The sequence below is a fragment of the Streptococcus infantis genome, assembly GCF_047465525.1.
Lineage (GTDB): Bacteria > Bacillota > Bacilli > Lactobacillales > Streptococcaceae > Streptococcus > Streptococcus infantis_R.
Genome location: NZ_JASGZS010000010.1, coordinates 1 through 57,671, shown reverse-complemented (window position 1 = coordinate 57,671; position 57,671 = coordinate 1). Strand labels below are relative to the sequence as shown.

The following is a 57,671-nucleotide window of genomic DNA, read 5'->3' as shown; positions in this document are numbered from 1 at the left end:
TCTCAACCATCATGGATGCAGACTTAATCTTAGTCTTAGATCAGGGTAAAGTCGTGGGACAAGGCACCCACAAAGAACTTCTTGCTACTAATGAAGTTTACCAAGAAATTGCCTATTCACAACTATCGAAGGAGGAATTGGAACATGGAAAATAAGAAGATGTCCGTTTGGAAACAATACAAACCTTTTCTAGCAGGTCTCCAACTTCCTCTACTAGTTGCAGTTGTGGCTGCTGTATGTTCAAGTATTATCACTGTTTATGGACCAACTAAGATCAAAGAAATCACCAACTTGATTTCAGATGGCTTGGCTACAGAAATCGATTTGGTAGCTGTGTCAAGTATCGCCAGCTTTTTAGCTATTTTGTATGTGCTTGGTGCCATTCTCAACTATACGCAAGCCTATATCTTTTCAACGAGTATCCAACATTTTTCAAAACGCTTGCGGACAGCTATCGCTGAAAAAATTAACCGTCTGCCACTTGCTTATTTTGACCGTCATTCTCAAGGAGATACTCTCTCTCGTGTAACCAATGACGTCGATACGGCGGCTCAGTCCCTCAACCAAAGTCTGGGGACCGTTATCTCAGCTAGCTTCTTGCTAATCGCTGTTTTGATTACCATGTTTGGCATGAACTGGATTTTGGCATTGGTAACAGTTGTTTCAACCCTTGTAGGTTTTGCTGCGGTTTCAGTGATTATGGCTAAGTCACAGGGTTACTTTAAAGCCCAGCAAAACAACCTAGCGGCCGTAAACGGTTATGTAGAAGAAATGTACTCTGGCCACAATGTTGTGACCAGCTATAATGCTGTGGATACTACTAAAGAAACATTCGCAGGATTGAATCAAAATCTACATGATAGTATCTGGAAATCTCAGTTTATTTCTGGCATCATGATGCCTGCTATGTTCTTTGTCGGAAACTTTAGCTATGTTTTGGTTGTTATCGTCGGCGCTGCCTTGGCTCTTGAAGGCCATATCAGTATTGGGATTATCGTAGCCTTCATGGTCTACGTTCGTACCTTCTCACAACCCTTATCACAGATTGCCCAAGGGATTACAAGTTTGCAACAGGCTAGTGCAGCTATGACCCGTGTCTTTGAATTTCTAAGTGAAGATGAGATGGAAGACGAATCTCATAAGGAAAGACAATTGACTGGCATGAAGGGTGAAGTTGTCTTTGACCAAGTTTCCTTTGGTTACACTCCTGAGCGAACCATCATTCATGACTTTTCTGCGACAGCTCGTGCAGGGCAAAAAGTCGCTATTGTCGGGCCAACTGGAGCTGGGAAGACGACTATTGTTAATCTCTTGATGAAATTTTATGAGATTGATAAGGGAAGCATTCGCATCGATGGTGTGGATACCAAGAATATGAAACGCTCAGAAGTGCATGATGCCTTCTCGATGGTCTTGCAGGATACCTGGCTCTTTGAAGGAACCATTCGAGACAATCTCATTTATAATCAAACTGAGATTAGTGAAGAACGCGTGATTGAAGCAGCCAAAGCAGTCGGAATCCACCACTTTATCACAACTTTACCAGATGGATACGATACCGTCTTGGATGATACAGTGACCTTGTCCGTCGGACAGAAACAGCTCTTGACTATCGCTCGTGCCCTTCTCAAGGATGCTCCGCTCTTGATTCTTGATGAAGCGACATCTTCAGTCGATACACGTACAGAGGAATTGATTCAGAAAGCCATGGACCGTTTGATGGAGGAACGCACATCCTTTGTTATTGCCCACCGCTTGTCAACGATCTGCAATGCTGACTTGATTCTGGTCATGAAGGACGGAAACATCATCGAGCAAGGCAATCATGAAGAGCTTATGGCTCAAGGTGGTTTCTATGCTGACCTCTACAATAGTCAATTTACAGAAGATGAAGTAGAAGAATAAAACCAAAGAAGGCTTGACGGCCTTCTTTTTCTTCTTTATACTGGTATAATAGAAAGAGGAAAGTATGAGTCAGAAATTATACAATATGAAATTTTCTGCGGTCTATCCAGCCTTGATCGCAAAGGTTGAGCGAAAGGGTGGGAGGTCAGAATCCGTTCATCAAGTGACCAGTTGGCTAACAGGTTATGAGGTGAGTGACATCCTTGCTTGTCTGGATAGGGACCTTACCTACGGAGATTTTTTTCGACAGGCACCGTCTTATGCGCCTGAACGGATTGCGATTACAGGTAAGATTTGTGGGGTTCGTATTGAGGAAATTGAGGACCCTCTGATGCAGGAAATCCGCCGTCTGGACAAATTAGTGGACTGGCTTGCCAAGGGGAAAACAGCCCAGCAGGTCCTAGAAAAGTATGAGAAATAGACATGAAAAACTATCAAGAGTGGTATGATAAGAGAAAATCAAGTCTCCTTCAACATCCACAGCTATTACAATTGATGCGAGTCTTTAATCGCATGATGACAGTCCTGATGCCCTTGGCATACTTGACCTTGTTGGGAACAAACTTTGTAAGTAAAGGGGTTGGGAAAGAACTTTCTGCTTATATTTTAGTTCCAGCTTTTGGTTTTGTTCTATTGACGCTAGTTCGCAAGTGGATCAATCAACCACGTCCTTATGAAGCTTGGGAAATTGTCCCGCTACTAGATAAAGACAGCTCTGGGAATTCAATGCCTAGCCGACATGTCTTTTCGGCAACCATTATTTCCATGTCTTGCCTGCATGCAAATTTTCCTGTGGGCTTGATTTTATTGGTCTTGTCAGCTCTTCTCGGTTTGGTCCGAGTCTTGGGTGGTGTTCATTATCCCAAGGATGTTCTAGTTGGCTACGCCTGTGGTCTCATCTTGGGAATTCTTTTCTTTATTTTCTAAAAAGCAAAGCAAGTGGGCTTGGCCTCGTAACTACTTACGGGTCAAAAGTGACCACTTGCTTTTTTGCTCTTGTAAAGTCTTCTGGCCTTTGGTATAGTAGATGCAGAAAGGAGATAGGATGAAGTTACGAATCGAGATTGATAGTGAATTAACTGAGACAGAGATTGTCATCAAGGCTGCAGCCCTGACAGATGAGATAGCTGACTTGCAACGACTCTTGCAACGACTCTTGCAAGAAACCAAGGCTCCTAGGTTGATCTTTTACAAGGGGACGGGTGAGTACTACTTAGACTTGGCAGAAATCCTCTTCTTTGAGACGGAAGGTAGCAAGATTTACGCCCATACCCAGAAAGAAGCCTATGAGGTTCGGCTCAAGCTTTATGAGTTGGAGTCTATCCTGCCCCGTTATTTCAGTCGGGTATCCAAGTCGACTATTGCCAATATCCGGCAAGTTTACTCGGTTGACAAGTCCTTCTCAGGGACAGGCACTATTTCCTTTTATCAAACCCACAAGGAGGTTCACGTGTCACGACACTACCAATCCCTCCTAAAAGAAAATCTAAGAAACATGAGGTAAGAACATGAAAAAGAAAGCATTTGGTATTGTGTTGCTAGTATTGGCAGCTGTAGTGTTATTGCAGGGGAATTTTGGAATCCCTTCTCTAGGAGGGCAGATTTGGCCATTGATCGGTATTGGATTTTTTGCCTATCAATCAGTTGGAGCTTTGTTGCGTCGTCACTTAACTTCAGCCTCTTTTACAGCCCTAGTGGCCTTAATGATTGCTAACCACTTTTATGACATTTTACCGATTCCAAATCAGTCATTGTTCTGGGCTAGTATTTTAATCGTAATGGGTGTCAGCGCACTCACTCATTCTAACAGAACTTGGAACGGGAAAAAATGGTGGTATGATGGTAAGAAGACCATTCTTACAGATAAGGAAGTCGCTTTTGGGACTGGGACTTTCTACAAGCAAGATCAAGAATTGGTAGAGGATCTAGTAGAAGTTGGTTTTGGAAATGCCAAGATCTACTATGACAATGCAGAGATGTTGGGAGATAGCGCAACCTTGAAGATAGAAGTCGGTTTTGGAAATGCAGTTATCTATGTTCCTCAACATTGGGGAGTTGATTTAAAGGTAGAAACTTTCTGTGGCGTAGCCAAGGCAGATACTCCTCTAGCCCCAACCAGCAAAACCTTGATTATCCGTGGAGATGTGGCCTTTGGGAAGTTGGGAATTGTCTACGTTAAATAAAAAAATATTCCAATTCCCTTGCAAAAAAGAAGAAAGTGTGATAACATAGTACGGTATGTGGTGCTAGCACATCCGCTATATTAGATCTAATAGGAGGAAAACACAATGGCTAAAGTATGTTACTTTACAGGTCGTAAGACTGTATCAGGAAACAACCGTTCACACGCGATGAACCAAACAAAACGTGCCGTAAAACCAAACCTTCAAAAAGTTACTGTTCTTATCGATGGTAAACCTAAAAAAGTTTGGGCTTCAGCTCGTGCTTTGAAATCAGGTAAAGTTGAACGCGTTTAATAAAGAGTAAAAGGCCATCAGGTCTTTTTCTTTTGCTCTAAGCTCAAAAAGTCTCGTCAAAGGAGCAAATATCCGCCGATACAGTATTCTGCTTTTACACTTGGCTTGAAATATGATAAAATAGAGTATCAACTAGTTGAGGTAGAAAAAATGACTGTAAAAATTAATACAAAAGATGGTCAAATCGAACTAACAGATGAAGTGATTGCTACCGTTGTAGGCGGTGCAGCAACTGAGATTTTTGGTGTAGTCGGTATGGCAAGTAAGAAAGCCCTCAAAGATAATTTCCAAGCCCTCCTTGGGAAGGAAAATTATTCTAAAGGTGTCGTTGTAAAAGCGGCCGAGGATGGTAGCATTGCAGTTGATGTATATACCGTGTTGAGCTATGGAACTAAGATTAGTGAAGTCTCAAAAAACATCCAAGAGCGTGTACGCTTTAGTTTGGAAAACCAACTTGGCATCACTGCTCAAACTGTGAATGTCTACATTCAAAATATCAAAGTTGTAGGAGAATAATCGTGTCAAATATTACTACAAGCTTATTTCAAGAAATGGTACAGGCTGCATCTACTCGTTTGAACAAGCAAGCCGAATATGTCAACTCATTGAACGTCTTCCCAGTTCCAGATGGAGATACAGGAACAAACATGGGAATGACTATCGAAAATGGTGCTAAAGAAGTAGCAGACAAACCAGCTTCAACTGTTGGTGAGGCTGCAAGTATCTTGGCTAAAGGTCTTTTGATGGGTGCGCGTGGGAACTCAGGAGTTATCACTTCACAGCTTTTCCGCGGATTCTCACAAGCCATCAAGACAAAAGAAGAGTTAACAGGAAAAGACCTAGCTCTTGCCTTCCAATCTGGTGTTGAAGTAGCCTACAAGGCTGTTATGAAGCCAGTTGAAGGAACAATCCTGACTGTATCACGTGGCGCTGCCATCGGTGCTAAGAAAAAAGCCGAGCAGACAGACGATGCCATTGAGGTTATGCGTGCTGCCTTGGAAGGAGCTAAAACAGCTCTTGCTAAGACTCCAGACATGCTTCCAGTCTTGAAGGAAGTTGGTGTTGTTGACTCAGGTGGTCAAGGTTTGGTTTTCATCTATGAAGGCTTCCTTTCAGCTCTTACTGGTGAATATAGCGCTTCTGAGGACTTTGTAGCGACTCCAGCTAATATGGGTGAAATGATCAATGCAGAACACCATAAGTCTGTTGCTGGACATGTGGCAACAGAAGATATCACTTTTGGTTACTGTACGGAAATCATGGTTGCCCTTAAGCAAGGTCCAACTTATGCTAAAGAGTTTAACTACGATGAATTCCGCAACTACTTGAATGACCTTGGGGATTCTCTGCTTGTTGTCAACGACGACGAAATCGTTAAAGTTCACGTCCATACAGAAGATCCAGGACTTGTTATGCAAGAAGGTCTGAAATATGGTAGCTTGGTTAAGGTTAAAGTCGATAACATGCGTAACCAACACGAAGCACAAGTGGAAAAAGAAGCAACTCAAGTCAGCAAACCAGCTGAAGAAAAAGAATACGCCCTTATCGCAGTAGTAGCTGGACAAGGCTTGGCAGACATCTTCCGTGCTCAAGGTGTGGACTATGTCATCGAAGGTGGACAAACCATGAACCCTTCTACAGAAGATTTTGTCAAGGCTGTAGAGCAAGTGAATGCTCGCAACATCATCTTCTTGCCAAACAACAAAAATATCTTTATGGCAGCTCAATCTGCAGCAGAGGTATTGGAACAACCAGCAGTAGTGGTAGAAGCTCGTACTCTTCCTCAAGGATTGACTAGCCTTCTAGCATTTGACCCAAGCAAGTCTATCGAAGAAAACCAAGAACGCATGACTGCAGCCCTTGGCGATGTTGTCAGTGGTAGTGTAACAACAGCTGTTCGTGACACGACTATCGATGGTCTAGAAATTCACGAAAATGACAATCTTGGTATGGTGGATGGTAAGATTCTCGTATCAAACCCTGATATGCACCAAACTCTGACTGAAACTTTGAAACATATGTTGGATGAAGACAGTGAAATCGTAACCTTCTATATCGGTGAAGATGGAAGTGAAGAATTGGCTAACCAAATCGCCCAAGAAATCGCAGAAGAATTCGAAGATGTAGAAGTGGAAATCCACCAAGGTCAACAACCAGTTTACCCATATCTTTTCAGTGTGGAATAAAGATTAAATAGAAAACGAAAGAGGTCGGGATTTTCCTGACCTTTTTTGATTTGTAGAGAATTCTATTTTCCTAGCTGAGTGAACTTTTTGTGACATTTGTCATATTTCCTCATGACAGAAGCTTCTAGTGGCACTAGCTTCAAAGAATTATAATAGATGTATCAAATGGAGGAAGAAAAAATGAAACATAAAGTAATTATCGCAATGAGTTTAGTAGCAGCAGGAGTCATGACTTATCTCATGTTCTCAGGATTGGACGAAGGCTTCTATCATTTTCCTTGGGAGTTATTTGCAGGATTTGGCATGATGTCTTGGTTGATCCGAGAAGGTTTGAAATTGGTCTCAGATGTGAAAAAGGAGTTTGAAAAATGAAAAAAGCGATTCTCTATTTCTTTATTGGACTATCACTAGTGGTATGGTTGGTCGAAATGTTTACAGGTTGGTTTGACCAAGCCTTCCTTCACCAAGTCATTCGTGGTGCTTGGGGTCTAGGATTTATGATTTTTATCGCCATTCCGATGGGGAAGGAGTGGCTGAAAGGAGAATATCATGAACATGATTAAGGTAGAAAGCCTAAATAAAAACATCAAGGGCAAGGCTATATTGAAGGATATTTCCTTTGAAGTGGCTGAAGGAGAATGCGTCGCCTTGATTGGTCCAAATGGTGCTGGAAAGACAACACTCTTGGACTGTTTGCTTGGAGATAAACTGGTCACCAGCGGTCAAGTATCCATCCAAGGATTGCCAGTGACGAATTCTCAGTTAGACTATATTAGAGGCTACCTCCCTCAAGAAAATGTCATTGTTCAGAAATTAAAGGTTAAAGAGTTGATTGCTTTCTTTCAAAGCATTTACCCAAATCCCTTGAGCAACCAGGAGATTGATCAACTATTGCAGTTTGACAAGCAACAAAAAGAGCAGTTGGCAGAAAAATTGTCAGGTGGGCAAAAACGTCTCTTCTCTTTTGTCTTGACCTTGATTGGGCGACCAAAACTTGTCTTTTTAGATGAGCCAACTGCGGCCATGGATACTTCAACCCGTCAACGTTTTTGGGAAATTGTCCAAGACTTAAAAGCGCAGGGAGTTACCATTCTCTATTCGTCTCATTATATCGAGGAAGTAGAGCATACAGCAGACCGGATTTTGGTCTTAAATAAGGGAGAATTGATCCGTGATACGACACCTCTAGCCATGCGCAGTGAGGAGATTGAAAAGCACTTTGTCCTACCTCTAGCTTACAAGGAAGTCGTCGAACAGTCTAACTTGGTTGAAAACTGGTCACAAAAACAAGATGCCCTGCAAGTAGTCACACGCGAAGCGGATGCTTTCTGGGAACGGTTAGTCCAGGCAGGATGTAGGATTCAAGAAATTGAAGTCACTAACCGTAGCTTGCTGGATACAATCTTTGAAGAAACACAAAAGGGAGATGACTAAGATGAAACGATGGATTGCACTAAACAAGATAGAATTTCTATTGACCAAACGACAATTAGTCTATTATCTATTATCTGTAGGGATGCCGACGGCCTTCTATTTATTCTTTTCAAGCATGTACCAGGATACACCAAGTGGGCCGGCTAATTTTATGCGCGACTACCTTATCTCTATGACGGCCTTTTCCATGATGTCGACAGCTATGTTTTCATTCCCAGCTGTTTTACATACCGATAAGATCAACAACTGGCAGAAAACATTACGCCATACTCCAGTAAATATGGTAGAATATTATCTATCAAAGATAACAAGTATGATGGTTGATTATTTGGTTTCAATCCTGGTTGTTTTCTCAGTTGGGCACTTGGTCAGGGGTGTGGATATGCCTCTAGGAAGCTGGATTGGGGCTGCGCTCTTGCTTATTGCGGGAAGTGTAGCTTTTGTAGCGCTTGGCTTGATCCTGACACTCTTACCGTCTAGTCAGCTGATGTCTGTCGTGGGCAATCTTCTCTATCTAGGATTGGCTGTTTTAGGCGGACTCTGGATGCCCATCACTTTATTTCCAGACTGGATGCAAGCAATCGGGAAGTGTCTACCAACCTATCAGTTGATGGAGTTGCTCAAGACCTTCTTAAACGAGGGTGGCATCAATTTATCAGCCACAGTTTATCTACTTGTTTTTTCAGCAGTTTTATTTGGTTTGACTATTTACCTTCAAGGTCATAAGGAGAATTCTTAATGCTTGAAAAACTGAAAAGCATACATTATATGTTTTGGGCCAGTTTGATTTTTATGGTTTTCCCTATCCTCTCTGCAGTAGTTGGGGAGATTCCTAGCTGGCATTTACTAGTTGATATTCTATTTGTGGTGGCTTACTTAGGCGTTTTGACAACCAAGAGCCAGCGATTATCCTGGCTCTTTTGGATTATCATGCTAGCCTATGTAGCTGGGAATACCGTCTTTATTTATGGCAACTATGTCTGGTTCTTCTTTTTCCTTGCCAATCTCTTGATTTATCATTTTAGAGTGCGTAGCCTACGTTCTCTTCATGTCTGGACTTTCCTTCTTGCTCAAGTTCTTGTTGTTGGACAACTCATGATGTTTCAGTCAGTCGAAACTGAGGCTGTAGCCTTTGAACTTGGGATTCTTACTTTTGTCGATTTGATGACATTGGGCTTGGTTCGGATTCGCATTGTCGAGGATTTGAAAGAAGCTCAGGCCAAGCAAAATGCCCAGATAAATCTATTGCTTGCTGAAAATGAACGCAGTCGTATAGGTCAGGATTTGCATGATAGCCTGGGGCATACCTTTGCCATGCTGAGTGTCAAGACAGATCTGGCCCTGCAGTTATTTCAGATGCAGGCCTATCCACAGGTGGAGAAGGAATTAAAAGAAATTCACCAGATCAGCAAGGATTCCATGAATGAAGTGCGAACCATCGTGGAAAATCTGAAATTACGGACTTTAGCATCAGAGCTTGAGACTGTCAAGAAGATGCTGGAGATTGCTGGAATTGAAGTTGAGGTTGACAATCAATTGGACAAGGCTAGCCTGACCCAAGATGTGGAGTCGACGGCTGCTATGATTTTGTTAGAACTGGCGACCAATATCATCAAGCATGCCAGCGCTAATAAAGCCTATCTAAAACTGGAACGTACAGATCAGGAATTGCTCCTGACAGTTAGAGATGACGGGAAAGGTTTTGCAACTGTAAAAGGGAATGAACTCCATACAGTCCGAGATCGTGTAGCAGCCTTCTCAGGTCAAGTAGAGCTGGTCAGTTTGAAACATCCAACAGAGGTGCGCGTGCATCTGCCTTATAAGGAGAGAAAGTAGATGAAAGTATTAGTCGCAGAAGATCAAAGTATGCTTAGAGATGCCATGTGCCAGCTCTTAAGCTTTCAACCAGATGTGGAGACTGTCTTGCAGGCGAAAAATGGAGCTGAAGCTATCGAGGTTTTGGGGAAAGAAACAGTAGATATTGCCATCCTTGACGTCGAAATGCCAGTCAAAACAGGACTAGAAGCGCTCGAGTGGATCAAACAAGAAGTGCCTGAAATCAAGGTGGTTATCGTTACGACCTTTAAACGCCCAGGTTATTTTGAACGAGCGGTCAAAGCAGGAGTCGACGCCTATGTCTTGAAAGAGCGAAGCATCGCCGAACTCATGCAAACCCTGCATACGGTGTTAGAGGGACGCAAGGAATATTCTCCAGAGCTGATGGAAGTCATGATGACCCATCCCAATCCCTTGACCGAGCAAGAAGTCGCTGTTTTGCATGGAGTTGCACAGGGGCTGTCCAACCAAGAAATTGCGGATAAGCTCTACCTCTCAAACGGCACCGTCCGTAATTACATGACCAATATCCTCTCCAAACTAGGCGCCAGCAACCGAACCGAAGCAGCCAAAACTGCCGAAGAAGAAGGCTGGTTGTGAGGGAGAGAAAGAAAAAATCTCTTAGAAATGAATCTAAGAGATTTTTTGTGTTATGTGACTATTAGTCCGTCTCGCTCCGTTAGGTGCGAGATAAAAAAACACCCGCTATGCGGGTGCGCGTCGAAGGTTATACTAAAAAACTCCAAACGCGATACAATAAAGGTGTTCAAGCCAATTGTAAAGCGAAAGGAGAAAACCATGGCACAAAAGTCTCATAGTTTATCACACACAAAGTGGATGTGTTCCATCACATTGTGTTCACCCCTAAGTATAGACGAAAAATCATCTATAATCAATATCGAAGTAGTTTAGGCGAAATATTTCATCGCTTGTGTAGTTATGAAGGTATTGAAATTATCGACGGACACTTAATGCGTGATTATGTACATATGTTGGTAAGTATTCCACCAAGGATAATTCATGGGTTATTTAAAAGGCAAAAGTGCACTCATGATGTTTGATAAACACGCCAACCTCAAGTATAAGTTTGGAAATCGGTATTTCTGGGCGGAAGGTTATTATGTGAGTACAGTAGGGCTCAATGAAGCCACAATTAAGAAATATATTCAAGATTAAAGAAATTATCCAGTGGATGATTTCTTCACGAGTATGAAAATTTGAGAACGAGTAAAGCATGATATAGCACTAGATAAATGAAGTGTGAAAGAATATGAGGATCCCTTTAGGGATGGTGGTAAGTAATACTCACGCCTTTTTAAGAGGCAAGTGACGAGTCAAGAGCAATAGAGCTTGAACAAGGTGAAAGCCAGCGTCTTTAGACGCTGGCTGGTAATTTGGGCTTATAGCCCTAGTGCAAACCACCCGTTTGACGGGGGGGATTGGATTGTTACCTTGAATGCTATACGTTAAAACGCCGTATGCCGAACGACACGTATGGTGGTGTGAGATGGGCGAGAAATCAACCCTTACTCGAAAGGTAGTATAGAAGTTTAAGCCTTATCTAATTGCAATAGAGCTTCAATCTCGGCTAGTGTGCTTGCTTGTGAGATAGCACCACGGAGTTTAGCTGCACCTGATGTTCCACGGAGGTAGTGAGGAGCGAGTCCACGGAATTCACGGACCGCAACCTTTTCTCCCTTGAGGTTGATTAAGCGTTTCAAATGCTCGTAGGCGATGTTCATCTTGTCTTCAAAGGTTAAATCAGGAAGGATTTCTCCAGTTTCAAAGTAGTGATTGATTTGATTGAAGAGGTAAGGATTCCCCATAGCTGCGCGTCCAATCATAACGGCATCAGCACCGACTTCTTCGATGCGTTGTTTAGCTTCTTGGACAGTGCGAATGTCACCGTTAGCGATAAATGGAATTTTTGTCAGAGCTTGTGCAACCTTGTGAAGAGTCTCCAAATCTGCATGTCCAGTGTACATTTGTTCACGAGTACGACCGTGCATAGCAAGTGCAGAGACACCTGCAGCCTCAGCGGCGAGGGCATTTTCCACAGCTAGAGATGGGTCAGACCAGCCCGTACGCATTTTGACAGTGAGAGGGATATCAAGGACTGATTGAACTTTGTTAATGATAGAGTAGATCTTGTCTGGATCCTTGAGCCACATAGCGCCAGCTTCGTTTTTTACGATTTTATTAACTGGGCAACCCATGTTGATATCGACGATATCGGTCTTAGTATTTTCTTGGATGAATTCTGCTGCGCGTGCGAGGCTGTCTTCATCGCTACCAAAGAGTTGGATAGAGACTGGGTTTTCGCCTTCATCGATATGAAGCATGTGTAGGGTTTTTTCGTTGTTATATTGGATTCCCTTGTCAGAGACCATTTCCATGACAACGAGTCCTGCACCGAGCTCTTTTGCGATAGTACGAAAGGCTGAGTTGGTCACACCGGCCATGGGTGCTAAAACGGTACGATTGGGAATCTCAACATTGCCAATCATAAAAGGTGTATTAAGATTTGTCACGAATGAGTTCCTCCAAATCATTTTCGTTAAAGTTGTAAGTTGTTTGACAGAATTGACAAGTGATTTCCGCCCCGTGATCTTGATCCTTCATTTCCTGCAAGTCTGAGCTTGGGAGACTAGAAAGAGCTTTCATAAAGCGTTCTTTGCTACAGTCACATTGGAAACGAATCTCTTCTTCAGACAAGCGTTTGTATGGTTCGTCACCATAGATGGCTTTAAGAAGAGCTTCGATATGGTCTTCACTCTCGAGAAGTGTTGAAATGGCAGGCATTTCTTGGATGCGTTTTTCAAAGCGAGCAATCTCTTCATCCTTGGCTCCCGGCAAGACTTGAACTAGGAAACCACCTGCTACTTTGACCTTGTCTTCTTCGTCCAAAAGGACATTGAGACCAACTGCTGACGGAGTTTGCTGGCTTTCTGTTAAGTAGAAGGCAAGATCTTCACCGATTTCTCCAGAGATAAGCGGAGTCATAGAGTTATAAGGATTTCCAGTGCCATAGTCTGTGATAACGAGAAATTGACCATTTCCAACAAAAGGTCCGACTAGAACTTCACCAGTTGCAGTCTTTTTGATGTCAACACCAGGATTTTGGACGTAGCCTTTGACATTTCCTTTGGTATCTGCGACGGTGATGATGGCTCCTAGAGAGCTAGTTCCAAGAACTTTAACCGTTAGCTTGGTATTTCCTTTTTCATTGGCTGCGAGAATCTGGCTGGCGATAAGAGTGCGGCCAAGTGCAACAGTTGAGCTAGCTTGGGTTTGATGTTTTTCTTGAGCAGTGCGGACGGTTTCAGTGCTATCAAGAACATAAGCACGAAAAGCCCCGCTTTCTGATATAGTTTTAATAATTTTATCCATAGCTACTATTTTAGCATAAAAAAGCCCAAAGGGGGAGTGGGGTGTTTGCTGATTCTGAGGATTATTTGAGTTTGAAACTAGGGAAAAACCGAAAAGATAAACAGATTATTTTAGCATTTTTTTAATTTATGCTATGCTTGAAGAAGAAAATGAAAGGGGTAACAAATGTATTTAGGAGACTTGATGGAAAAAGCTGAAGCTGGTCAATTTTTAGTCCTTTCTTTTTTATTGCAGGAGTCACAAACGACCTTAAAAGCACTGATGGAGGAGACGGGCTTCTCTAAAGCGACTGTGACCAAGTACATCTTATTCACAAATGAAAGAGCGCAAACAGTTGGTCTAGATGTACAGATTCATTTACAGGAAGAGCAGGTCAACTTGTCAGTCGGTGCGACTACTAAGGGGCGTGATATTCGTCGCCTATTTTTAGACAATGCGGTGAAATACCAGATTTTACTATATCTGCTCTATCACCAGCAGTTTCAAGCCCATCAGCTGGTTCAAGAATTGATGGTCAGTGAGGCCACGCTTGGGCGCCACTTATCTGGTTTAAATCAGATTTTATCCGAATTTGATTTATCTATCCAAAACGGACGTTTGCGAGGTCCAGAGCACCAGATTCGTTACTTTTATTTCTGTCTTTTACGTAAGGTTTGGTCGAGTAAGGACTGGGGAAATGAAATGCAAAAGCCTGAGAGAAGGCGGGAGATTGCTAGTTTAGAAGAAATCTGTGGTGCTCAATTGTCTTCGGGGCAGAAGTTAGACTTGATTTTGTGGAATCATATCAGCCAACAACGTCTACGTGTCAATGCCTGTCAATTTCAAGTCATAGAAGATAAAATGCGAGGCTATTTTGACAATATTTTCTACCTTCGCTTGTTGAGAAAGACACCGTCCTTTTTTGCTGGGCAACACATTCCTTTGGGAACTGAGGATGGTGAGATGATGATTTTCTTCTCTTTTCTTCTTTCTCATCGCATTTTGCCCCTACATACCATGGAGTATATCCTTGGGTTTGGAGGGCGGCTGGCAGATTTGTTGACGCAACTGATTCAAAAAATGAAGAAAGAGGGCTTGCTAGGCGGTTATACGGAAGACCATGTCACCTATGAACTGAGTCAATTTTGTGGCCAAGTCTATCTATTCAAGGGCTATATTTTACAAGACCGCTATAAGTACCAGTTAGAGAATCGTCATCCTTATTTGCTGATGGAACATGATTTTAAAGAGACAGCAGAGGAGATTTTTCATGCTTTACCTGCCTTTCAGCAGGAGACGGACTTGGATAAAAAAATACTTTGGGAATTGCTTCAATTGATGGAATACATGGCAGAAAATGACGGTCATCATATGCGGATTGGTCTAGATGTAACAGCGGGTTTTCTTGTCTTTTCAAGAATGACTGCTATCTTGAAACGCTATTTGGAATACAATCGTTTTATTACTATTGAAGCCTATGACCCTAGTCGATACTACGATTTGCTGGTTACCAATAATCCTATTCATAAAAAAGACCAGACTCCAGTATATTATTTAAAAAACGACTTAGATATGGAAGATTTGGCAGCGATTCGTCAGATATTATTTGCTTAAAAGGCTTGGGAATCCAGGCCTTTTTTGTGAAATTCTCACAATCTTATCAATTTTTTTTAAAATTTTAAAAAACTTGATAAACAAGAAAGCGCTTTATTTTGTATACTAGTTACTGTAAAGAGGAAATAACCTCAAGATCTTTATCAGGAGGACAGCACATGTCACAAGAAAAATACATTATGGCCATTGACCAAGGAACTACCAGTTCTCGTGCCATTATTTTTAACAAAAAAGGGGAAAAGGTCAGCTCAAGTCAAAAAGAATTCACACAAATCTTTCCACAAGCAGGTTGGGTTGAGCACAATGCCAATGAAATTTGGAACTCTGTGCAGTCAGTAATCGCTGGGGCTTTTATCGAAAGTGGTATCAAGCCAAATCAAATCCAAGCTATCGGGATTACCAACCAGCGTGAAACGACAGTTGTTTGGGATAAAAAGACAGGTCTTCCTATCTATAATGCCATCGTTTGGCAGTCTCGCCAGACAGCGCCTTTGGCTGAACAACTAAAAAAACAAGGTTATGTAGAGAAATTCCATGAGAAGACTGGTCTGATCATCGATGCTTACTTCTCTGCGACCAAGGTTCGTTGGATCTTGGACCATGTAGAAGGCGCTCAAGAGCGAGCAGAAAAGGGTGAGTTGCTCTTTGGTACTATCGATACTTGGTTGGTTTGGAAATTGACTGATGGTGCGGCTCACGTGACCGACTACTCAAATGCGGCTCGTACCATGCTCTATAACATTAAAGAACTCAAATGGGATGATGAGATTTTGGAAATCCTCAACATTCCGAAGGCTATGCTTCCAGAAGTTCGTTCTAACTCTGAAATCTACGGTAAGACAGCTCCTTTCCATTTCTACGGCGGTGAAGTGCCAATCTCAGGTATGGCTGGGGACCAACAGGCAGCCCTCTTTGGACAGTTGGCTTTTGAGCCTGGTATGGTCAAAAATACTTACGGAACAGGTTCTTTCATCATCATGAATACTGGGGAAGAGATGCAGTTGTCTGAGAACAATCTTTTGACAACCATTGGTTACGGAATCAACGGCAAGGTTTATTATGCCTTGGAAGGTTCTATCTTTATCGCAGGAAGTGCTATTCAGTGGCTTCGTGACGGCCTTCGCATGGTTGAAAACTCACCAGAGTCTGAAAAATACGCTCGTGATTCGCACAACAACGACGAAGTTTATGTCGTTCCGGCCTTCACAGGTCTAGGTGCTCCATATTGGAACCAAAACGCTCGCGGTTCTGTCTTTGGCTTGACTCGTGGAACAAGCAAAGAAGACTTTATCAAGGCAACCTTGCAATCTATCGCTTATCAAGTACGTGATATCATTGACACGATGCAAGTGGATGCTCAGACAGCTATCCAAGTCTTGAAGGTGGATGGCGGTGCAGCTATGAACAACTTCCTCATGCAGTTCCAGGCTGATATCTTAGGAATCGATATTGCCCGCGCCAAAAATTTGGAAACAACTGCTCTAGGAGCAGCCTTCCTAGCAGGTTTGTCAGTAGGCTACTGGAAGGATTTGGATGAGTTGAAACTCTTGAATGAGACAGGAGAACTTTTTGAGCCATCCATGAACGAATCGCGTAAGGAACAACTCTACAAGGGCTGGAAGAAGGCTGTGAAAGCAACGCAAGTCTTTGCGGAAATCGACGACTAATAACAACTAATACTAGGAGAATAAAGCGACTCAGTTAGAAAGTGTGTAAATATGGAATTTTCAAAGAAAACACGTGAATTATCAATTCAAAAAATGCAGGAACGTACCCTGGACCTCTTGATTATCGGTGGGGGAATTACAGGGGCTGGTGTAGCCTTGCAGGCGGCAGCTAGTGGTCTTGATACTGGTTTGATTGAAATGCAGGACTTCGCAGAAGGAACATCAAGCCGTTCGACAAAATTGGTTCACGGAGGTCTTCGCTACCTCAAACAATTCGACGTAGAAGTGGTGTCAGATACGGTTTCTGAACGTGCAGTGGTTCAACAAATTGCTCCACATATTCCAAAACCGGACCCAATGCTTTTACCAGTTTACGATGAGGATGGAGCGACCTTTAGCCTCTTCCGTCTTAAAGTAGCTATGGACCTTTACGACCTCTTGGCAGGGGTTAATAACACGCCAGCTGCTAACAAGGTTTTGAGCAAGGAAGAAGTCTTGGAACGTCAACCAAACTTGAAGAAAGAAGGTTTGGTAGGAGGTGGGGTTTACCTTGACTTCCGTAACAACGATGCCCGTCTCGTGATTGAAAACATCAAACGTGCTAACCAAGATGGTGCCCTCATTGCCAACCACGTGAAGGCAGAAGGATTCCTCTTTGACGAAAGTGGCAAGATTACAGGTGTTGTAGCTCGTGATTTGTTGACAGACCAAGTCTTTGAAATCAAGGCTCGTCTGGTGATCAACACAACAGGTCCTTGGAGCGATAAGGTACGCAATTTGTCTAATAAGGGAACACAATTCTCACAAATGCGTCCAACTAAGGGAGTTCACTTGGTAGTGGATTCAAGCAAGATTAAGGTCTCACAGCCAGTTTACTTTGACACAGGTTTGGGTGACGGTCGTATGGTCTTTGTTCTCCCACGTGAAAACAAGACTTACTTCGGTACAACAGATACAGACTACACAGGCGATTTGGAACATCCAAAAGTGACTCAAGAAGATGTAGATTACCTACTTGGCATTGTCAACAACCGCTTCCCAGAAGCTAACATCACTATTGACGATATCGAAAGCAGCTGGGCAGGTCTTCGTCCATTGATTGCAGGTAATAGCGCTTCTGACTACAATGGCGGAAATAACGGAACTATCAGTGATGAAAGCTTTAACAACTTGATTGCGACTGTTGAAGCTTATCTATCGAAAGAAAAAACGCGTGAAGATGTTGAATCTGCTGTCAGCAAGCTTGAAAGCAGCACATCTGAGAAACATTTGGATCCATCTGCAGTTTCTCGTGGGTCTAGCTTGGACCGTGATGACAATGGCCTTTTGACCCTTGCTGGTGGTAAAATCACAGACTACCGTAAGATGGCTGAAGGAGCTATGGAGCGCGTGGTTGACATCCTCAAAGCAGAATTTGACCGCAGCTTTAAACTTATCAACTCTAAGACTTACCCTGTTTCAGGTGGAGAATTGAACCCAGCAAATGTGGACTCAGAAATCGAAGCCTTTGCGCAACTGGGAGTTTCTCGTGGTTTGGATAGTAAGGAAGCCCACTATCTAGCAAATCTTTACGGTTCAAATGCACCGAAGGTCTTTGCCCTTGCTCACAGCTTGGAACAAGCGCCAGGACTCAGCTTGGCAGACACCTTGTCGCTTCACTATGCAATGCGCAATGAGTTGGCACTTAGCCCAGTTGACTTCCTCCTTCGTCGTACCAACTACATGCTCTTTATGCGTGATAGCTTGGACAGCATCGTAGAGCCAGTTTTGGATGAAATGGGACGATTCTATGACTGGACAGAAGAAGAGAAAACAACTTACCGTGTTGATGTCGAAGCAGCTCTTGCTCAAAATGACTTGGCAGCATTAAAAAATTAAGAAAAACTAGAAGAGAGGGAGACAAGCGTTCCTTGCTTTCTCTCTCCTTCTTTTAAATGGAGACAAAGATATGATGAAAGAATTATTTGGAGAATTTTTGGGAACTTTAATCCTGATTCTTCTAGGAAATGGTGTTGTTGCAGGTGTGGTTCTTCCCAAAACTAAGAGTAACAATTCAGGATGGATTGTCATCACTATGGGTTGGGGGATTGCCGTTGCTGTCGCAGCCTTTGTGTCTGGCAAGCTCAGTCCAGCTCATTTAAACCCAGCTGTGACCATTGGTGTGGCCTTAAAAGGTGGCCTGCCTTGGGCATCAGTATTCCCTTATATCCTAGCCCAGTTTGCAGGAGCTATGCTCGGTCAGATTTTGGTTTGGTTGCAATTCAAGCCGCATTATGAGGCTGAAGAAAATGCAGGCAATATCCTGGCAACCTTCAGTACTGGGCCAGCCATCAAGGATACAGTTTCTAACTTGATCAGTGAAATCCTTGGAACCTTTGTTTTGGTGTTGACAATCTTTGCTTTGGGGCTTTATGACCTTCAGCCTGGTATCGGAACCTTTGCAGTGGGAACGTTGATTGTCGGTATTGGTTTGTCACTAGGTGGGACAACAGGCTATGCCTTGAACCCTGCGCGTGACCTTGGCCCTCGTATCATGCACAGCCTTCTACCAATTCCCAACAAGGGAGACGGAGACTGGTCTTATGCCTGGATTCCAGTTGTAGGCCCTGTTATCGGTGCAGCCTTGGCCGTACTTGTATTCTCACTTTTCTAAGATAAAAGAGTTATTTGTAACAAAGTTTGAGATTGGATTCTCAAACTTTGTTGTTTTTAAGGGCAAAACATTAATATTTTAACTTGTCTTAAAATAAGCTAAAATGTGCTTTCTAAAAATGGTAAACAGTTGAAAATAGAGGGAATAAAGTGGTAAAATGGGAACAAGAAAAAATAGTAATTGTTTGTGGGAAAATTGACGGAAATTTACAGAAAAGAAATCGATCATGGATAGAAAGAAACCATTATATATTTTTTTAGGGCAAACGGTCCTGTATTTTATTGTTTTACTGGGTTTGCTTTACTTTTTTAGTTATCTTGGTCAAGGTCAGGGTGGCTTTATCTACAATGAATTTTAACTTTAAGGAGAAAACGAACTGTGTCTAATAAACCGATAAAAGATATGATTGAAGCGATTGAGTACTTCGCCCAAACTCAGCCTAGCTTTCCAGTCTATAATGTTCTTGGTGAGGAACGTACCTATGGTGATTTGAAGGCTGATTCGGATAGTTTGGCTGCAACCATCGATCAACTAGATTTACCTGAAAAATCTCCTGTAGTCGTTTTTGGTGGTCAGGAGTATGAGATGTTGGCTACCTTTGTAGCCTTGACAAAATCTGGCCATGCCTACATTCCAATTGATAGCCACTCTGCCTTGGAGCGTGTGTCTGCCATTCTTGAAGTGGCTGAGCCAAGCTTGATTATTGCTATCTCAGACTTTCCATTGAAGCAGGTTTCTACACCTATGATGAATCTAGCTCAGGTTCAAGATGCCTTTGCTCAAGGGGCAAGTTATGAGATGACGCATCCAGTCAAGGGGGATGATAACTACTACATCATCTTTACATCAGGGACAACTGGGAAACCAAAAGGAGTGCAAATTTCCCATGATAATCTGCTCAGCTTTACCAACTGGATGATTACGGACAGGGAATTTGCGACGCCAAGTCGTCCACAAATGTTGGCCCAACCACCTTATTCTTTTGACTTGTCTGTCATGTATTGGGCACCGACCTTGGCACTTGGTGGTACGCTTTTTGCTCTTCCATCAGCTATCACTCAAGACTTTAAGCAACTCTTTGCGACCATCTTTTCACTTCCGATTGCTATCTGGACTTCAACACCATCTTTTGCAGATATGGCAATGCTGTCGGAGGATTTCAATGCTGAAAAGATGCCAGGAATTACCCATTTCTACTTTGATGGGGAAGAGTTGACCGTTAAAACCGCTCAGAAATTGCGCGAGCGTTTCCCAAATGCGCGTATCATCAATGCTTACGGTCCAACGGAAGCAACAGTTGCTTTATCAGCAGTCGCTATTACAGATGAGATGTTAGCAACCTTGAAACGTCTTCCGATTGGCTACACCAAAAAAGATTCACCTACCTTCATCATCGATGAAGAGGGCAATAAACTGCCAAACGGAGAGCAAGGGGAGATCATCGTATCTGGTTCAGCTGTTTCAAAAGGCTACATGAATAATCCTGAAAAAACAGCTGAAGCTTTCTTCGAATTTGAAGGTCTGCCAGCCTATCATACGGGAGATGTCGGTACTATGACAGATGAAGGCCTCCTTCTCTATGGTGGACGGATGGATTTCCAGATCAAGTTTAACGGTTACCGCATTGAGCTAGAAGATGTTTCTCAAAACTTGAATAAATCTCAGTATGTTGAATCCGCTGTTGCAGTTCCACGTTACAACAAAGACCACAAGGTTCAAAACCTCTTGGCCTATGTTATCTTAAAAGATGGCGTCAAAGAACAATTTGAGCGCGAAATTGATATCACGAAAGCGATCAAGGAAGACTTGGAAGATATTATGATGTCTTACATGATGCCGTCTAAGTTCCTTTACAGAAAGGAATTGCCACTAACTCCAAATGGCAAGATTGACATTAAAGGCTTAATCAATGAGGTAAATAATAGATGATGGAGCTTCTCAAACAGCTTCCTCATATTGAGCCTTATGGAAATCTACAGTACTTTGTCTACGTGATTACCGCTACCTTGCCAATCTTTATCGGTCTTTTTTTCAAAAAACGTTTTGGCTGGTATGAAATATTGGTTAGTCTCTTCTTTATAGTCACTATGTTGACGGGAGGCAAGACCAATCAATTAGCTGCCTTAGGAATCTATCTAATTTGGCAAATAGTACTGGTTCTTTTTTACAAGCAGTATCGAAAAGTCCGAGACGGCAAATGGATTTTCTATCTCGTTAGTCTGTTGTCGTTACTTCCCATCATCTTTGTCAAGGTGCAGCCTGCTATCAATGGAACGCAGTCTTTGCTTGGATTTTTGGGAATTTCTTATTTGACATTTCGTTCGGTAGGAATCATCATCGAACTTCGAGATGGAGTCATTAAGGATTTGAAGATGTGGGAGTATTTGCGTTTTCTTCTCTTTATGCCGACATTTTCAAGTGGTCCTATTGATCGTTTCAAACGTTTTAATGAAAATTATCAGACGATTCCAGAACGTGATGAGTTGATGGACATGCTAGCTGAGTCAGTTCGATATATCATGTGGGGATTTCTGTATAAATTTATCCTAGCTCATATTTTAGGCGAGATTTTATTACCACCGCTAAAGAATTTAGCTTTACAAACAGGTGGCGTCTTTAACTATTATGTAGTGGCCATCATGTACACATTTGGTTTGGAGCTCTTCTTTGACTTTGCAGGTTACTCTATGTTTGCTCTAGCTATTTCAAATCTGATGGGGATTCGTAGTCCGATCAACTTCAACAAACCCTTTTTATCAAGGGATTTGAAGGAATTTTGGAATCGTTGGCACATGAGTTTATCATTCTGGTTCCGTGACTTTGTCTTTATGCGCATGGTCATGGTGATGACGAGAAAGAAGCTTTTTAAGAATCGAAATGTGACCTCAAGTGTCGCCTATATCCTGAACATGCTCCTTATGGGGTTCTGGCATGGGATAACTTGGTTTTACATTGCCTACGGACTCTTTCATGGAGTGGGCTTAGTCATTAATGATGCTTGGGTTCGAAAGAAAAAAACGCTCAATAAAGAACGTAAGAAAGCAGGGCAAGCTCCCTTGCCTGAGAATCGCTGGGTTCAGTTGCTTGGCATGGTGATAACCTTCCATGTCGTGATGATTTCATTCTTAATCTTCTCTGGATTTTTGAATGATTTATGGTTTAAAAAATAAAAGGAATTAAAAAATGGATATCAAATCAGAAGTTATTGAAATTATTGATGAATTGTTTATGGAAGATGTTTCTGACATGATGGATGAAGATCTTTTTGATGCAGGTGTCTTGGATAGTATGGGGACAGTTGAATTAATCGTGGAAATCGAAAACCGCTTTGATATTCGTGTCCCAGTTACAGAATTTGGTCGTGATGACTGGAATACAGCTAATAAAATCGTAGCAGGAATTGCGGAGTTAAAGAATGCTTAAACGCTTGTGGCTGATTTTCGGGCCTGTTTTTCTAGCGGGCTTGTTGGTGTGCCTTCTTATCTGTTTCTATCCAAGTAGCCCAAGTCATAATCTCATGGAGGAAAAATACTCTGCCGCTTCGATAAGTGCAGAAAGCTTTAAGGAAAGAAGTCAAAAAGTAAGAGCTCTTACGGATCCTGATATGCGTTTTGTGCCTTTTTTTGGATCTAGTGAGTGGATGCGTTTTGATAGTATGCATCCAGCAGTACTGGCTGAAAAGTATGACCGTTCTTATCGTCCTTACTTTATGGGACAGGCAGGAGCAGCTACCCTCAGTCAGTATTTTGGGATACAACAAATCACATCCGAACTTGAAAATAAGCAAGCGGTATTTGTCATTTCCCCACAGTGGTTTACAAAAGAAGATCATGACCCGACTATTTTCCAAACCTATTTTAATAATGATCAGTTGACTGCCTTCTTGGAAAATCAATCTGGGGATGCAGCCTCTCAGTATGCTGCCAATAGACTCTTAAAGCAAAATCCTGGTGTTTCTATGAAGAGCATCGTTGAGAAATTAGCCAAAGGAGAAAAATTATCAGAGTTCGACCAAAGTATGATTAATATTTCGTCGCAATTAAATGAGAAACAATCAGCTTTTTTTGGACAATTCTCCATTCGTGGACGATTAAGGTACAAAGATAACGTTGAGAAATATTTGAGTAGTCTCCCAGATCAATTTTCTTATGAAGAATTGGAAAATATTGCACGTAAGGATGCAGAAGAAAATACGACCAATAATGATTTGGGAGTAGATAATCATTTTTACAATACTAAATTAAAGAAAGATTTGAAAAAATGGGAAGGATCTCAAAAGAATTTTAACTTTCTCAAATCACCTGAGTACAATGATTTGCAGTTAGTGCTCGATCAATTTGCAAAATCTAAGGTCAATGTGCTCTTTGTCTTTCAACCTGTCAATAAAAAATGGATGGATTATACCGGGTTAAGTGAGGAGATGTATCAACACACAGTTGAAAAAATTCGTTACCAGTTGGAGAGTCAAGGCTTCACCAATATCGCTGACTTTTCAAAAAACGGTGGAGATCCCTACTTTGTTAAGGACACGATTCATATCGGTTGGTTAGGCTGGTTAGCATTTGATAAGGTTGTAAATCCCTTTTTGAGCAATCCAACAACAGCGCCTGATTACCAAATTAATGACCGTTTCTTTAGTCAAGATTGGGCAACCTATGATGGGAATATCCAAGATTTTCAATAATATAGAAAAGGAGTTTGAACTTTTTGTTCAGACTTTTTTATGAAATGTCGGATAGGTTACCTTCAAAAAGGTTAAAAGTTTAAAAATGATGCTAAATAGCGTATAATGGTAAAAGAAAGAAGAGAAAGGGATTTCAATATGAATAAACGTTTTTTGTTGCCTGTGCTATCGACAGCCCTATTAGCTCCAGCCTTTTTAGCTGGATAGGTCTATGCTGAAGAAAATACTAGTTCTTCAGAAGCTACAGAAGTTGTGAGCATTACAGAAGCACCAGTAGTGACAGCGACTCCTGAGGTTGTTACAAGTCCGGCAACGCCAGTTGAAGAGGCTGCACCTCAAAAAGAAGAAGCAGATACTGTTATCTTGCATACCAATGACGTGCATGGTCGTATCGTAGAAGAAAAAGGAGTAATCGGAGATGCCAAACTCGCAACGGTTATTGAGAAGGAGCGAGAAAAGAGCGATCAAACGACTCTAGTAGTAGATGCAGGCGATGCCTTCCAAGGTCTGCCAATTTCAAACTCTACAAAGGGTGAAGCACGTGCCAAAATCTTAAACGAGATGGGCTATGATGCTATGGCTGTAGGAAATCATGAGTTTGACTTTGGACTTGATGAAGTTGAAAAATACAAAGAAATTTTGAACTTCCCATTGCTCAGCTCAAACACTTATGTCAATGGTGCTCGTTTATTTGAAGCGGCAACAATTGTTGATAAGAACAAGGATGTTGAAGGTGATGAATTTGTCGTCATCGGTGTGACAACGCCTGAGACAGCTACCAAGACCCACCCTAAAAATGTTACAGGTGTAACCTTTACAGAGCCTATTGCCGAGGTTAACAAGGTTATCGAAGAAATTCAAGCTAAAGCCTTGGCAGAAGGCAAAGACTACAAACACTATGTTGTCCTTGCTCACTTGGGAGTTGATACAACAACACCAGTAGAATGGCGCGGTTCAACACTTGCAGAAGCACTTTCAAAAAATCCTCTTTTGAAAGGTAAGCGTGTTACAGTGATTGACGGTCACTCTCATACAGTAGAATCGACTACTTATGGAGACAATGTTACATACAACCAGACAGGAAGCTATCTCCATAACGTTGGTAAAATCACTTACAAATCTCGCCAATTATTGGGGAATCCTTCACTCATTGCGGCTGCAGATGCTAAGAAATTGGAAGCTAATCCAAAAATTGAAAAACTTGTCAAGGACATCAAACAAAAGTATGACGCTGAAAATGCTATAGAGGTTGTTTCAAATAGTCCAGTTGAATTGAACGGTGACCGTGAAAATGTCCGTGTCCGTGAAACCAACCTTGGAAATGTTGTCGCAGATTCTCTCTATCAGTATGGTCAAACAGGATTTAGTCATCCGACGGATATCGCTGTGACCAATGGTGGTGGCCTGCGTGAAACGATTGCTAAAGATAAGCCAATTACAAAAGGAAATGTCATTGCGGTTCTACCATTTGGGAACACAATTTCACAAATTCAAGTAACTGGTCAGCAAGTTTTTGAAATGTTTGAAAAATCACTCGGATCTATTTTGCAGGTTGATAAGGCAGGAAAAACTGTCTTGGATGAAAATGGTCAACCATTGCTAGAACCAAGTGGCGGATTCTTACAGATTTCAGGAGCCAAGGTCTACTACGATACAAATCTAGCTGCAGGCAAACGTGTCTTGGCTATTCAAGTTAAGAATCGTGCGACTGGTCTTTATGAAAAACTAGATTTGGAAAAAGTTTACTACCTAGCAACCAATGACTTCCTTGCAGCAGGTGGTGATGGTTATACCATGCTTGGTGGTGCCAGAGAAGAAGGCCCTTCAATGGATGCTGCCTTTGAAGATTACCTTAAAACAGCTGATTTGACTCAGTATGAAAAGGTAAATCCAAACTCACGCACGATTTCTGTGGATTCAAAAACATTTAAACTGCCAGAAGATCAAGGTAAAGAGCAAAATCCAGCTAAACCAGGAAAAGATTCAGCAACAGATCCAGCAAAACCAGAAAAAGATTCAGCAAAAACTCCTACTCAACCAGGAAAAAATCAGGGAACAACTCCGGCTAATTCAGGAAATGATGCAACTAAGCCAGGAAAAGTTCAAAAGACAACTCCAGCTAAATCGGAGCAAGATTCAGCAACAAAAACAACTCCATCAGGGAAAAATCAGGGAACAACTCCTGCTCAAACATCTACTGTAAAAGTTGATTATAAGGTTGCAGATAAATTTACCAACAAGACAGTCGTATCAGAAAAATTACTTCCTAATACAGGTAGTGAACAATCTATTTTCATGATGCTATTGGGTATGATTCTTGGAGCGACAGCCCTCTGGACTAGTCGTAAACAAGAAAAATAATTCTACAAGATGAAAACATATCAGGTGTTTTCATCTTTTTTCTTGACTCCTTGCTTGGATGTGATATACTTAACTAGTAAAGGAATGGTGTGAGAACCTTGTATTTATAGAAATTCTGTTCTGAGAAAGGAGCAAATCATGAGACAGTTGGCAAAAGATATCGATCAATTTTTAAATGAGATTATCCTAAAAGCTGAAAATCAGCATGAAATTCTCATTGGTCATTGCACGAGTGATGTAGCCTTGACCAATACCCAGGAGCATATTCTCATGCTTTTATCAGAGGAGTCGCTCACCAACTCTGAGTTGGCGCGTCGTCTCAATGTCAGTCAAGCTGCCGTTACCAAAGCTATCAAATCCCTGGTTAAGGAGGGAATGTTAGAAACGTCTAAGGACCCTAAGGATGCTCGTGTTGTCTTCTATCAATTGACAGACTTGGCTCGACCTATTGCTGAGGAACACCACCATCATCATGAACATACCCTCTCGGCTTATGAGCAGGTTGCCACTCAGTTCACACCAAACGAACAAAAAATTATCCAGCGGTTTTTAACTGCTTTAGTAGGAGAAATCAAGTAATGAGATACATCACAGTAGAGGATTTGTCCTTCTATTATGACAAGGAACCTGTGCTTGAGCATATCAATTACAGTGTTGATAGTGGGGAATTTGTCACACTGACAGGAGAAAATGGAGCTGCTAAGACGACTCTAATCAAGGCTAGTCTAGGTATTTTACAACCGAGAATTGGGAAAGTAACCATCTCAAAGACAAATATTCATGGGAAAAAATTAAGAATTGCCTACCTTCCCCAGCAGATTGCAAGTTTTAATGCAGGTTTTCCAAGTACTGTTTATGAATTTGTCAAATCCGGTCGTTATCCAAGAAAAGGTTGGTTTCGTCGGTTGAATGCCCACGATGAAGAACACATTAAGGCTAGTTTAAACTCTGTCGGTATGTGGGAACATCGGGACAAACGCATTGGTTCTCTCTCCGGTGGGCAAAAGCAAAGAGCGGTCATTGCACGTATGTTTGCTTCAGATCCAGATATCTTTATCTTGGATGAGCCGACAACAGGAATGGATGCAGGTACCAAGAATGAATTTTATGAGCTCATGCACCATAGTGCCCACCATCATGGTAAGGCTGTTTTGATGATTACTCACGATCCTGAAGAAGTTAAGGATTACGCAGATCGTAATATCCACCTTGTTCGTGACCAAGATTCGCCATGGCGTTGTTTCAATGTCCATGAAAATGATCAGGAGGTGGAACATGCTTAATCTATTTTCTTATGATTTTATGCAGCGGGCCTTTTTGGCTGTTATTGCCATGAGTCTCTTTTCGCCAGTACTGGGAACCTTCCTCATCTTGCGTCGTCAGAGCCTTATGAGTGATACTCTGAGTCACGTCTCGCTTTCAGGGGTTGCCTTTGGTTTGGTTTTGGGGATTTCTCCAACCATCTCAACCATTGCCATTGTCTTAATTGCAGCGGTCTTTCTTGAATATCTCCGTACGGTTTATAAGAGTTTTATGGAGATTGGGACAGCTATTCTCATGTCTACAGGGCTTGCAGTCTCACTTATTGTGATGAGTAAGGGCAAGAGTTCTAGTTCGATGAGTTTGGACCAATATCTGTTTGGTTCTATTGTGACTATTAGTCAAGAGCAGGTAATTGGGCTCTTTGTCATTGCAGCGGTTGTTTTAATCCTGACCTTCCTCTTTTTAAGACCCATGTATATTCTAACTTTTGACGAGGATACAGCTTTTGTAGACGGTTTACCTGTGCGTACCATGTCTATCCTCTTTAATATGGTGACTGGTGTGGCTATTGCCCTCATGATCCCAGCAGCGGGAGCGCTTTTGGTATCGACTATCATGGTCTTACCAGCAAGTATTGCTTTGCGTCTAGGTAAAAACTTTAGTTCTGTGATGATACTTGCCAGTGTTATTGGTTTTCTGGGTATGGTTGCGGGACTCTATATTTCCTATTATGCAGAGACACCACCGAGTGCAAGTATCACTCTTATCTTTGTAGTTGTCTTTTTGTTAGTCAGCTTACTCAAACGTTTTATCAAATAGGAGAAGAAAATGAAAAAACTAGGCCTACTTTTGGCAAGTCTTGTGACAGTTTTCTTGGTAGCTTGTTCCAATCAAAAACAAGCAGACGGGAAATTAAATATCGTTACAACTTTCTATCCTGTCTACGAATTTACCAAGCAAGTAGCAGGAGATACAGCCAATGTCGAGCTCTTGATTGGGGCAGGGACAGAACCACATGATTATGAACCATCGCCTAAGGCAGTCGCTAAGATCCAAGACGCCGACGCCTTTGTGTATGAAAATGAGAACATGGAAACATGGGTTCCCAAGCTTTTAGATTCACTAGATGCCAAAAAAGTAAAAACAATCAAGGCTACTGGAGATATGTTGCTTCTTCCAGGTAGTGAAGAAGAGGAAGACCATGACCACGGCGAAGAGGGTCATCATCACGAGTATGATCCTCACGTATGGTTGTCTCCTGCGCGTGCCATTAAGCTTGTAGAGCACATTCGTGACAGTTTATCAGCTGACTATCCTGATAAAAAAGCAACCTTTGAGCAAAATGCAGCTGCCTATATCGAGAAATTACAAGCTCTGGATAAGGCCTATACTGAAGGACTTTCTAGTGCTAAACAAAAGAGTTTTGTGACTCAACACGCGGCCTTTCGTTACTTAGCTTTAGACTACGGACTCAATCAAGTTTCTATCTCAGGTCTTTCCCCAGATGCGGAGCCTTCAGCAAGCCGCTTGGCAGAATTGACCGAATATATCAAGAAAAACAAGATTTCTTATATCTACTTTGAAGAAAATGCCTCACAAGCCCTAGCTAATACTCTCTCAAAAGAAACAGGAGTTAAGTTAGACGTTCTGAATCCTCTTGAAAGCTTGACCGAAGAGGACATGAAGGCCGGTGAAAACTATATCTCTATTATGGAGAAAAATCTCAAGGCCCTCAAGCAAACAACTGACCAAGCAGGGGCAGAAATTGAGCCAGAAAAAGCCGAGGAAACTAAAACCGTTCAAAATGGTTACTTTGAAGATGCCGATGTCAAGGATCGTACCTTGAGTGACTATGCTGGCAACTGGCAGTCAGTCTATCCTTTCCTTGAAAATGGAACTCTAGATCAAGTCTTTGACTACAAGGCTAAATTGACTGGCAAAATGACCAAGGATGAATACAAAGCCTACTATCAAAAAGGCTATCAAACTGATGTATCTAAGATTAATATCACGGATAACACTATGGAATTCATCCAAGGTGACCAAAGTAAGAAATATACTTACAAGTATGTCGGCAAGAAAATCTTGACTTATAAGAAAGGCAATCGTGGAGTACGCTTCCTCTTTGAAGCGACAGATGCGGACGCTGGGCAATTTAAGTATGTTCAATTCAGCGACCACAATATCGCACCAGTCAAGACGGGACATTTCCATATCTTCTTTGGAGGCACTAGCCAAGAAGCTCTCTTTGAAGAGATGGCCAACTGGCCAACCTATTATCCAGAGAATTTATCTGGTCAAGAAATCGCGCAAGAAATGTTGGCTCATTAAAGCGAAACAATCCTTCCTACATGGGGAGGATTGTTCTTACTTTTTTATTTCTAAGCATCTGGATTGACATTGGCTGATAAGGGTGTATAATAGATGTAATAAATATAGTTACAACAAAGAAAGGTTTTCTATGGTTTACGAATATAATAGTCGCATTCATTTGGCAGAGGTGGCTTTAAATGTTAGAGATTTAGCAGGTCAGACTGCTTTTTACCACCAATTATTAGGTTTGGAGATTTTGAATCAATCGGAGAAAGAAGTTCTTCTAGGTGTTGGAGGAAAACCGCTAGTAAGACTAATCCAAACAGAAGATACAAGCAATCCTAAGCAGAGTTACGGTCTTTATCATATGGCCTTGCTCTTACCTAGTCGCGAAGACTTGGCTAATGTTTTTAAACACTTGTTAGATTTAAAGATCCCACTAGTTGGCGGAGCTGATCATGGTTATAGTGAGGCTATCTATTTGGAAGACTTAGAGGGCAACGGGATTGAACTCTACAGAGATAAACCTGTGACAGTCTGGGATATTCGTGAGGATGGCCGTATTATTGGTGTGACAGAAGAACTATCTGCTCAAGATATCTATGAACTGGGACAAGAACTAGATCCCTTTGTGATTGCAAATGGTACTCGAATGGGGCATGTTCATCTATCCGTTAAAAACAGTCGAGAAGCGTCTGCCTTTTACCAAGGCTCACTAGGTCTTGAGGACAAATTCACGATTCCACACGCTAGTTGGATAGCATCGGGGGATTACCATCATCATCTAGCAGTTAATGAATGGGGGGGGTAAAAATTCAGCTCCTCGTGAGCAAGGAATGGCAGGTCTTGCCTACTATGTGGTTGAAGTTGAGAATAAAGAGGAGTTGTTGAAGATGTTTGCCCAGTCTCAAGGTAATAAGGCGCTAACTCATTGGTTTTCGTCTGCAGAATTTAGCCTGACTGACCAGGATGGCATTGTGACTCGTGTCAGAGTTGAGAGCTAGAAATCTTTAAAACTAGGGGGGATTACTTTATATAAAAAGGACAGAATAGCTTGATTCAAACGTTTTGAAAGTCAAAAGATAGCTTCTTTTGAGAGCATTAAAAAATGCTTCCGGTAGGATTTGTTTTCCCATTAGCTCACTTAATATTGCTGACCAGGCTATTCAGGTTTATTTCAATAAAGAAATCATGTTGGAAAAACGAATGAGTTTCTATCCAAATATGGCTGAGAATCTACTTTTTAAGATAGGGCAGGTTTCCTAAAATTTCTAGAAGTTCTTGGTTGCCAAGCTCCTACCATTGAATGGCGGAGGTCAAAAACGATTCGATCATTGATTCAGATATTTTTTGTTGAAGGTCACACAGTTTTACGAGGAGGCAGATTTAGAAATGAATTAGTGAAGATGAAAACGTCCTTTTCCGAAAACAAACCTCATCGAGATTACAGGCAAAAAAATCGTTCAAAACCCTTGAAAAATCAAAGAAAATTAGGTATAATATGAATAATCATTTGTCGTAGGTTTTGTCTGAAATATTGTCCGGACAAGGCTCACAGCAGTTAAATCTCCTGAAAAAGTCGGATTTAGCTGCTCTTTTTGTGCTTTTTTTCAAGTTTTTTGACCTTTGTAACAAAGATTTAAAGATTCTGAAAATTAGTCGAGGGGGATAAGTTGATAGGGTTTTTAGAACCATCTAACGATAATTACTAGCTTAGGTCACTAAGCTTGGAACTTTATTTAAAAAGGAGAATCATCTTGGCAGGACATGACGTTCAATACGGGAAACATCGTACCCGTCGTAGTTTTTCAAGAATCAAAGAAGTTCTTGACTTACCAAATTTGATTGAAATTCAAACTGATTCATTCAAAGACTTCCTAGACCATGGTCTGAAGGAAGTGTTTGAAGATGTATTGCCAATTTCAAACTTCACAGACACAATGGAGTTGGAATTTGTTGGCTACGAAATCAAAGAACCTAAATATACGCTTGAAGAAGCACGTATCCACGATGCCAGCTACTCAGCACCTATCTTTGTAACCTTCCGCTTGATTAACAAAGAAACTGGCGAAATCAAGACACAGGAAGTATTCTTTGGTGATTTCCCAATCATGACAGAGATGGGAACCTTTATCATCAACGGTGGTGAACGTATCATCGTATCACAGTTGGTGCGTTCTCCAGGTGTTTACTTTAATGACAAGGTAGACAAAAATGGTAAAGTGGGTTACGGTTCAACTGTTATCCCTAACCGTGGAGCTTGGTTGGAACTTGAAAGCGACTCAAAAGACATCGCCTACACTCGTATCGACCGTACTCGTAAGATTCCATTTACGACCTTGGTTCGTGCGCTTGGTTTCTCAGGCGATGATGAAATCTTTGATATCTTTGGTGACAGCGATCTTGTTCGTAACACTGTTGAAAAAGATATTCACAAGAACCCAATGGACTCTCGTACAGACGAAGCTTTGAAGGAAATTTACGAACGCCTTCGTCCAGGTGAGCCTAAGACTGCTGAAAGCTCACGTAGCTTGCTTGTAGCTCGTTTCTTTGACCCACGTCGTTATGACTTGGCTGCAGTTGGTCGTTACAAGATTAATAAAAAACTCAATGTTAAAACACGTTTGCTTAACCAAACCATTGCTGAGCCATTGGTAGACCCTGAAACAGGTGAAATCTTGGTAGAAGCTGGAACAATCATGACTCGTAGCGTGATTGAAAGCATTGAAAGCCATTTGGATGGCGATTTGAACAAGATTGTCTACATTCCAAATGATGCTGCTGTAGTAACAGAGCCAGTTGTTCTTCAAAAATTCAAGGTTGTTGCACCAACTGATCCAGATCGTGTTGTAACAATCATCGGTAATGCAAATCCAGATGACAAGGTTCGTATCGTAACGCCTGCAGATATCTTGGCTGAGATGAGTTACTTCCTCAACTTGGCTGAAGGTATTGGTCGTGTGGATGATATCGACCACCTTGGAAATCGTCGTATCCGTGCTGTTGGTGAATTGCTTGCCAACCAAGTGCGTCTTGGACTTTCACGTATGGAACGTAACGTTCGTGAACGTATGTCTGTTCAAGATAACGAAGTACTAACACCACAACAAATTATTAATATCCGTCCAGTAACTGCAGCGATCAAAGAATTCTTTGGTTCTTCTCAATTGTCACAGTTCATGGACCAACACAACCCGCTTTCTGAGTTGTCACACAAACGTCGTTTGTCTGCCTTAGGGCCTGGTGGTTTGACACGTGACCGCGCTGGATATGAAGTGCGTGACGTGCACTACACTCACTATGGTCGTATGTGTCCAATCGAGACACCTGAGGGACCAAACATCGGTTTGATCAACAACTTGTCTTCATATGGACACCTCAACAAGTATGGTTTCATTCAAACACCATATCGTAAGGTTGATCGTGAAACTGGAAAAGTAACTAACGAAATCGTTTGGTTGACTGCTGATGAAGAAGATGAGTACACAGTAGCACAGGCTAACTCTAAATTGAACGCAGATGGCACTTTTGCTGAAAAAGTTGTCATGGGACGTCACCAAGGGGTTAACCAAGAATACCCAGCTTCAAGTGTTGATTACATGGACGTTTCTCCAAAACAGGTAGTTGCCGTTGCGACAGCATGTATTCCTTTCTTGGAAAACGATGACTCCAACCGTGCCCTCATGGGTGCCAACATGCAACGTCAGGCTGTACCATTGATTGATCCAAAAGCACCTTACGTTGGTACTGGTATGGAATATCAAGCAGCCCATGACTCTGGAGCAGCTGTTATTGCTCAGTATGATGGTAAAGTTACTTATGCCGACGCTGACAAGGTAGAAGTTCGTCGTGAAGATGGCTCATTGGATGTTTACCATATCCAAAAATTCCGTCGTTCAAACTCAGGTACTGCCTACAACCAACGTACGCTTGTTAAAGTTGGTGATCTTGTAGAAAAAGGCGACTTTATCGCTGACGGACCTTCTATGGAAAATGGAGAAATGGCGCTTGGACAAAACCCAATCGTTGCCTACATGACATGGGAAGGTTACAACTTCGAGGATGCCGTTATCATGAGCGAACGCTTGGTCAAAGACGATGTCTACACATCTGTCCACCTCGAAGAATACGAATCAGAAACGCGCGATACAAAGCTTGGGCCTGAAGAAATTACTCGTGAAATTCCAAACGTTGGTGAAGATGCTCTTAAAGACCTTGACGAAATGGGTATTATCCGTATCGGTGCTGAGGTTAAAGAAGGGGACATCCTTGTAGGTAAAGTAACACCTAAGGGTGAAAAAGATCTTTCAGCTGAAGAACGTCTCTTGCACGCTATCTTCGGAGACAAATCTCGTGAAGTTCGTGACACTTCTCTTCGCGTACCCCACGGTGCCGATGGTGTCGTTCGTGATGTTAAGATCTTTACACGTGCAAACGGTGATGAATTGCAATCTGGTGTTAACATGCTAGTTCGTGTTTACATCGCCCAAAAACGTAAGATTAAGGTCGGAGATAAGATGGCCGGACGTCACGGAAACAAAGGGGTTGTTTCTCGTATCGTTCCTGTAGAAGACATGCCTTACCTTCCAGATGGAACTCCAGTTGATATCATGTTGAACCCACTTGGGGTGCCATCACGTATGAATATCGGTCAGGTAATGGAGCTTCACCTTGGTATGGCAGCTCGTACTCTTGGTATCCACATCGCAACACCAGTCTTTGACGGAGCAAGTTCAGAAGATCTTTGGTCAACTGTTAAGGAAGCAGGTATGGATAGCGATGCTAAGACTATCCTTTACGATGGACGTACTGGTGAACCATTTGATAACCGTGTGTCAGTTGGTGTCATGTACATGATCAAACTTCACCACATGGTTGATGATAAATTGCACGCTCGTTCAGTCGGACCATACTCAACCGTTACGCAACAACCACTCGGAGGTAAAGCTCAGTTTGGTGGACAACGTTTCGGTGAGATGGAGGTTTGGGCGCTTGAAGCCTATGGTGCATCAAATGTCCTTCAAGAAATCTTGACTTACAAGTCTGACGATATCAACGGACGTTTGAAAGCTTATGAAGCTATTACAAAAGGAAAACCAATTCCAAAACCAGGTGTTCCAGAATCCTTCCGAGTTCTTGTTAAAGAATTGCAATCACTTGGTCTTGACATGCGTGTCCTTGACGAAGATGATCAAGAAGTTGAACTTCGTGATCTTGATGAGGGCATGGACGAAGATGTCATCCACGTAGATGACCTTGAAAAAGCACGTAAAAAAGCTGCTGAAGAAGCAAAAGCTGCTTTTGAAGCTGAAGAAGGTGCAAAAGCGGAAGCAACAGAAGAAGCTACTGAACAAGAATAAGTAGCTCACTTAGAATAGAAAGGGAAGAAATAGTGGTTGACGTAAATCGTTTTAAAAGTATGCAAATCACACTAGCTTCTCCAAGCAAAGTCCGTTCATGGTCTTATGGAGAAGTCAAAAAACCTGAAACAATCAATTACCGTACGTTGAAACCAGAACGTGAAGGACTATTTGACGAAGTCATCTTTGGTCCTACAAAAGACTGGGAATGTGCTTGTGGGAAGTACAAACGCATCCGTTACAGAGGAATTGTTTGTGACCGTTGTGGTGTTGAAGTAACGCGTACAAAAGTTCGTCGTGAACGTATGGGACACATCGAGTTGAAAGCTCCTGTATCTCATATCTGGTATTTCAAGGGGATTCCAAGCCGTATGGGCTTGACCCTTGATATGAGTCCTCGTGCACTTGAGGAAGTTATCTACTTTGCAGCTTATGTGGTGATCGATCCGAAGGATACACCACTTGAGCACAAATCAATCATGACAGAGCGTGAATACCGTGAGCGCTTGCGTGAATATGGCTACGGATCATTCGTTGCTAAAATGGGTGCCGAAGCTATCCAAGACCTCTTGAAACAAGTAGATCTTGAAAAAGAAATTGCTGAGCTTAAAGAAGAATTGAAGACAGCAACTGGACAAAAACGTATCAAAGCCATCCGTCGTTTGGATGTTTTGGATGCCTTTTACAAGTCTGGAAACAAACCTGAATGGATGATTCTTAACATCCTTCCGGTTATTCCACCAGATCTTCGTCCAATGTTGCAGTTGGATGGTGGCCGTTTTGCCTCATCTGACTTGAACGACCTTTACCGCCGTGTTATCAACCGTAACAACCGTCTAGCTCGTTTGCTTGAGTTGAATGCACCAGGTATCATCGTTCAAAATGAGAAGCGTATGCTTCAAGAAGCAGTTGATGCTTTGATTGATAATGGTCGTCGTGGTCGTCCGATTACAGGACCAGGTAGCCGTCCACTGAAATCATTGAGCCACATGCTTAAAGGTAAACAAGGACGCTTCCGTCAAAACTTACTTGGTAAACGTGTTGACTTCTCAGGACGTTCCGTTATCGCCGTTGGTCCAACTCTTAAGATGTACCAATGTGGTGTGCCACGTGAAATGGCTATCGAGCTCTTTAAACCATTTGTGATGCGTGAAATCGTAGCTCGTGATATCGTGCAAAACGTTAAAGCCGCTAAACGCTTGGTGGAACGTGGAGATGAGCGTATCTGGGATATCCTCGAAGAAGTGATCAAAGAACATCCAGTGCTTTTGAACCGCGCACCGACCCTTCACCGTTTGGGTATCCAAGCCTTTGAACCTGTCTTGATTGACGGTAAAGCCCTTCGCTTGCACCCACTTGTCTGTGAAGCCTACAATGCCGACTTTGACGGGGACCAAATGGCCATCCACGTACCGCTTTCAGAAGAAGCCCAAGCAGAAGCTCGTATCCTCATGCTCGCTGCTGAGCACATCTTGAATCCGAAAGATGGTAAACCAGTTGTTACTCCATCTCAGGACATGGTTTTGGGTAACTACTACTTGACTATGGAAGAAGCTGGTCGTGAAGGTGAAGGAATGGTCTTCAAAGATCGTGATGAAGCTGTTATGGCTTACCGCAATGGTTATGTTCACCTCCACTCACGTGTTGGTATTGCAACAGACAGCCTCAACAAACCATGGACAGAAGAGCAAAAACATAAAGTCTTGCTGACAACAGTTGGTAAAATCCTCTTCAACGACATCATGCCAGAGGGTCTACCATACTTGCAAGAACCAAACAATGCCAACTTAACAGAAGGCGTTCCAGCTAAATACTTCTTGCCACTTGGTGGAGATATCAAGGAAGCAATCAGCAATCTTGAACTTAACCCTCCATTCAAGAAGAAAAACCTTGGAAATATCATCGCTGAAATCTTCAAACGTTTCCGTACGACAGAAACTTCTGCCCTACTTGACCGCATGAAGAACCTCGGTTACCACCACTCAACTCTTGCAGGTTTGACAGTGGGTATTGCCGATATCCCAGTCGTTGATGACAAGGCTGAAATCATTGAAGAATCACACAAACGTGTAGAACAAATCACAAAACAATTCCGTCGTGGTATGATCACAGACGACGAACGTTATAATGCTGTTACAGCTGAATGGCGTGCTGCCCGTGAAAAACTTGAGAAACGCTTGATTGCCAACCAAGATCCTAAGAACCCAATCGTTATGATGATGGACTCTGGTGCCCGTGGTAATATCTCAAACTTCTCACAGCTTGCCGGTATGCGTGGTCTGATGGCTGCTCCGAACGGACGTATCATGGAATTGCCAATCCTTTCAAACTTCCGCGAAGGTTTGTCAGTACTCGAAATGTTCTTCTCAACTCACGGTGCTCGTAAAGGTATGACCGATACGGCCCTTAAGACAGCCGACTCAGGTTACTTGACTCGTCGTTTGGTTGACGTTGCCCAAGACGTGATTATCCGTGAAGACGACTGTGGAACAGATCGTGGTCTCTTGATCCGCTCTATTGCAGAAGGAAAAGAGATGATTGAGTCTCTTGAAGAGCGCCTCAATGGTCGTTATACTAAGAAAACTGTTAAACATCCAGAAACTGGTGCAGTTATCATTGGTCCAAATGAATTGATCACAGAAGACAAGGCGCGTGAAATTGTCAATGCTGGTGTTGAAGAAGTAACCATCCGTTCCGTATTTACATGTAACACTCGTCATGGTGTCTGCCGTCACTGTTACGGTATCAACTTGGCGACTGGTGATGCGGTTGAAGTTGGTGAAGCAGTTGGTACAATCGCTGCCCAATCTATCGGGGAACCTGGTACACAGCTTACAATGCGTACCTTCCACACGGGTGGGGTTGCCTCAAATACCGATATCACTCAGGGTCTTCCTCGTGTCCAAGAAATCTTTGAAGCCCGCAATCCAAAAGGGGAAGCGGTTATCACAGAGGTCAAAGGACAAGTTACTGCTATCGAAGAAGATGCTTCAACTCGTACCAAGAAAGTCTTCGTTAAGGGTGAAACTGGAGAAGGCGAATACGTGGTACCATTTACAGCACGTATGCGTGTCGAAGTTGGAGACCAAGTCTCTCGTGGTGCAGCTCTTACAGAAGGTTCTATCCAACCGAAACGTCTCCTTGCTGTTCGTGATGTCTTGTCAGTTGAAACCTACCTTCTCGGTGAAGTACAAAAAGTTTACCGTAGCCAAGGGGTAGAAATCGGCGACAAACACATTGAGGTAATGGTTCGTCAAATGATCCGTAAAGTTCGTGTCATGGATCCAGGTGACACAGATCTTCTCATGGGAACTCTTATGGATATCAACGACTTTACAGATGCTAACAAGGATGTTCTTATCGCAGGTGGAGTACCAGCGACAGGTCGTCCAGTCCTTATGGGAATCACCAAAGCCTCACTTGAAACAAATAGTTTCTTGTCAGCGGCTTCCTTCCAGGAAACAACTCGTGTCCTTACAGATGCAGCTATCCGCGGTAAGAAAGACCATCTCCTTGGACTTAAGGAAAATGTTATCATCGGTAAGATTATCCCAGCTGGTACAGGTATGGCACGTTACCGTAACCTTGAACCACAAGCTATCAATGAAGAGTCTTACCTAGCATCTTCTCAAGAAGAAGCTTCAGTAGATACGACAGATACGACTGTAGAAGAAGTCGTTGAAACTGTTGAAGTAAGCGAATAAGTAGGTGTTACTTAAGATCTGAAATGAGAAGATTAATCATTCACGATAGATTCTTAAGAAGGATCCACTAGATAAAAAAGCGAACAAGGCAGAATTCTGATTGTCAGAAAACTAGCTTTGCTCGCTTTTTTTCAAGGTTAGACTTGTGTTTTATAGTAGATCAAATACAAAACAGTACACTGTGAATTCTAAAAAATGCTAGAAATTGACTTAACTGCTCTAGTAAATTTGTTCAGATTTTATTTCATTTCACTATAATTTGCTCGAGATACAATACTATGCTACAATCTTGTAAAATAAACAAGGATGTCAAAACATGAAAACAGAATATCAAAAAATGATCGCGGGAGAACCCTATCACCCATTCGACCCAGACCTCCGTTCTCTAGCACAAACAGCGCGACAAAAGCAAGCAGCTTTTAATGAAGAAGTCGATCCAGTAAAAGGTATGGAAATCATCAAAGGATGGTTTGGTTCTACTGGTGAAAATCTCTACATCAACACTCGCTTGATGGTAGATTACGGGGTCAATATTCATCTGGGAGAAAATTTTTATTCCAATTGGAATTTAACTATGCTAGATGTTTGTCCTATAACCATCGGTGACAATGCTATGATTGGTCCCAACTGTCAATTTTTAACACCCCTTCACCCACTGGACCCCGACGAACGAAACTCGGGACTAGAATTTGGCAAACCCATTACGATTGGTAAGAACTTTTGGGCAGGTGGTGGTGTCATTGTCCTACCGGGTGTTATTTTAGGGGATAATGTCGTTGCAGGAGCAGGAGCGGTCATTACAAAATCCTTTGGAGACAACGTAGTTCTAGCAGGAAATCCAGCACGAGTCATCAAAGAGATTCCAGTTAAAGGAAATTAAAGGTTGTAGAAAGAGAAAGTGAAGTCTTTTTCAAAAGAGCTCTTTGAAATCGAAAAGCCTAACCAGTCTCAGTATCAAAAACTTATTGCTAGCAAAAAACGAGGTCGGAATTTTTATCCCAGCCTCGTTTTTCGTCTTTAGAGATTTTTTCTCTTTTTAGCTTTTTTAGTCAATGCTACATCGCATTGATCAATATTTTGTGTAAGATAGCTAGTCACTTGGAAATCATCGACCTCTGTTTTTAGCTCGACTTCATAGACAATGCTAAGGTTGTCCCCTGCATTTGTGCTATTGATCGTAATCATGTCAATTTCTGAGCAGAATTGGTCAAGAGCTGATTGGATAGCATCTTGAATCTTCTCTTGATTAGTTACCGTGATTGTTAAAAGTCTACGGCGTTGATTGTCAGTTTTGACTTGTTGATTTTCCAAAAGGAACCAAACACCCAAGATAAAGAGGGTAAATAGAATTGCCAGGAAGAGATAGCCTGTTCCACAAGCCAAACCGATAATCATGGCAAGGAAAATCGCAATCAGTTCTCTTGAACCACTCGTTGCAGAACGGAAACGAATCAAACTAAAGGTTCCGGCTACAGCAATTGACGTACCCAAGCTCCCATTGACCAGAAAAATAACCAAGGTCATAAGGCAGGGAAGCAGAGTCAAGCTGATAGCAAATTCTCTGGTGTAGAGGGTTCGATATTTGTAGGTCCAAGTAAGTGCCAAACCGAGGACTAGACTGACTAGAAGTGCCAGCAGTAGTTGGAAGGGATCTGCACTTGCAGTGGCGTTGTTGAAAATGGAATTAAATAGATTAAGCATAAGCGATACCTACGCTTTCTATACTGGGACGTGGTGCATAAGGAAGCCCTTGAGATTTGTGGTAAGCACAACTGTATTTTGAAAATTTGTGCTCCATCAAACCATACTTGTCTAGAATGTCTTGTAACCACTGAGGTTTGTTTCCAGGAGCTTTAATCTCCATAATCACAGTATTGTCATCTAATAGAGGAGCCCCTTGATTTCCTGCGAAGAGACTGACATTTTCATCTCTATAGATTAGATTTTGGTCAATGGTGATACGAATTTTATGATAGTCGTAGCCCTCGATGTATTTTTTTTCTTTTAATGAATAACGATCGTAGTAGATGTACATACGAGGCTTGATAGCCTGCTTGTAATCTTGGTGAAGCTTTTTCACTTTTTCAATGACAACTGTATCAGTAATACTAGCATCCAAGTGCCCTTTGGTCATAAAGTTAAGGATAGAAATAGGAGTTGAGAGTAGTCTGAATTTGCGACCAACTCCTTCTTGATCCTTGGTTTTGATTTCTAAAAATACTTGACTATCTGCTTTGGGGTGGCTGAGATAGGTCCGCATCCGAACCTTTTCTTTTCGCTTATTTCCAAAATCATTATCTTGGAGCACAGCAAAGTCTTCCGTATCAAAGTAGATATTTGAAATAGTTGAAATTGGATAGTCGTCTTCTACTAAATATTCCTTTAAATCTTGGATGAGTTTATCTAAAATTTCTTTGGAGACAATATATTTGGTTTCAATCCGTTTGAAACTTGTTTCGATTGGTTTCATAATTCCTTCTCCTCTAATCTTAGGTTATACTATTTTTAAACAAGGTAAACTTGCTTGTGTTTGATTTTAGGGGGCTTTTCTAAAACTTTTGTTAAATTTAACTTAATTGAAACTAAACTTAAGAAAACTTTCAGAAAAAGTTTAGGCTTCTTTTAGGAAAGACCCGTAGACTAAGAGCATGTAAAATGAAAGTCGAGGAAACGAGCATGAAAGCAAAAAAATGGACATTCTTATTAACGAGTATAGCAACTCTAGCACTAGTAACAGCTTGTACCCAGTCAACTTCAAATACAACAGCTAGCAATACTGCGACAACGAAAACGACATCAACTACAGAAGCTAAGAAAACTAGCTATTTTACAGACAAGGACTATGATACTTCTTATGATGAAAAGACAGCAGCAACTGTAACCTTGTCAGAATCAACAGCGAAGGTATCAGGTGATGGAGTTGCCGTATCAGGATCTACCGTTACAATCTCCAAGGCAGGAACCTATGTCATATCTGGTCAATCCGACGGAGTTCAAATCAAGATTGAAGCCGAAAAGACTGATGATGTACATATTGTTCTAAAGGGTGTGACCATGACCAATACCAATGCTGCTATATCTGCAACATCAGCCGGTCATGTTTACCTAACTCTAGCAGATGGCACAACTAATAGCCTATCAGATTCAGCAACTAATAGTGACGAAAAAGCGGATGCAGCGCTCTTCTCTAAAGTGGACTTGACCATCAACGGTAAAGGAACTCTCAATGTAGATGGTAAGAAAAACAATGGTATCAAGGCAAATGATACACTTCACATCACAGGTGGAAGCTACAACATCACAGCAGTCGGGGATGCCTTTAATGTTAATGATGAACTCAACATTACCGGCACAACTATGACTATCGATGCCAAGGAAGACGGAGTTAAGGTCGACAATGATGAGGACACATCTGTAGGAACCATGTATCTCTCTGACAATACCATCACTGTTACTGCTGGAGATGATGGTATCCACGCATCAGGTGATTTGGTTATTGATAGTGGTACCTATACCGTTAAGAATTCTACAGAAGGGCTTGAAGGTAAGTCAATTACTATCAACGGTGGAGATATCGCCATCTATTCAACGGATGATGGTGTCAATGCAGCCAACAAAAATGCTCAACAAAGTGAAATTTTCTTCACTATGAATGGTGGGAACTTGACGGTTGAAGTTGGTCAAGGGGACACGGATCCAATTGACTCAAATGGTAATATTACAGTTAATGGAGGAACCATCAAAATGACTGGTCAAACTGGTTTTGACTTTGATGGAACAGCGACCTACACAGGCGGAGATATCTATCTCAATGGTGAAAAACAAACTGAGATTGTCAGTTCTATGCCTGGAGGCGGAGGGGCACCTGGCGGTGGCCCTCAAGGAAATGGAGGCCCTGGTGGACGACCATAAAATAAAAATCTCCTTTCTCGAAAGAGAAGGGAGATTTTTTTCAACTATCAACTTTCAACTTGACAAGTGAGTGGATACTCACTATAATAGTTTTATATTTCAAAAGTGAGTAAATACTCACCTAGGAGGATTCAAATGAAAAAATTGTTACATTTAAAAGATTTAGAAAAATCTTTTGGTCGTCAAATGGTCTTAGATCACGTTGGTTTTGATTTACAGCCTGGAGAAATCATTGGTCTAATCGGTCCATCAGGTGCTGGTAAATCAACTATGATTAAAACCATGCTAGGAATGGAAAAGGCGGATAGCGGTATCGCTTTAGTCTTGGACCATACTATGCCAAATCGTCATATTTTAGGTGATATTGGCTATATGGCTCAGTCTGATGCTCTTTATGAGGCCTTGTCAGGTCAAGAAAATCTAGAATTTTTTGGTCAGCTAAAAGGGCTATCCAAAAGAGATCTGACAGCTGAAATTGCCCATGTGGCTCAAGTTGTGGATCTGACAGAGCATTTGAATAAAACGGTATCCGGTTATTCTGGAGGAATGAAGCGACGCTTGTCTTTAGCCGTCGCGCTTCTGGGGAATCCTCAGCTCTTGATTTTGGACGAACCGACAGTTGGAATCGACCCTTCTCTTCGAAAGAAAATCTGGAAAGAATTATTCGCGCTTAGAGACAATGGGGTAGGGATATTAGTTACTACCCATGTTATGGATGAAGCAGAGTTAACGGATAAGGTCGGCTTATTATTAGGTGGAAAAATCATTGCTTTTGATACACCGCAACACTTAAAAGATAGTTATCAAGTTTCAAGTATTGAAGAAGTCTTTTTGAAAGCAGAAGGAGAGTAAGATGAGAACCATTGCTATTGCTAAAAAAGTTATCAAAGAATTGCTTCGTGACAAACGAACCTTGGCTATGATGTTTGTAGCGCCGGTATTTATTATGTGGCTGATGAACCTCATGTTTTCAGCTAGTACAACCGTGAATGTCAAGTTAGCGACACAAGATCTACCAACTGGTTTGGTAACAAAAATGGATGAGCTCGATCATGTGGACGTCGAGACTTATCAAGACTTAGATCAGGCTAAAAAAGCTCTAGCTGACGAGAAAGTAGATGCAGTCATATCGTATAAAGATGGTGAGTATCAGGTCGACTACGCAAATACGGATGCTTCTAAAACAACTATGACACGACAAGTGTTACGAACAAGTATCGTCAATGAAGGCACCGATCAGTTATTATCTCGTGTCAAACAAGCTCTTCCACAATTGAAATTAGATGAAAAGGCGCCTGAAATCAAAGAATCTTACCAATATGGAGATAAAAATACTGGATTCTTTGCACGTATGATTCCAATTTTAATTGGCTTTGTGGTCTTCTTCTTTGTCTTTTTGATTTCTGGTATGGCACTGTTGAAAGAGCGAACAAGTGGAACCTTGGATCGCTTGTTAGCAACCCCAGTGAAACGTTCTGAAATCGTCTATGGCTATATGTTGTCTTACGGTATTATTGCGATTTTTCAAACGGCAGTTGTCGTTTTAGCAGCAATTTGGCTACTAGATGTAGAAGTTGTAGGAAATATTTTAAATGTTATAATAGTTAATGTGGTACTGGCTCTTGTAGCACTAGCTTTTGGAATTCTCTTGTCTACTCTAGCAAAATCAGAATTCCAAATGATGCAATTTATTCCTCTCGTGATTATGCCCCAACTTTTTTTCTCAGGAATTATTCCATTGTCATCCATGGGAGAATGGGCTCCAACTGTGGGGAAATTTTTGCCATTAACCTATTCTGGTGATGCAATAAGCCAGATTATTCTTTACGGACACAATCTTGGTGATATTTTGTCAAATCTTGGTGTTTTAATGATTTTCTTGATCATTTTAACAATTCTCAATATTGTTGGATTGCGTCGTTATCGTAAAGTTTAGAAATCAACATAAATAATGCTAAAAAGGTGTGAAGATTGGATGGATAAGACTGTTTTTGAATCGTTTGAAGATTACTTAGAAGAAGCGAATTACCCTCAAGGAAAGAAAAAAATCATGCAGGCAGCAGTGGATCTCATATCAACCAGGAGTTACCATGGGACCTCAACTCTTCACATAGCTGAGCGTGCTGGACTAAGCCAGGCAACTTTGTTTAAGTATTTTAAGACGAAGGATGATTTACTGACGGCTATTTTACATCCTGTAGTCCCAGGCATTCTCGGTAGTTTTTTTGAGGAACTCTTAGCTTTTGAAACGACAGAAGAGAGGGTTCGTTATCTCGTCCATAATCGTATGAGCTATCTCAAAAAAAATCGTGCCTTGATGAAAATCATTCTACAAGAGAGTTTTTCAAATAAAAAACTAAAAAATGAACAGATTTTTATCTGGAATGCTATTCAAGATAAACTTCGAGTGCTTCATAAGGAATTGCTAGCAGATCCACGTGTAAATCCAGAGATAACGATTCCTCAAATGGTTCGCATCTGTATAGGTCCATTGTTAGCTTACTTCTCTCAACTATATGTCGTTGGCGTCAATGGCGAAATGAGAGAAGAGGACTTAGGCTTATTGGAAAAACAAATCTTAGGTGGTTTGTGGAAATAGGAGGAGTATAGGAATTAGTTCTTTTTGCTTTAGGTTGAGCAACACATCATAAGAAGTATTTTCTAATATTAAAAAACATAATAATTTAAAGAAAAAACTCTTATCCCTAGCATATTAACAGCTTGGAATAAGAGTTTCTTATGTTATTAGGACGAGAAAGAATTATTCTCCGTCTTTTTTAAAGATGTTTTTTACGCCAGATACTGCACCTTCGACAGCTTCTTTTGCATCTTCAGCAACTTCTTTAGCTTTTGAAGCTACCTTTTCTGCAGCTCCTTCTGTTTGAGTTTTTGTATCGCCAGTTAGTTTACCAAAGCCTTCTTTAACAGAACCTTTAGCTTGGTTGAATTTTTCTTCGATTGACATGGGGGATACCTCCGTTAATTTTTTGTATTATCTAAATTACATCAGATATTGGTTTAAGTATATACCCTTTTATGCTAAAAAGCAAAAAACTGATACGAAAAGCATCAGTTTATTTTTTAATAGGTTACAACATTCAATTGACCTTTATCATATTCAGCGATAAAGATATTTGAGACTTCTTCGAAACCTTCTTCTTTCAATTTCTCAGTTAGCCACTCCTCGGATTTGCCAATGGTTTCTAGGATTTCAACTTGGACAACACCGTCTGTGATGACTGGGTACTTAGGATTTTCGTCACCCATTCTTACGACAATTAGTTGTCCGTTTTGCTCAATCACAGCTCTCTTGACATCCTTTAATTGAAAGATTCCTTGAGCGCGCAATTTAAGAGCAACATCAGCAGCAGCTAGACCTTTTGAGCGACAGGCTTCTGGATCTAATTTTCCATTTTTAATGATAATCGTAGGTTTTCCGTCAATCAGATGTTTAATGAAGGAAACATTAGTATTCAACCATTTAAGGAGCAGGATGAGAATAGTCCAGATGATGAGGATAACAACGTATTGGATGATGGTAATCGAGCTATTGTAGATAACCCCACCGATAATTCCCCCAAGAACAAAGTTCTGTACCTGATCTACTGCAGAACTTGGTGCTAAATTTCCTTTACCTGTTACGTTAATAACAAAAACAAGAGAAAGTAGCCCCAAGGCTAATTTAATCGCAATTGTAGCAAAAAAGCTTATCATTTTTCAACCTCCACGAGTTCAACATCTGATTTATAGAGTTCCATTTTTTCCAATAAATAGCTATCTTGGTCGCTTCCACTGATAGCGCGATAAAAATTATCGTTAACCTTAATAATAGCTCCATCAGTTGTAGCTGATGTATTGACATAAATATCTTTTTTATCAACACCTAACTCTTTTGATACAATCTCGATGAAGTGTAAGGAACTACGAAATTGATTATCATTGGATTGACTAGTTTGGAAATTCGTAATGCTAATCAATACAAAAGCAATTAAAGTCAAAATAGAAATGATCGATAATTCACGGAACTTGCTCCCTTTTTTATCTTTGAAAGCCTTAAATGCAAAAAATCCAGTCACGATCAGCAGTAAAGCTGATACAATAATCATGACCCAATTCTGTTGACTAATCTGACTGAGCACATAGTCATAGGAATAGAATTTCATAAAACTCCCTCACTTTTTTTAAATTCAATCTGTTATAAACTAATTCCTAAACTATAGCAATTTTATTAGTAGGAAAAAAGCATTTAATTGTTGTTTTCTATTTAAATTCAATTTTTCGCTAAATTCCCAAACTAAGTTCCACTGCTAATCCAAGTGGAAGTTAGTCTGATAAAAATCCTAAAAACCAGTGGAATTCCGTGTCAGGGTAAATTCCACTGGTTTTACTAATGCTTGATTTCATCGTTTTTGTAGCCGAAAAGAATCGAAAAAAAGAGCGCACAAAATCCCCTCATCTGAAAGCGTTTCAGATTAAGTTCCGCTATGGTGGAAGTTAGTGTGAGACGTTTGAATGCGGTTAAATGTTAGTTTTTAGATCTTATGTTGGAGTAATTTAGAAGACTGACAGACGTCTTCTGCAGGTATTTTAGAAATGCCGAGAAGCTTAGGAATCTCTTCTCCGTAAGTAAAGGCAAAGAGTTCATAGGCTGACTTTCCATTCAAAGCAGCGCGTTTGACACTGTTGACATGAGAGCAGACGAGATTGATGTCCTCTTGAGTTAAATTGTCAAAAGAAGTTCCTTTAGGTAGAATGTCGCGAATCAGCGTGTGATTTTTCTCAATTCTCCCTTTCTGGTCAGAGCGATTAGGGTCACAAAAGAAGAGTTTACTCTCTCCTCGCACATCCATTTCGATGTCATCAACCCTGGCAAACTCTCCTCCATTATCTGTCAGAATAACAGGAAAGAGTTGGCAGAAGTCTTTGTCAGCTTCGTGAAGGTTATTCTTAATATCATAGAGGTGTTTGGTAACCTCAAGGGCAGTTTTACTCTCCAGAAGCCTAGCGAAGATAAAGTTACAGAAAGAGAGATTGAAGGTGAGTAGGACTTTACCTCCCATTCTGCCCATAACTGTATCCATTTCCAGCCAAGAGTTTAGTTGGTTAAGGACTAAATAGTTTTGAAAATCCTCATAGGACCGGCCTTTTTTATCTTCTTTAGGGATGGAAGGTAGATTACTTTTTCGTCTTTCTTTAAATTTAACGGCTCTGACTAGGTCAATAGGAGCGATAGATAGGTATCCTTTTCGGATATGTCGATAGACGGTTGAGGAGCTAACATCAATATTGTGAGTTTTCAGGATATGATAGATGTGTTGTCCCTTTTTAACACCATCAGAAATGACTTTGTCCATGTCCCAGAAAGTCTGAGAGTTGAGAGGAGTTCCTTCACGAGCTTCGACAAGAGTTTGTTCGTACTGCTTTTGAGCTTGTTTAGCGAGGTAGAAGATTTTCTGATAGCCACAGTTTTGTCTTTTTTTAGAGCACCCATTACAGACAAAGGGAGCTTTATCAAGTAGAGGGCAAGGAAGGTTGTTAGAGGTAGAGTCTCTAATTTGTTTGTTTCGTTTGACTTCTTTGGAAACAGTAGTCGGATCTTTAAGAATAAGTTGCCCGATAGCTTTGAAGGTTTCACCGCGCTCTAAACCTAATTGGATATCATTACGGTCTGAAAGGGTAAGGTGTTTATGTTTGGTCATAGTAGGCCTCATTTCTATCACAAACGTCTCACACTTAATTCCACCATAAAAATCCGTTTTAGACTAATTTCCACTTTGGTCAGGAAAGTGGAAGTTACTTTGAGAAATTACCAATTCAATTTTTCTGAATTGAACTTCGACTCGACCTTGACTTTCTTTCTGTTTTTGATACAATAGTAAAAATTTAGAGGAGGTGCCCTATGATTCAAAAACATGCCATTCCTATTTTAGAGTTTGATGATAATCCTCAGGCAGTCATCATGCCAAATCACGAAGGATTAGATTTACAGTTGCCAAAGAAGTGCATCTATGCATTTTTGGAGGAGGAGATTGACCGCTTTGCTCAGGAAGTAGGGGCGGAGTGCGTTGGGGAGTTTGTGTCTGCCACTAAGACCTACCCCGTTTATGTCATGAGTTACAAGGGTGAGGAAGTTTGTCTGGCCCAGGCTCCTGTTGGTTCTGCCCCTGCGGCCCAGTTTATGGATTGGTTGATTGGTTACGGTGTGGAGAAAATCATCTCTACTGGTACTTGTGGCGTGTTAACGAATATAGAAGAAAATGCCTTTCTGGTTCCAGTACGAGCCCTGCGTGATGAAGGAACTAGTTACCATTATGCACCACCTTCTCGTTATATGGATGTGCATGTTCAAGCAATTTCTGCTATCGAGCAAGTTTTGGAACAAAGAGGTATTCCTTATGAGGAAGTCATGACCTGGACGACAGATGGTTTTTACCGAGAGACGGCTGAAAAGGTTGCCTATCGCAAGGAAGAAGGCTGTGCTGTTGTGGAGATGGAGTGCTCGGCTCTTGCGGCAGTGGCCCAGCTACGTGGGGTTGTCTGGGGAGAGTTGTTGTTTACGGCAGATTCTTTGGCGGATCTTGATAACTATGACCAACGCGATTGGGGTGCAGAAGCTTTTGATAAGGCGCTAGGTCTCTGTCTTGAGATCGTTAGTCATATATGAGTATTCTCAGATTTTTGTGGTACAATGTAGCTATGTTATTCAAATCATTTTCGGAAAAAATAAACACAACCTTGGGGCGTTTATCACCTGCTCGTCGAATTTTTTTAAGTTTTGCTTTGGTTATCCTCTTGGGGTCTCTCATTTTGAGTCTTCCATTTGTACAATCTCCAACATCTCATGCTGGTTACTTTGATCATTTATTTACAGCCGTATCTATGGTCTGTGTGACAGGACTTTTTACCTTACCTGTCGCTTCGACCTACAATGTCTGGGGGCAGCTGATCTGTATGTTCTTGATTCAGATTGGTGGTTTGGGTCTCATGACCTTTATCGGGGTCTTCTATATTCAAAGCAAGCAAAAGCTAAGTCTTCGAGGTCGTGAAACAATTCTGGAGAGTTTTAGTTTTGAAGAAACTCAGTCTTTGAAGGATTTTCTACGTTCCATCTTTTTTACAACTTTTTTAGTAGAAGGTTTAGGAGCCTTTCTGTTAAGTTTTCGTTTTGTTCCTGAGTTTGGTTTAGGTCGGGGGATTTTCACTTCCATTTTTGTAGCCATTTCAGCTTTCTGTAATGCTGGGTTTGATAATTTTGGAAGCACGAGTTTGCTAGATTTTCAGACAGATCCTTTGGTTAATCTAGTGATTGCTGGCTTGATTATTACAGGTGGTCTAGGTTTTATGGTCTGGTTTGATCTAGCCACTCAATTGGGAAAGAAGAAAAAACGTCGTCTTCGTTTCCATACTAAGCTAGTCCTCTTCTTAACAGCGGGGATTTTATTTGCTGGAACAGTTTCAACCCTCTTGATAGAGTGGAATAATTCGGGAACGATTGGGAATCTTAGCTTCCCGGATAAATTGCTGGTTAGTTTCTTCCAAACTGTCAGCATGAGAACAGCAGGTTTTGCTTCTATTGATTACACCCAGGCTCGTCCTGTTACTTTGCTGATCTATATCTTACAGATGTTTCTTGGTGGAGCACCTGGAGGAACCGCAGGAGGACTTAAAATCACGACCTTCTTTGTTTTGTTGGTATTCGCACGCAGTGAGTTTTTAGGCTTACCTCATGCCAATGTAGCACAAAGAACGATTGAGCCTCGGACAGTCCAAAAATCATTCAGTGTCTTCATTATTTTTTTATTGACTTTTCTGGTTGGCTTGATTTTACTAGGAATAACAGCAGAAGGGAATCCGAAATTTATCTACCTGATATTTGAAACTATTTCAGCACTTGCCACGGTTGGAGTAACTGCTAATTTGACACCAGAATTAGGCAAATTAGCTCTCAGCATTGTCATGCTACTGATGTTTATCGGACGAATTGGGCCACTGACGCTATTAGTCAGTTTGGCTGAGTATCGGCCAGATAAGAAAGACATGATTCACTATATGAAAGCAGATATAACCATAGGATAAGAAAGGATAAGCTATGTCAGATCGGACAATCGGAATTTTAGGTTTGGGTATTTTTGGGAGTAGTGTTCTCGCCGCTCTCGCTAAGCATGATGTAAATATCATAGCCATTGATGACCATGAGGAACGAATCAATCAATTTGAACCAGTCTTGGCGCGTGGCGTTGTTGGTGACATCACAGATGAGGACCTCTTGCTATCAGCCGGGATTGATACTTGTGATACAGTAGTCGTCGCAACTGGTGAAAATCTAGAGTCTAGTGTTCTAGCAGTCATGCATTGCAAGAGTCTGGGTGTACCGACTGTTATTGCTAAAGTTAAAAGTCATACAGCAAAAAAAGTCCTTGAAAAAATAGGTGCAGACTCAGTTATTTCACCAGAGTATGAGATGGGACGCTCTTTGGCACAGACGATTCTCTTCCATAATAGTGTAGATGTCTTTCAGTTAGACAAGAACGTCTCCATTGTCGAAATGAAAGTTCCTGTATCATGGGTAGGAAAGAGCCTTAGCCAATTAAATCTTAGAGGACGGTACAATCTCAATATCCTCGGTTTTCGTGACTACGAAAATGCTCCCTTAGATGTTCAGTTTGGCCCAAATGACTTACTAAGATCGGATACCTATATCATGGCGGTTATTAATAACCAATATTTGGATACTCTAGCAAGCCTCAGTGAGTAGAAGAGGAATGACTATTTTTTTTTTTCAATGACCATTGAGTCAATATAAGTATTTTATAAGAGGGATTTAAGAAAAATTTTAACTTTTTCTTAATCCCTTTTAATTTTAGGAGATTATACTAGAGTCATCAAATAAAGAAAAACTCTAAGGAGAATCCTATGAAATTCAATCCAAATCAAAGATATACTCGTTGGTCTATTCGTCGTCTCAGTGTCGGTGTTGCCTCAGTTGTTGTGGCCAGTGGCTTCTTTGTTCTCGTCAGTCAACCAAATTCGGTACGTGCCGATGTGGTCAATCCGACCTCTGCTCAAGTCGTACCAGATGCAGATTCGGTGAGTGCAAAGAGCGACTTACCAGTAGAAATTCTCAAAGAAGCAGTTGATACAGCTCTTCCTTCAGAACAGGTAGATTCAACGCCTAAAGCAAGCTTGGATACTATAAGCTCACCAGAAAAAGCGGATGTAGCCACTAAAGACCAAGTAGTAGCACCAAAAGAAGAAGTGCAAGAAAAACCTGAATCTAAGAAAGAAACAGAAGATGCGGTTAAACCTGCGACAAATCCTGCGCCTGCAGTTACTGGACAAGACCGTGAAGCAAGTGAAGCTCAACCAGCAACCACTCCATCTGAAGTTCAAAAAGGCGTGGTTGATAATACCAAAGACACAGTTGATGTCCCAGCCACTTACTTGGACAAGGCCAACTTCCCTGGCCCATTCACAGCCGGAGTCAACCAAGTGATTCCATATGAATTCTTCGCAGGTGACGGTATGTTGACCCGCCTCATCTTAAAAGCATCCGATAAGGCCCCATGGTCAGACAACGGTTCGGCTAAAAATCCTGCTCTCCCACCAGTAGAGAAATTGGGCAAAGGCCTCTACTTCTATGAAGTGGACTTGGCAGGTACTCAAGGTAAATCAGATAAAGACCTTCTTGACCTCTTGAAACAAAACGGCACTCAAAGCTATAAAGCTACTATTAAAGTGTATGGTGCGAAAGATGGCAAAGCAGATTTGAGCAACCTCGTAGCGACTAAGGATTTGGATGTCAACTTGAACGGCTTGACCACCCCTGCTGAAGTACAAAAAGGTGTAGCCGACAACACTAAAGACACGGTAGACGTCCCAGCTACATACTTGGATAAAGCCAATTTCCCTGGTCCATTTACAGCCGGTGTCAACCAAGTGATTCCATACGAATTCTTCGCAGGTGATGGTATGTTGACCCGCCTCATCTTAAAAGCATCCGATAAGGCCCCATGGTCAGACAACGGTTCGGCTAAAAATCCGGCCCTCCCACCAGTAGAGAAATTGGGCAAAGGCCTTTACTTCTATGAAGTGGATTTGGCAGGTACTCAAGGCAAATCAGATAAAGAGCTTCTTGATCTCTTGAAACAAAATGGTACGCAAAGTTACAAGGCAACTATCAAAGTGTACGGTGCGAAAGATGGCAAGGCTGATTTGAGTAATCTAGTAGCGACTAAGGACTTGAATGTCAACTTGAACAGCTTGACCACTCCAGCTGAAGTACAAAAAGGTGTGGCTGACAACACCAAAGACACAGTAGACGTCCCAGCTACATACTTGGACAAGGCTAACTTTCCAGGCCCATTCACAGCCGGAGTCAACCAAGTCATTCCATACGAATTCTTCGCTGGTGACGGTATGTTAACTCGCCTTATCTTGAAAGCATCAGACAAGGCTCCGTGGTCAGACAACGGTTCGGCTAAAAATCCGGCCCTTCCACCAGTAGAGAAATTGGGCAAAGGTCTTTACTTCTATGAAGTGAATTTGGCCGGTACCCAAGGTAAATCAGACAAAGAGCTTCTAGACCTCTTGAAACAAAACGGTACGCAAAGCTATAAAGCTACTATTAAAGTGTATGGTGCAAAAGATGGCAAGGCCGATTTGACAAATCTCATAGCGACTAAGGATTTGACAGTAAACTTGAATGGACATCAGTCTCTTATTCCGATGCAGTCAGGTTCCGTCCCATCTTCGAATGGTTCAGCTATGACGGCTCCAATGATGAATAGTCATCAAGATGCGTCCAATATGAAATCTCACATGCCAGCTACTAGCCAGGATAAGATGATGCCTAGCAAAGAGCAAGATAAAACCATGAATGCTAGCCAGCCTATGGCAACACCAAGTATGAAACAAGATCAAGTTTCAGCAGCCACAAGCAAAATACCTGATGAAGGCAAGATGGCATCTAATAACAAGATGTCAAGTCCGATGATGGCTGATCAAATGAAAGGCAAAAAAGACATGCTTCCATATACTGGTGAAGCCCAAACATCAATGGCTCCTATTGGCTTCTTTGGATTAGCTTTGGCTGGACTGTTAGGTGGTCTCGGTTTGAAAGCTAAAAAAGAGGAAAATGACTAGTCTAGCTACAGACTTTCTATCTAGGATTTGAAAAATCCAGATATAGTTTAGAATGTTCGTAAAGCGATTAAAATAGTGTTATACTATTGTAGTATAGCACTGTTTTTTTCAAAGGAGAGACAGATGGGAAAGACCATTTTACTCGTTGACGACGAGGTAGAAATCACAGATATTCATCAACGCTATCTGGTTCAGGCAGGGTATCAGGTTTTGGTGGCTCATGATGGAGTAGAGGCCTTGGAAATCTTCAAGCGAAAACCGATTGATTTGATTATTACAGATATCATGATGCCTCGGATGGATGGTTATGATTTGATTAGTGAGGTTCAGTATCAATCTCCAGATCAGCCTTTTCTATTTATTACGGCTAAGACAAGCGAACAGGACAAGATTTACGGCCTAAGCCTGGGGGCAGATGACTTTATTGCCAAGCCATTTAGTCCTCGTGAGCTTGTTTTACGTGTCCACAATATCTTGCGTCGCCTTCATCGTGGGGGTGAGATAGAGGTTGTCAGCCTCGGGGATTTACGAATGAATCACGGTAGTCATGAGGCTCAAGTAGGAGATGTAGCACTTGATTTGACAGTCAAATCCTTCGAGCTTTTATGGATTTTAGCCAGCAATCCAAAGCGAGTTTTCTCTAAGACAGATCTTTATGAAAAGGTCTGGCAAGAAGACTATGTGGATGATACCAATACCTTAAATGTTCATATTCATGCTCTTCGACAGGAGTTGGCTAAATATGCTAGTGCAGAAACGCCCACCATAAAAACAGTTTGGGGCTTGGGCTACAAAATTGAGAAAGCACGAGGTAGTCAATGAAATTAAAAAGTTATATTCTAGTGGGGTATATCATTTCAACACTCCTAACGATTATCGTAGTTTTTTGGGCAGTCCAGCGAATGCTAATTGACGAAAGAGAGATTTATTTCCTGATTGGAATGACTCTAATCGCAAGTTTTGTCGGTGCTGGGATTAGTCTCTTTCTCCTATCACCAGTCTTTACTTCATTGGGTAAACTTAAGGAACATGCCAAGCGAGTAGCGGACAAGGACTTTTCTTCAAATCTGGAGGTTCAAGGGCCTGTGGAATTTCAGCAATTAGGCCAAGCTTTCAATGAAATGTCCCATGATTTGCAGGCCACCTTTGATTCCTTGGAAGAAAGCGAACGAGAAAAGGGATTGATGGTTGCCCAGCTATCGCATGATATCAAGACCCCAATCACTTCAATCCAAGCGACGGTAGAAGGGATTTTGGATGGGGTTATCAAGGAAGGAGAACAAGCACATTATCTAGCAACCATTGGGCGTCAGACGGAAAGACTCAATAAACTGGTTGAAGAGTTGAATTTTTTGACTCTAAATACAGCTAGAAATCAGGTAGAAACTACCAGCAAGGACAGTATTTTTCTGGACCAGCTCTTGATTGAGTGCATGAGTGAATTTCAGTTCTTGATTGAGCAGGAGGAGCGAGATGTCCACCTACAGGTAATTCCTGAATCTGCTCGAATTGAAGGAGATTATGCCAAACTTTCTCGTATTTTGGTGAATCTGGTCAATAACGCTTTTAAATACTCTGCTCCAGGAACCAAGCTGGAAGTGGTAGCTAAACTGGAGGATAGCCAGCTTTCAATCAGTGTGACCGATGAGGGACAGGGCATTGCCCCAGAGGATTTAAAGAATATTTTCAAACGCCTTTATCGTGTAGAAACTTCTCGTAACATGAAAACAGGTGGTCATGGCTTAGGTCTTGCGATTGCGCGCGAATTGGCCCATCAATTAGGTGGAGAAATCACAGTTACCAGCCAGTACGGCCTAGGAAGCACCTTTACCCTCCTTCTCAACCTTTCTGCTAGTGAAAATAAAGCTTAACCCCCCTTTACAAATCCAGCCATTCATGGTAGAATAGAGCATGTGTGAAATATCAGCAGGAAAGCATGAAGCTCGTCAACAGGTGTCTTATAATAAGTAACCTTGGCTGTTTAGGCGAAGGGCATCTGCACGAATCAGGGCTTTCTAAGTGACTATTTCCACCGAAATATTATTTATATCAGGAGGACATTCACATGTCACGTTATACAGGACCATCTTGGAAACAAGCTCGTCGCCTTGGCCTTTCACTTACAGGTACAGGTAAAGAATTGGCACGTCGTAACTACGTACCAGGACAACACGGACCAAACAACCGTTCTAAATTGTCAGAATACGGTTTGCAATTGGCTGAAAAACAAAAACTTCGCTTCACTTACGGTGTAGGTGAAAAACAATTCCGTAACTTGTTCGTACAAGCTACAAAAATCAAAGGCGGAATCCTAGGTTTCAACTTCATGCTTCTTTTGGAACGCCGTTTGGATAACGTTGTTTACCGTCTTGGTCTTGCGACTACTCGTCGTCAAGCTCGTCAATTCGTAAACCACGGTCACATCCTTGTTGACGGAAAACGCGTTGATATTCCATCATATCGCGTAACTCCAGGTCAAGTGATCTCAGTTCGTGAAAAATCATTGAAAGTTCCAGCTATCCTTGAAGCAGTAGAAGCTACTCTTGGACGTCCAGCATTCGTATCATTCGATGCTGAAAAATTGGAAGGTTCATTGACTCGTTTGCCAGAACGCGATGAAATCAACCCAGAAATTAACGAAGCACTTGTCGTTGAATTCTACAACAAAATGCTTTAATTTTAAGATATATCTTACAGAAAGCCTACAACAGTGGGCTTTTTGCTTTGTCTGAAAATTAGATTATGAAAAACTAGCCAGCTTTACGTGAATTACAAACTTATAATCAATAACATTACAGACTCAAAAACACAAGACAGAAATCAAAGCCCCTCTTTCCCTCTTTCTCTGCTATACTACAAGCAGAGAAAGGGGGAAAGCAAATGCTTGAAAAGTATTATGAGAAGGTAAAAGGGATTGTCCATAGATGCCGAAAAGATTATTATCTCCACCTGTGGGAAAAAGAGGATTGGGATCAAGAAGGACTGATCTGTCTCTATGAACTCCTCGAGGCCCATCCAGAATTAGTGGAAGAGGAAAAGAAACTCTACGTCTACTTCAAAACAAAATTCCGCAATCGAATCCTAGATAGTGTCAGAAAACAAGAGAGTCAAAAACGTCGCCTGGACCGTATAGCCTATGAAGAAGTAGGCGAGATTAGCCATCGCCTACCAGAAGGAGGATTGTGGCTGGATGATTACTACGCCCTTCATGAATTGTTGGATAGTTATAGAAGAAAATTACCACAAGATAAGCAAGAAGCCTATGAACTCCTCTGGGCAGATGAACGTTTCAAGGGTCGCCAAGCCATGCTGAAAGAGTTAAAGGAAGTAATTCAGTAGAATTGAAAAAAAGTTAAAAAAAGGTGTTGACAAAGTTAGAAAAGTCGGTATAATAGTAAGAGTTGAAAATAACAACTCTGGTCCGTTGGTCAAGGGGTTAAGACACCGCCTTTTCACGGCGGTAACACGGGTTCGAATCCCGTACGGACTATAGTATGTTACAGATGAAACACTAGATGAAAAAAATTAAAAAAAATTTCAAAAAAGTGTTGACAAGCGAAAGCGGCTGTGATATACTAATATAGTTGTCACTTGAGAGAAGTGAGTGACAAAGACCTTTGAAAACTGAACAAGACGAACCAATGTGCAGGGCACTACAACTGAAGTTGTAGTACTGAACAATGAAAAAAACAATAAATCTGTCAGTGACAGAAATGAGTGAGAACTCAAACTTTTAATGAGAGTTTGATCCTGGCTCAGGACGAACGCTGGCGGCGTGCCTAATACATGCA

51 protein-coding genes, 1 tRNA gene, 1 rRNA gene and 3 pseudogenes (1 of these 56 running past the window's edge) are annotated in these 57,671 nt (G+C 41.6%); 48 read left to right on the top strand and 8 right to left on the bottom strand.

All coding sequences use genetic code 11. From position 1 onward, the window contains the following. From QM374_RS05190 to tnpA, 16 genes and pseudogenes are all read left to right on the top strand, one after another. On the top strand, positions 1-155 hold the final stretch of the coding sequence (locus tag QM374_RS05190; RefSeq protein WP_414311075.1) for an ABC transporter ATP-binding protein. 1,615 nt of this gene lie to the left of the window's left edge; only the last 155 of its 1,770 coding nucleotides appear in the window; its start codon lies beyond the left edge, outside the window; it ends in the stop codon at positions 153-155. Beyond that, entirely contained in the window at positions 145-1,905 is a 1,761-nt protein-coding gene (locus tag QM374_RS05185) for an ABC transporter ATP-binding protein (protein WP_414311074.1), read from the top strand. Before QM374_RS05190 ends, QM374_RS05185 begins: the two co-directional genes overlap by 11 nt. Before the next feature lie 64 nt (positions 1,906-1,969). Then, positions 1,970-2,326 (top strand): DUF2200 domain-containing protein, encoded by a 357-nt coding sequence (locus QM374_RS05180; protein WP_371560712.1) that lies wholly within the window; start codon positions 1,970-1,972, stop codon positions 2,324-2,326. A 2-nt stretch (positions 2,327-2,328) separates the two neighbouring features. Continuing rightward, positions 2,329-2,832, top strand: coding sequence for a phosphatase PAP2 family protein (locus QM374_RS05175; protein WP_371560710.1), 504 nt, complete (start codon positions 2,329-2,331; stop codon positions 2,830-2,832). Positions 2,833-2,950: 118 nt separating this feature from the next. Continuing rightward, complete coding sequence (locus QM374_RS05170; protein ID WP_414311073.1) at positions 2,951-3,409, top strand: LytTR family DNA-binding domain-containing protein; 459 nt, start codon at positions 2,951-2,953, stop codon at positions 3,407-3,409. 4 nt (positions 3,410-3,413) lie between these two features. Further along, positions 3,414-4,088, top strand: coding sequence for a LiaF transmembrane domain-containing protein (locus QM374_RS05165; RefSeq protein WP_414311072.1), 675 nt, complete (start codon positions 3,414-3,416; stop codon positions 4,086-4,088). Between the two features lie 105 nt (positions 4,089-4,193). Next, positions 4,194-4,382, top strand: coding sequence for a 50S ribosomal protein L28 (rpmB, locus tag QM374_RS05160; protein WP_001140948.1), 189 nt, complete (start codon positions 4,194-4,196; stop codon positions 4,380-4,382). 150 nt (positions 4,383-4,532) lie between these two features. Next, positions 4,533-4,898 (top strand): Asp23/Gls24 family envelope stress response protein, encoded by a 366-nt coding sequence (locus QM374_RS05155; protein ID WP_000216431.1) that lies wholly within the window; start codon positions 4,533-4,535, stop codon positions 4,896-4,898. Positions 4,899-4,900: 2 nt separating this feature from the next. Further along, complete coding sequence (locus tag QM374_RS05150) at positions 4,901-6,568, top strand: DAK2 domain-containing protein (RefSeq protein WP_414311071.1); 1,668 nt, start codon at positions 4,901-4,903, stop codon at positions 6,566-6,568. Between the two features lie 165 nt (positions 6,569-6,733). Continuing rightward, the gene (locus QM374_RS05145) at positions 6,734-6,940 is read left to right on the top strand and encodes a hypothetical protein (RefSeq protein ID WP_025171227.1); all 207 of its coding nucleotides are present in this window, start codon (positions 6,734-6,736) and stop codon (positions 6,938-6,940) included. After that, a complete protein-coding gene (locus tag QM374_RS05140) occupies positions 6,937-7,131 on the top strand; it encodes a hypothetical protein (RefSeq protein ID WP_414311070.1) in 195 nt (64 codons plus the stop codon). Before QM374_RS05145 ends, QM374_RS05140 begins: the two co-directional genes overlap by 4 nt. Then, positions 7,118-8,002, top strand: a complete 885-nt coding sequence (locus tag QM374_RS05135; RefSeq protein ID WP_414311069.1) for an ABC transporter ATP-binding protein — start codon at positions 7,118-7,120, stop codon at positions 8,000-8,002. Before QM374_RS05140 ends, QM374_RS05135 begins: the two co-directional genes overlap by 14 nt. A 1-nt stretch (position 8,003) precedes the next feature. Beyond that, positions 8,004-8,741 (top strand): ABC transporter permease, encoded by a 738-nt coding sequence (locus QM374_RS05130; RefSeq protein WP_414311068.1) that lies wholly within the window; start codon positions 8,004-8,006, stop codon positions 8,739-8,741. Next, the gene (locus QM374_RS05125) at positions 8,741-9,838 is read left to right on the top strand and encodes a sensor histidine kinase (protein WP_315640360.1); all 1,098 of its coding nucleotides are present in this window, start codon (positions 8,741-8,743) and stop codon (positions 9,836-9,838) included. Before QM374_RS05130 ends, QM374_RS05125 begins: the two co-directional genes overlap by 1 nt. Next, on the top strand, positions 9,839-10,438 hold the full coding sequence (locus QM374_RS05120; protein WP_281335293.1) for a response regulator transcription factor: 600 nt from the start codon (positions 9,839-9,841) through the stop codon (positions 10,436-10,438). Positions 10,439-10,636: 198 nt separating this feature from the next. Further along, positions 10,637-11,095: pseudogene (tnpA, locus tag QM374_RS05115) on the top strand (IS200/IS605 family transposase). Between the two features lie 293 nt (positions 11,096-11,388). On the opposite strand, the gene dusB reads toward tnpA, so the two are convergent. Further along, on the bottom strand, positions 11,389-12,369 hold the full coding sequence (gene dusB, locus QM374_RS05110; protein ID WP_000183319.1) for a tRNA dihydrouridine synthase DusB: 981 nt from the start codon (positions 12,367-12,369) through the stop codon (positions 11,389-11,391). After that, positions 12,356-13,228 carry an Hsp33 family molecular chaperone HslO gene (gene hslO, locus QM374_RS05105; protein WP_414311067.1) on the bottom strand — a complete coding sequence of 291 codons (873 nt, stop codon included), beginning with the start codon at positions 13,226-13,228 and terminating at the stop codon, positions 12,356-12,358. The genes dusB and hslO overlap by 14 nt, the downstream gene beginning before the upstream one ends. 165 nt (positions 13,229-13,393) lie before the next feature. Between hslO and QM374_RS05100 the strand changes: the two genes are divergently transcribed. From QM374_RS05100 to QM374_RS05015, 18 genes and pseudogenes are all read left to right on the top strand, one after another. Continuing rightward, on the top strand, positions 13,394-14,821 hold the full coding sequence (locus tag QM374_RS05100; RefSeq protein WP_414311066.1) for a helix-turn-helix domain-containing protein: 1,428 nt from the start codon (positions 13,394-13,396) through the stop codon (positions 14,819-14,821). Positions 14,822-14,979: 158 nt separating this feature from the next. After that, on the top strand, positions 14,980-16,488 hold the full coding sequence (gene glpK, locus QM374_RS05095; RefSeq protein ID WP_075232366.1) for a glycerol kinase GlpK: 1,509 nt from the start codon (positions 14,980-14,982) through the stop codon (positions 16,486-16,488). Positions 16,489-16,539: 51 nt separating this feature from the next. Next, the gene (gene glpO / locus QM374_RS05090; RefSeq protein WP_414311065.1) at positions 16,540-18,366 is read left to right on the top strand and encodes a type 1 glycerol-3-phosphate oxidase; all 1,827 of its coding nucleotides are present in this window, start codon (positions 16,540-16,542) and stop codon (positions 18,364-18,366) included. A gap of 70 nt (positions 18,367-18,436) precedes the next feature. After that, positions 18,437-19,141, top strand: a complete 705-nt coding sequence (locus tag QM374_RS05085) for an MIP/aquaporin family protein (RefSeq protein WP_414311064.1) — start codon at positions 18,437-18,439, stop codon at positions 19,139-19,141. Between the two features lie 226 nt (positions 19,142-19,367). Next, positions 19,368-19,499, top strand: coding sequence for a teichoic acid D-Ala incorporation-associated protein DltX (locus tag QM374_RS05080; protein WP_000375187.1), 132 nt, complete (start codon positions 19,368-19,370; stop codon positions 19,497-19,499). 20 nt (positions 19,500-19,519) lie between these two features. Then, positions 19,520-21,070 carry a D-alanine--poly(phosphoribitol) ligase subunit DltA gene (gene dltA, locus QM374_RS05075; protein WP_414311063.1) on the top strand — a complete coding sequence of 517 codons (1,551 nt, stop codon included), beginning with the start codon at positions 19,520-19,522 and terminating at the stop codon, positions 21,068-21,070. Continuing rightward, positions 21,067-22,311 (top strand): D-alanyl-lipoteichoic acid biosynthesis protein DltB, encoded by a 1,245-nt coding sequence (gene dltB, locus QM374_RS05070; protein WP_414311062.1) that lies wholly within the window; start codon positions 21,067-21,069, stop codon positions 22,309-22,311. The genes dltA and dltB overlap by 4 nt, the downstream gene beginning before the upstream one ends. Before the next feature lie 13 nt (positions 22,312-22,324). Beyond that, the gene (dltC, locus tag QM374_RS05065) at positions 22,325-22,564 is read left to right on the top strand and encodes a D-alanine--poly(phosphoribitol) ligase subunit DltC (protein WP_036757952.1); all 240 of its coding nucleotides are present in this window, start codon (positions 22,325-22,327) and stop codon (positions 22,562-22,564) included. Continuing rightward, entirely contained in the window at positions 22,557-23,825 is a 1,269-nt protein-coding gene (gene dltD, locus QM374_RS05060) for a D-alanyl-lipoteichoic acid biosynthesis protein DltD (protein WP_414311061.1), read from the top strand. Before dltC ends, dltD begins: the two co-directional genes overlap by 8 nt. Positions 23,826-23,963: 138 nt before the next feature. After that, a pseudogene (gene nt5e, locus QM374_RS05055) lies at positions 23,964-26,186 on the top strand (cell surface ecto-5'-nucleotidase Nt5e). Between the two features lie 138 nt (positions 26,187-26,324). Continuing rightward, entirely contained in the window at positions 26,325-26,765 is a 441-nt protein-coding gene (gene adcR, locus QM374_RS05050; RefSeq protein ID WP_414311060.1) for a zinc-dependent transcriptional regulator AdcR, read from the top strand. Further along, complete coding sequence (locus QM374_RS05045; protein ID WP_001269493.1) at positions 26,765-27,469, top strand: metal ABC transporter ATP-binding protein; 705 nt, start codon at positions 26,765-26,767, stop codon at positions 27,467-27,469. Before adcR ends, QM374_RS05045 begins: the two co-directional genes overlap by 1 nt. Continuing rightward, positions 27,462-28,268, top strand: coding sequence for a metal ABC transporter permease (locus QM374_RS05040; RefSeq protein ID WP_075232377.1), 807 nt, complete (start codon positions 27,462-27,464; stop codon positions 28,266-28,268). Before QM374_RS05045 ends, QM374_RS05040 begins: the two co-directional genes overlap by 8 nt. Before the next feature lie 9 nt (positions 28,269-28,277). Continuing rightward, entirely contained in the window at positions 28,278-29,780 is a 1,503-nt protein-coding gene (locus tag QM374_RS05035) for a zinc ABC transporter substrate-binding protein AdcA (RefSeq protein WP_414311059.1), read from the top strand. 130 nt (positions 29,781-29,910) lie between these two features. Continuing rightward, positions 29,911-30,766, top strand: a pseudogene (locus tag QM374_RS05030) (VOC family protein). Between the two features lie 753 nt (positions 30,767-31,519). Continuing rightward, positions 31,520-35,122, top strand: a complete 3,603-nt coding sequence (locus QM374_RS05025; RefSeq protein ID WP_301559182.1) for a DNA-directed RNA polymerase subunit beta — start codon at positions 31,520-31,522, stop codon at positions 35,120-35,122. A gap of 32 nt (positions 35,123-35,154) precedes the next feature. Beyond that, positions 35,155-38,826, top strand: coding sequence for a DNA-directed RNA polymerase subunit beta' (gene rpoC, locus QM374_RS05020; RefSeq protein WP_414311058.1), 3,672 nt, complete (start codon positions 35,155-35,157; stop codon positions 38,824-38,826). A 316-nt stretch (positions 38,827-39,142) separates the two neighbouring features. Beyond that, positions 39,143-39,706, top strand: a complete 564-nt coding sequence (locus QM374_RS05015) for a sugar O-acetyltransferase (protein WP_414311057.1) — start codon at positions 39,143-39,145, stop codon at positions 39,704-39,706. Positions 39,707-39,843: 137 nt separating this feature from the next. On the opposite strand, the gene QM374_RS05010 is transcribed toward QM374_RS05015, so the two are convergent. Next, positions 39,844-40,527, bottom strand: coding sequence for a DUF4956 domain-containing protein (locus QM374_RS05010; protein WP_049548540.1), 684 nt, complete (start codon positions 40,525-40,527; stop codon positions 39,844-39,846). Continuing rightward, complete coding sequence (locus QM374_RS05005) at positions 40,520-41,296, bottom strand: polyphosphate polymerase domain-containing protein (protein ID WP_414311056.1); 777 nt, start codon at positions 41,294-41,296, stop codon at positions 40,520-40,522. Before QM374_RS05005 ends, QM374_RS05010 begins: the two co-directional genes overlap by 8 nt. A gap of 206 nt (positions 41,297-41,502) precedes the next feature. Here QM374_RS05005 and QM374_RS05000 point away from each other — a divergent pair, with 206 nt between their 5' ends. The 4 genes from QM374_RS05000 to QM374_RS04985 all read left to right on the top strand — a co-directional run bounded on the left by QM374_RS05000 (position 41,503) and on the right by QM374_RS04985 (position 45,337). Continuing rightward, complete coding sequence (locus QM374_RS05000; RefSeq protein WP_006154049.1) at positions 41,503-42,738, top strand: carbohydrate-binding domain-containing protein; 1,236 nt, start codon at positions 41,503-41,505, stop codon at positions 42,736-42,738. Positions 42,739-42,873: 135 nt separating this feature from the next. Then, a complete protein-coding gene (locus tag QM374_RS04995) occupies positions 42,874-43,590 on the top strand; it encodes an ABC transporter ATP-binding protein (RefSeq protein WP_021144116.1) in 717 nt (238 codons plus the stop codon). A gap of 1 nt (position 43,591) precedes the next feature. Next, positions 43,592-44,674, top strand: coding sequence for an ABC transporter permease (locus tag QM374_RS04990; RefSeq protein WP_006154045.1), 1,083 nt, complete (start codon positions 43,592-43,594; stop codon positions 44,672-44,674). A 39-nt stretch (positions 44,675-44,713) separates the two neighbouring features. Then, a complete protein-coding gene (locus QM374_RS04985; RefSeq protein ID WP_049508119.1) occupies positions 44,714-45,337 on the top strand; it encodes a TetR/AcrR family transcriptional regulator in 624 nt (207 codons plus the stop codon). Positions 45,338-45,499: 162 nt separating this feature from the next. Here QM374_RS04985 and QM374_RS04980 read toward each other — a convergent pair whose 3' ends face one another. The 4 genes from QM374_RS04980 to QM374_RS04965 form a co-directional block, all read right to left on the bottom strand. Next, positions 45,500-45,703 carry a CsbD family protein gene (locus QM374_RS04980; RefSeq protein ID WP_006153995.1) on the bottom strand — a complete coding sequence of 68 codons (204 nt, stop codon included), beginning with the start codon at positions 45,701-45,703 and terminating at the stop codon, positions 45,500-45,502. Between the two features lie 116 nt (positions 45,704-45,819). Beyond that, a complete protein-coding gene (locus QM374_RS04975) occupies positions 45,820-46,452 on the bottom strand; it encodes a DUF421 domain-containing protein (RefSeq protein WP_414311055.1) in 633 nt (210 codons plus the stop codon). Continuing rightward, a complete protein-coding gene (locus QM374_RS04970; RefSeq protein ID WP_414311054.1) occupies positions 46,449-46,901 on the bottom strand; it encodes a DUF3290 family protein in 453 nt (150 codons plus the stop codon). Before QM374_RS04970 ends, QM374_RS04975 begins: the two co-directional genes overlap by 4 nt. Positions 46,902-47,270: 369 nt before the next feature. Next, positions 47,271-48,437, bottom strand: a complete 1,167-nt coding sequence (locus tag QM374_RS04965; protein WP_414311053.1) for an IS30 family transposase — start codon at positions 48,435-48,437, stop codon at positions 47,271-47,273. Between the two features lie 200 nt (positions 48,438-48,637). On the opposite strand from QM374_RS04965, the gene QM374_RS04960 reads away from it, so the two are divergent. The 10 genes from QM374_RS04960 to QM374_RS04915 all read left to right on the top strand — a co-directional run. Further along, positions 48,638-49,402, top strand: coding sequence for a nucleoside phosphorylase (locus tag QM374_RS04960; RefSeq protein WP_414311052.1), 765 nt, complete (start codon positions 48,638-48,640; stop codon positions 49,400-49,402). 32 nt (positions 49,403-49,434) lie between these two features. Then, positions 49,435-50,814 (top strand): TrkH family potassium uptake protein, encoded by a 1,380-nt coding sequence (locus tag QM374_RS04955; RefSeq protein ID WP_414311051.1) that lies wholly within the window; start codon positions 49,435-49,437, stop codon positions 50,812-50,814. 13 nt (positions 50,815-50,827) lie between these two features. Beyond that, positions 50,828-51,493 carry a potassium channel family protein gene (locus tag QM374_RS04950; protein ID WP_414311050.1) on the top strand — a complete coding sequence of 222 codons (666 nt, stop codon included), beginning with the start codon at positions 50,828-50,830 and terminating at the stop codon, positions 51,491-51,493. Positions 51,494-51,651: 158 nt separating this feature from the next. Continuing rightward, positions 51,652-53,880 (top strand): SSURE domain-containing protein, encoded by a 2,229-nt coding sequence (locus QM374_RS04945; protein WP_414311049.1) that lies wholly within the window; start codon positions 51,652-51,654, stop codon positions 53,878-53,880. A gap of 123 nt (positions 53,881-54,003) precedes the next feature. After that, a complete protein-coding gene (locus QM374_RS04940; protein ID WP_049508137.1) occupies positions 54,004-54,702 on the top strand; it encodes a response regulator transcription factor in 699 nt (232 codons plus the stop codon). Beyond that, complete coding sequence (locus QM374_RS04935) at positions 54,699-55,751, top strand: sensor histidine kinase (protein WP_414311048.1); 1,053 nt, start codon at positions 54,699-54,701, stop codon at positions 55,749-55,751. The genes QM374_RS04940 and QM374_RS04935 overlap by 4 nt, the downstream gene beginning before the upstream one ends. Before the next feature lie 194 nt (positions 55,752-55,945). Continuing rightward, a complete protein-coding gene (gene rpsD, locus QM374_RS04930; protein ID WP_000092756.1) occupies positions 55,946-56,557 on the top strand; it encodes a 30S ribosomal protein S4 in 612 nt (203 codons plus the stop codon). A gap of 203 nt (positions 56,558-56,760) precedes the next feature. Next, complete coding sequence (locus QM374_RS04925; protein ID WP_414311047.1) at positions 56,761-57,219, top strand: sigma-70 family RNA polymerase sigma factor; 459 nt, start codon at positions 56,761-56,763, stop codon at positions 57,217-57,219. Positions 57,220-57,298: 79 nt separating this feature from the next. Next, a tRNA-Glu gene (locus tag QM374_RS04920) sits at positions 57,299-57,370 on the top strand. Between the two features lie 242 nt (positions 57,371-57,612). Next, positions 57,613-57,671 (top strand): 16S ribosomal RNA (locus QM374_RS04915); the annotation flags it as partial.

Excerpts from the sequence above, each read along its gene's own strand:
- rpmB (WP_001140948.1), top strand. The coding sequence starts at position 4,194 with ATGGCTAAAGTATGTTACTTTACAGGTCGTAAGACTGTATCAGGAAAC.
- QM374_RS04995 (WP_021144116.1), top strand. The coding sequence starts at position 42,874 with ATGAAAAAATTGTTACATTTAAAAGATTTAGAAAAATCTTTTGGTCGT.
- glpK (WP_075232366.1), top strand. The coding sequence starts at position 14,980 with ATGTCACAAGAAAAATACATTATGGCCATTGACCAAGGAACTACCAGT.
- QM374_RS05125 (WP_315640360.1), top strand. The coding sequence starts at position 8,741 with ATGCTTGAAAAACTGAAAAGCATACATTATATGTTTTGGGCCAGTTTG.
- QM374_RS05120 (WP_281335293.1), top strand. The coding sequence starts at position 9,839 with ATGAAAGTATTAGTCGCAGAAGATCAAAGTATGCTTAGAGATGCCATG.
- QM374_RS05010 (WP_049548540.1), bottom strand. The coding sequence starts at position 40,527 with ATGCTTAATCTATTTAATTCCATTTTCAACAACGCCACTGCAAGTGCA.
- QM374_RS04925 (WP_414311047.1), top strand. The coding sequence starts at position 56,761 with ATGCTTGAAAAGTATTATGAGAAGGTAAAAGGGATTGTCCATAGATGC.
- QM374_RS05130 (WP_414311068.1), top strand. The coding sequence starts at position 8,004 with ATGAAACGATGGATTGCACTAAACAAGATAGAATTTCTATTGACCAAA.
- QM374_RS04985 (WP_049508119.1), top strand. The coding sequence starts at position 44,714 with ATGGATAAGACTGTTTTTGAATCGTTTGAAGATTACTTAGAAGAAGCG.
- QM374_RS05005 (WP_414311056.1), bottom strand. The coding sequence starts at position 41,296 with ATGAAACCAATCGAAACAAGTTTCAAACGGATTGAAACCAAATATATT.
- QM374_RS05035 (WP_414311059.1), top strand. The coding sequence starts at position 28,278 with ATGAAAAAACTAGGCCTACTTTTGGCAAGTCTTGTGACAGTTTTCTTG.
- glpO (WP_414311065.1), top strand. The coding sequence starts at position 16,540 with ATGGAATTTTCAAAGAAAACACGTGAATTATCAATTCAAAAAATGCAG.
- QM374_RS05000 (WP_006154049.1), top strand. The coding sequence starts at position 41,503 with ATGAAAGCAAAAAAATGGACATTCTTATTAACGAGTATAGCAACTCTA.
- QM374_RS05045 (WP_001269493.1), top strand. The coding sequence starts at position 26,765 with ATGAGATACATCACAGTAGAGGATTTGTCCTTCTATTATGACAAGGAA.
- QM374_RS04955 (WP_414311051.1), top strand. The coding sequence starts at position 49,435 with ATGTTATTCAAATCATTTTCGGAAAAAATAAACACAACCTTGGGGCGT.
- QM374_RS05170 (WP_414311073.1), top strand. The coding sequence starts at position 2,951 with ATGAAGTTACGAATCGAGATTGATAGTGAATTAACTGAGACAGAGATT.
- dltB (WP_414311062.1), top strand. The coding sequence starts at position 21,067 with ATGATGGAGCTTCTCAAACAGCTTCCTCATATTGAGCCTTATGGAAAT.
- QM374_RS05155 (WP_000216431.1), top strand. The coding sequence starts at position 4,533 with ATGACTGTAAAAATTAATACAAAAGATGGTCAAATCGAACTAACAGAT.
- QM374_RS05185 (WP_414311074.1), top strand. The coding sequence starts at position 145 with ATGGAAAATAAGAAGATGTCCGTTTGGAAACAATACAAACCTTTTCTA.
- hslO (WP_414311067.1), bottom strand. The coding sequence starts at position 13,228 with ATGGATAAAATTATTAAAACTATATCAGAAAGCGGGGCTTTTCGTGCT.
- QM374_RS04935 (WP_414311048.1), top strand. The coding sequence starts at position 54,699 with ATGAAATTAAAAAGTTATATTCTAGTGGGGTATATCATTTCAACACTC.
- QM374_RS04980 (WP_006153995.1), bottom strand. The coding sequence starts at position 45,703 with ATGTCAATCGAAGAAAAATTCAACCAAGCTAAAGGTTCTGTTAAAGAA.
- QM374_RS05140 (WP_414311070.1), top strand. The coding sequence starts at position 6,937 with ATGAAAAAAGCGATTCTCTATTTCTTTATTGGACTATCACTAGTGGTA.
- QM374_RS04960 (WP_414311052.1), top strand. The coding sequence starts at position 48,638 with ATGATTCAAAAACATGCCATTCCTATTTTAGAGTTTGATGATAATCCT.
- QM374_RS04975 (WP_414311055.1), bottom strand. The coding sequence starts at position 46,452 with ATGATAAGCTTTTTTGCTACAATTGCGATTAAATTAGCCTTGGGGCTA.
- dltC (WP_036757952.1), top strand. The coding sequence starts at position 22,325 with ATGGATATCAAATCAGAAGTTATTGAAATTATTGATGAATTGTTTATG.
- QM374_RS04945 (WP_414311049.1), top strand. The coding sequence starts at position 51,652 with ATGAAATTCAATCCAAATCAAAGATATACTCGTTGGTCTATTCGTCGT.
- QM374_RS05085 (WP_414311064.1), top strand. The coding sequence starts at position 18,437 with ATGATGAAAGAATTATTTGGAGAATTTTTGGGAACTTTAATCCTGATT.
- QM374_RS04965 (WP_414311053.1), bottom strand. The coding sequence starts at position 48,437 with ATGACCAAACATAAACACCTTACCCTTTCAGACCGTAATGATATCCAA.
- QM374_RS05165 (WP_414311072.1), top strand. The coding sequence starts at position 3,414 with ATGAAAAAGAAAGCATTTGGTATTGTGTTGCTAGTATTGGCAGCTGTA.
- QM374_RS05100 (WP_414311066.1), top strand. The coding sequence starts at position 13,394 with ATGTATTTAGGAGACTTGATGGAAAAAGCTGAAGCTGGTCAATTTTTA.
- QM374_RS05180 (WP_371560712.1), top strand. The coding sequence starts at position 1,970 with ATGAGTCAGAAATTATACAATATGAAATTTTCTGCGGTCTATCCAGCC.
- adcR (WP_414311060.1), top strand. The coding sequence starts at position 26,325 with ATGAGACAGTTGGCAAAAGATATCGATCAATTTTTAAATGAGATTATC.
- rpsD (WP_000092756.1), top strand. The coding sequence starts at position 55,946 with ATGTCACGTTATACAGGACCATCTTGGAAACAAGCTCGTCGCCTTGGC.
- QM374_RS04950 (WP_414311050.1), top strand. The coding sequence starts at position 50,828 with ATGTCAGATCGGACAATCGGAATTTTAGGTTTGGGTATTTTTGGGAGT.
- dltD (WP_414311061.1), top strand. The coding sequence starts at position 22,557 with ATGCTTAAACGCTTGTGGCTGATTTTCGGGCCTGTTTTTCTAGCGGGC.
- QM374_RS05080 (WP_000375187.1), top strand. The coding sequence starts at position 19,368 with ATGGATAGAAAGAAACCATTATATATTTTTTTAGGGCAAACGGTCCTG.
- QM374_RS05040 (WP_075232377.1), top strand. The coding sequence starts at position 27,462 with ATGCTTAATCTATTTTCTTATGATTTTATGCAGCGGGCCTTTTTGGCT.
- QM374_RS04940 (WP_049508137.1), top strand. The coding sequence starts at position 54,004 with ATGGGAAAGACCATTTTACTCGTTGACGACGAGGTAGAAATCACAGAT.
- QM374_RS05135 (WP_414311069.1), top strand. The coding sequence starts at position 7,118 with ATGAACATGATTAAGGTAGAAAGCCTAAATAAAAACATCAAGGGCAAG.
- QM374_RS05145 (WP_025171227.1), top strand. The coding sequence starts at position 6,734 with ATGGAGGAAGAAAAAATGAAACATAAAGTAATTATCGCAATGAGTTTA.
- QM374_RS05175 (WP_371560710.1), top strand. The coding sequence starts at position 2,329 with ATGAAAAACTATCAAGAGTGGTATGATAAGAGAAAATCAAGTCTCCTT.
- QM374_RS04970 (WP_414311054.1), bottom strand. The coding sequence starts at position 46,901 with ATGAAATTCTATTCCTATGACTATGTGCTCAGTCAGATTAGTCAACAG.
- QM374_RS04990 (WP_006154045.1), top strand. The coding sequence starts at position 43,592 with ATGAGAACCATTGCTATTGCTAAAAAAGTTATCAAAGAATTGCTTCGT.
- QM374_RS05015 (WP_414311057.1), top strand. The coding sequence starts at position 39,143 with ATGAAAACAGAATATCAAAAAATGATCGCGGGAGAACCCTATCACCCA.